Annotated in this window: 51 protein-coding genes and 1 pseudogene (2 of these 52 running past the window's edge); 34 read left to right on the top strand and 18 right to left on the bottom strand. The window is 71.0% G+C overall.

Going from position 1 to position 57,671, the window contains the following annotated elements; all coding sequences use genetic code 11:
- From zwf to tkt, 3 genes are all read right to left on the bottom strand, one after another.
- Positions 1-1,255, bottom strand: partial view of a glucose-6-phosphate dehydrogenase gene (gene zwf / locus J3486_RS29235; protein WP_207825606.1) — the 5' portion only. 275 nt of this gene lie to the left of the window's left edge; 1,255 of the gene's 1,530 nt are visible here — the first part of the coding sequence; it begins with the start codon at positions 1,253-1,255; the stop codon falls past the left edge of the window.
- 4 nt (positions 1,256-1,259) lie between these two features.
- Positions 1,260-2,378: a transaldolase gene (gene tal / locus J3486_RS29230; protein WP_207825603.1), complete on the bottom strand. Its 1,119-nt coding sequence runs from the start codon at positions 2,376-2,378 to the stop codon at positions 1,260-1,262.
- Positions 2,379-2,442: 64 nt separating this feature from the next.
- A complete protein-coding gene (gene tkt / locus J3486_RS29225; RefSeq protein WP_207825601.1) occupies positions 2,443-4,530 on the bottom strand; it encodes a transketolase in 2,088 nt (695 codons plus the stop codon).
- A gap of 465 nt (positions 4,531-4,995) precedes the next feature.
- Between tkt and J3486_RS29220 the strand changes: the two genes are divergently transcribed.
- From J3486_RS29220 to J3486_RS29210, 3 genes are all read left to right on the top strand, one after another.
- Complete coding sequence (locus J3486_RS29220; protein WP_207825821.1) at positions 4,996-5,910, top strand: heme o synthase; 915 nt, start codon at positions 4,996-4,998, stop codon at positions 5,908-5,910.
- 93 nt (positions 5,911-6,003) lie between these two features.
- Positions 6,004-6,339, top strand: coding sequence for a hypothetical protein (locus tag J3486_RS29215; protein ID WP_207825599.1), 336 nt, complete (start codon positions 6,004-6,006; stop codon positions 6,337-6,339).
- A gap of 112 nt (positions 6,340-6,451) precedes the next feature.
- Positions 6,452-7,585, top strand: coding sequence for an amidohydrolase family protein (locus J3486_RS29210; RefSeq protein WP_207825597.1), 1,134 nt, complete (start codon positions 6,452-6,454; stop codon positions 7,583-7,585).
- Here J3486_RS29210 and J3486_RS29205 read toward each other — a convergent pair.
- On the bottom strand, positions 7,566-8,057 hold the full coding sequence (locus tag J3486_RS29205) for a helix-turn-helix domain-containing protein (protein ID WP_229378768.1): 492 nt from the start codon (positions 8,055-8,057) through the stop codon (positions 7,566-7,568). The two genes, J3486_RS29210 and J3486_RS29205, sit on opposite strands and share 20 nt — an antisense overlap.
- Positions 8,058-8,244: 187 nt before the next feature.
- On the opposite strand from J3486_RS29205, the gene J3486_RS29200 reads away from it, so the two are divergent.
- Complete coding sequence (locus J3486_RS29200) at positions 8,245-9,060, top strand: alpha/beta fold hydrolase (protein WP_207825595.1); 816 nt, start codon at positions 8,245-8,247, stop codon at positions 9,058-9,060.
- A 28-nt stretch (positions 9,061-9,088) separates the two neighbouring features.
- Here J3486_RS29200 and J3486_RS29195 read toward each other — a convergent pair whose 3' ends face one another.
- The 4 genes from J3486_RS29195 to J3486_RS29180 form a co-directional block, all read right to left on the bottom strand.
- Entirely contained in the window at positions 9,089-10,084 is a 996-nt protein-coding gene (locus tag J3486_RS29195; RefSeq protein ID WP_207825593.1) for a heme A synthase, read from the bottom strand.
- Positions 10,085-10,224: 140 nt separating this feature from the next.
- Positions 10,225-10,992, bottom strand: a complete 768-nt coding sequence (locus J3486_RS29190) for an ABC transporter permease (RefSeq protein ID WP_207825591.1) — start codon at positions 10,990-10,992, stop codon at positions 10,225-10,227.
- A 53-nt stretch (positions 10,993-11,045) separates the two neighbouring features.
- Positions 11,046-11,972, bottom strand: a complete 927-nt coding sequence (locus J3486_RS29185) for an ABC transporter ATP-binding protein (protein WP_207825589.1) — start codon at positions 11,970-11,972, stop codon at positions 11,046-11,048.
- 78 nt (positions 11,973-12,050) lie between these two features.
- Positions 12,051-15,329 carry a S8 family serine peptidase gene (locus tag J3486_RS29180; protein ID WP_307804978.1) on the bottom strand — a complete coding sequence of 1,093 codons (3,279 nt, stop codon included), beginning with the start codon at positions 15,327-15,329 and terminating at the stop codon, positions 12,051-12,053.
- 238 nt (positions 15,330-15,567) lie between these two features.
- Here J3486_RS29180 and J3486_RS29175 point away from each other — a divergent pair, with 238 nt between their 5' ends.
- Together J3486_RS29175 and J3486_RS29170 are read left to right on the top strand one after the other, a co-directional pair.
- Positions 15,568-19,146 carry a S8 family serine peptidase gene (locus J3486_RS29175; RefSeq protein WP_307804977.1) on the top strand — a complete coding sequence of 1,193 codons (3,579 nt, stop codon included), beginning with the start codon at positions 15,568-15,570 and terminating at the stop codon, positions 19,144-19,146.
- 12 nt (positions 19,147-19,158) lie between these two features.
- Positions 19,159-22,803 (top strand): S8 family serine peptidase, encoded by a 3,645-nt coding sequence (locus J3486_RS29170; RefSeq protein WP_207825585.1) that lies wholly within the window; start codon positions 19,159-19,161, stop codon positions 22,801-22,803.
- A 56-nt stretch (positions 22,804-22,859) separates the two neighbouring features.
- Here the strand turns inward: J3486_RS29170 and J3486_RS29165 are convergent, their stop codons facing one another.
- Positions 22,860-23,654 (bottom strand): aminoglycoside N(3)-acetyltransferase, encoded by a 795-nt coding sequence (locus tag J3486_RS29165; protein WP_207825583.1) that lies wholly within the window; start codon positions 23,652-23,654, stop codon positions 22,860-22,862.
- Between the two features lie 196 nt (positions 23,655-23,850).
- Here J3486_RS29165 and J3486_RS29160 point away from each other — a divergent pair, with 196 nt between their 5' ends.
- The 15 genes from J3486_RS29160 (at position 23,851) to J3486_RS29090 (ending at position 36,711) form a co-directional block, all read left to right on the top strand.
- Positions 23,851-24,615, top strand: a complete 765-nt coding sequence (locus J3486_RS29160) for a metalloregulator ArsR/SmtB family transcription factor (RefSeq protein ID WP_207825580.1) — start codon at positions 23,851-23,853, stop codon at positions 24,613-24,615.
- Positions 24,612-26,036 (top strand): Fe-S cluster assembly protein SufB, encoded by a 1,425-nt coding sequence (sufB, locus tag J3486_RS29155; protein ID WP_207825578.1) that lies wholly within the window; start codon positions 24,612-24,614, stop codon positions 26,034-26,036. The genes J3486_RS29160 and sufB overlap by 4 nt, the downstream gene beginning before the upstream one ends.
- Positions 26,037-26,105: 69 nt before the next feature.
- Positions 26,106-27,287, top strand: coding sequence for a Fe-S cluster assembly protein SufD (gene sufD, locus J3486_RS29150; RefSeq protein WP_207825576.1), 1,182 nt, complete (start codon positions 26,106-26,108; stop codon positions 27,285-27,287).
- Positions 27,287-27,616, top strand: coding sequence for a bifunctional 3-phenylpropionate/cinnamic acid dioxygenase ferredoxin subunit (locus J3486_RS29145; protein WP_207825574.1), 330 nt, complete (start codon positions 27,287-27,289; stop codon positions 27,614-27,616). The genes sufD and J3486_RS29145 overlap by 1 nt, the downstream gene beginning before the upstream one ends.
- Positions 27,617-27,623: 7 nt before the next feature.
- Positions 27,624-28,388: a Fe-S cluster assembly ATPase SufC gene (gene sufC / locus J3486_RS29140; RefSeq protein WP_207825572.1), complete on the top strand. Its 765-nt coding sequence runs from the start codon at positions 27,624-27,626 to the stop codon at positions 28,386-28,388.
- Positions 28,385-29,641 (top strand): cysteine desulfurase, encoded by a 1,257-nt coding sequence (locus tag J3486_RS29135; RefSeq protein ID WP_207825570.1) that lies wholly within the window; start codon positions 28,385-28,387, stop codon positions 29,639-29,641. The genes sufC and J3486_RS29135 overlap by 4 nt, the downstream gene beginning before the upstream one ends.
- A 12-nt stretch (positions 29,642-29,653) precedes the next feature.
- Positions 29,654-30,112, top strand: coding sequence for a Fe-S cluster assembly sulfur transfer protein SufU (gene sufU / locus J3486_RS29130; RefSeq protein ID WP_207825568.1), 459 nt, complete (start codon positions 29,654-29,656; stop codon positions 30,110-30,112).
- Positions 30,109-30,444: a metal-sulfur cluster assembly factor gene (locus J3486_RS29125; protein ID WP_018533312.1), complete on the top strand. Its 336-nt coding sequence runs from the start codon at positions 30,109-30,111 to the stop codon at positions 30,442-30,444. Before sufU ends, J3486_RS29125 begins: the two co-directional genes overlap by 4 nt.
- Before the next feature lie 705 nt (positions 30,445-31,149).
- Complete coding sequence (locus tag J3486_RS29120; protein WP_207825566.1) at positions 31,150-31,470, top strand: multidrug efflux SMR transporter; 321 nt, start codon at positions 31,150-31,152, stop codon at positions 31,468-31,470.
- A complete protein-coding gene (locus tag J3486_RS29115; protein ID WP_207825563.1) occupies positions 31,470-32,012 on the top strand; it encodes a TetR/AcrR family transcriptional regulator in 543 nt (180 codons plus the stop codon). Before J3486_RS29120 ends, J3486_RS29115 begins: the two co-directional genes overlap by 1 nt.
- Before the next feature lie 87 nt (positions 32,013-32,099).
- Complete coding sequence (locus tag J3486_RS29110) at positions 32,100-32,699, top strand: RNA polymerase sigma factor (RefSeq protein WP_207825561.1); 600 nt, start codon at positions 32,100-32,102, stop codon at positions 32,697-32,699.
- Positions 32,696-33,685, top strand: coding sequence for a CU044_5270 family protein (locus tag J3486_RS29105; RefSeq protein WP_207825559.1), 990 nt, complete (start codon positions 32,696-32,698; stop codon positions 33,683-33,685). The genes J3486_RS29110 and J3486_RS29105 overlap by 4 nt, the downstream gene beginning before the upstream one ends.
- An 85-nt stretch (positions 33,686-33,770) precedes the next feature.
- Complete coding sequence (gene dapD / locus J3486_RS29100) at positions 33,771-34,769, top strand: 2,3,4,5-tetrahydropyridine-2,6-dicarboxylate N-succinyltransferase (RefSeq protein WP_207825556.1); 999 nt, start codon at positions 33,771-33,773, stop codon at positions 34,767-34,769.
- A 158-nt stretch (positions 34,770-34,927) separates the two neighbouring features.
- Positions 34,928-35,494: a SigE family RNA polymerase sigma factor gene (locus J3486_RS29095; RefSeq protein WP_207825817.1), complete on the top strand. Its 567-nt coding sequence runs from the start codon at positions 34,928-34,930 to the stop codon at positions 35,492-35,494.
- Positions 35,491-36,711, top strand: coding sequence for a WD40 repeat domain-containing protein (locus tag J3486_RS29090; RefSeq protein WP_207825555.1), 1,221 nt, complete (start codon positions 35,491-35,493; stop codon positions 36,709-36,711). The genes J3486_RS29095 and J3486_RS29090 overlap by 4 nt, the downstream gene beginning before the upstream one ends.
- Here J3486_RS29090 and dapA read toward each other — a convergent pair.
- A complete protein-coding gene (gene dapA / locus J3486_RS29085) occupies positions 36,698-37,591 on the bottom strand; it encodes a 4-hydroxy-tetrahydrodipicolinate synthase (protein ID WP_207825553.1) in 894 nt (297 codons plus the stop codon). The genes J3486_RS29090 and dapA overlap by 14 nt on opposite strands.
- Before the next feature lie 226 nt (positions 37,592-37,817).
- Between dapA and J3486_RS29080 the strand changes: the two genes are divergently transcribed.
- From J3486_RS29080 to J3486_RS29055, 6 genes are all read left to right on the top strand, one after another.
- Entirely contained in the window at positions 37,818-38,078 is a 261-nt protein-coding gene (locus J3486_RS29080; RefSeq protein WP_207825551.1) for a hypothetical protein, read from the top strand.
- On the top strand, positions 38,032-38,958 hold the full coding sequence (locus J3486_RS29075) for an aminoglycoside phosphotransferase family protein (protein ID WP_207825550.1): 927 nt from the start codon (positions 38,032-38,034) through the stop codon (positions 38,956-38,958). The genes J3486_RS29080 and J3486_RS29075 overlap by 47 nt, the downstream gene beginning before the upstream one ends.
- Positions 38,959-39,070: 112 nt before the next feature.
- Positions 39,071-39,217: a hypothetical protein gene (locus J3486_RS29070; RefSeq protein ID WP_207825548.1), complete on the top strand. Its 147-nt coding sequence runs from the start codon at positions 39,071-39,073 to the stop codon at positions 39,215-39,217.
- Entirely contained in the window at positions 39,214-39,897 is a 684-nt protein-coding gene (locus tag J3486_RS29065) for a hypothetical protein (RefSeq protein WP_207825546.1), read from the top strand. The genes J3486_RS29070 and J3486_RS29065 overlap by 4 nt, the downstream gene beginning before the upstream one ends.
- Positions 39,898-40,256: 359 nt before the next feature.
- Entirely contained in the window at positions 40,257-40,883 is a 627-nt protein-coding gene (locus tag J3486_RS29060; RefSeq protein WP_207825544.1) for a winged helix-turn-helix domain-containing protein, read from the top strand.
- Between the two features lie 5 nt (positions 40,884-40,888).
- The gene (locus J3486_RS29055; RefSeq protein WP_207825540.1) at positions 40,889-41,644 is read left to right on the top strand and encodes an SRPBCC domain-containing protein; all 756 of its coding nucleotides are present in this window, start codon (positions 40,889-40,891) and stop codon (positions 41,642-41,644) included.
- Between the two features lie 21 nt (positions 41,645-41,665).
- Here the strand turns inward: J3486_RS29055 and J3486_RS29050 are convergent, their stop codons facing one another.
- Entirely contained in the window at positions 41,666-43,507 is a 1,842-nt protein-coding gene (locus J3486_RS29050; protein ID WP_207825539.1) for an endonuclease/exonuclease/phosphatase family protein, read from the bottom strand.
- Between the two features lie 280 nt (positions 43,508-43,787).
- On the opposite strand from J3486_RS29050, the gene J3486_RS29045 reads away from it, so the two are divergent.
- Entirely contained in the window at positions 43,788-45,257 is a 1,470-nt protein-coding gene (locus tag J3486_RS29045) for a hypothetical protein (protein ID WP_207825537.1), read from the top strand.
- A gap of 122 nt (positions 45,258-45,379) precedes the next feature.
- On the opposite strand, the gene J3486_RS29040 is transcribed toward J3486_RS29045, so the two are convergent.
- From J3486_RS29040 to J3486_RS29025, 4 genes are all read right to left on the bottom strand, one after another.
- Complete coding sequence (locus tag J3486_RS29040) at positions 45,380-45,826, bottom strand: hypothetical protein (RefSeq protein ID WP_207825535.1); 447 nt, start codon at positions 45,824-45,826, stop codon at positions 45,380-45,382.
- 11 nt (positions 45,827-45,837) lie between these two features.
- Positions 45,838-46,980, bottom strand: coding sequence for a hypothetical protein (locus J3486_RS29035; protein ID WP_207825816.1), 1,143 nt, complete (start codon positions 46,978-46,980; stop codon positions 45,838-45,840).
- A 98-nt stretch (positions 46,981-47,078) separates the two neighbouring features.
- A complete protein-coding gene (locus tag J3486_RS29030; RefSeq protein WP_307804974.1) occupies positions 47,079-47,318 on the bottom strand; it encodes a hypothetical protein in 240 nt (79 codons plus the stop codon).
- 198 nt (positions 47,319-47,516) lie between these two features.
- Complete coding sequence (locus J3486_RS29025) at positions 47,517-48,281, bottom strand: SDR family NAD(P)-dependent oxidoreductase (protein WP_207825533.1); 765 nt, start codon at positions 48,279-48,281, stop codon at positions 47,517-47,519.
- Between the two features lie 140 nt (positions 48,282-48,421).
- On the opposite strand from J3486_RS29025, the gene J3486_RS29020 reads away from it, so the two are divergent.
- Positions 48,422-49,858 (top strand): alkaline phosphatase PhoX, encoded by a 1,437-nt coding sequence (locus J3486_RS29020; RefSeq protein ID WP_207825532.1) that lies wholly within the window; start codon positions 48,422-48,424, stop codon positions 49,856-49,858.
- Positions 49,859-49,872: 14 nt separating this feature from the next.
- On the opposite strand, the gene J3486_RS29015 is transcribed toward J3486_RS29020, so the two are convergent.
- Positions 49,873-51,342 (bottom strand): amino acid permease, encoded by a 1,470-nt coding sequence (locus tag J3486_RS29015; protein WP_207825531.1) that lies wholly within the window; start codon positions 51,340-51,342, stop codon positions 49,873-49,875.
- A 180-nt stretch (positions 51,343-51,522) separates the two neighbouring features.
- Here J3486_RS29015 and J3486_RS29010 point away from each other — a divergent pair, with 180 nt between their 5' ends.
- Entirely contained in the window at positions 51,523-52,374 is an 852-nt protein-coding gene (locus tag J3486_RS29010) for a GAF domain-containing protein (protein ID WP_207825530.1), read from the top strand.
- Between the two features lie 108 nt (positions 52,375-52,482).
- A complete protein-coding gene (locus tag J3486_RS29005) occupies positions 52,483-53,709 on the top strand; it encodes a TerD family protein (RefSeq protein ID WP_207825814.1) in 1,227 nt (408 codons plus the stop codon).
- 78 nt (positions 53,710-53,787) lie between these two features.
- Here the strand turns inward: J3486_RS29005 and J3486_RS29000 are convergent.
- Positions 53,788-54,051, bottom strand: a pseudogene (locus J3486_RS29000) (alcohol dehydrogenase); the annotation flags it as partial.
- A gap of 81 nt (positions 54,052-54,132) precedes the next feature.
- Positions 54,133-54,978 (bottom strand): NAD(P)-dependent oxidoreductase, encoded by an 846-nt coding sequence (locus J3486_RS28995; protein ID WP_229378763.1) that lies wholly within the window; start codon positions 54,976-54,978, stop codon positions 54,133-54,135.
- Between the two features lie 240 nt (positions 54,979-55,218).
- Here J3486_RS28995 and J3486_RS28990 point away from each other — a divergent pair, with 240 nt between their 5' ends.
- The 3 genes from J3486_RS28990 to J3486_RS28980 form a co-directional block, all read left to right on the top strand.
- Positions 55,219-56,319 carry a 5-dehydro-4-deoxyglucarate dehydratase gene (locus J3486_RS28990; protein ID WP_307804972.1) on the top strand — a complete coding sequence of 367 codons (1,101 nt, stop codon included), beginning with the start codon at positions 55,219-55,221 and terminating at the stop codon, positions 56,317-56,319.
- The gene (locus J3486_RS28985; RefSeq protein ID WP_207825528.1) at positions 56,316-57,479 is read left to right on the top strand and encodes a hypothetical protein; all 1,164 of its coding nucleotides are present in this window, start codon (positions 56,316-56,318) and stop codon (positions 57,477-57,479) included. The genes J3486_RS28990 and J3486_RS28985 overlap by 4 nt, the downstream gene beginning before the upstream one ends.
- Positions 57,480-57,549: 70 nt before the next feature.
- Positions 57,550-57,671, top strand: the beginning of a protein-coding gene (locus tag J3486_RS28980; protein WP_207825527.1) for a TIGR03086 family metal-binding protein. 463 nt of this gene lie beyond the right edge of the window; 122 of the gene's 585 nt are visible here — the first part of the coding sequence; it begins with the start codon at positions 57,550-57,552; the stop codon falls past the right edge of the window.

Below are 57,671 nucleotides of genomic sequence, written 5' to 3'. Positions count from 1 at the left end.
CCATCGAGGTGCCGGGCACCTTGGAGCCGAAGCGGACCGTGATGCCCTCGTCCGGCTGGACGCGGATCACGATGGCGTTCTGGCCGAGCTCCTCCGTCGCCGTGTGGTCGAAGGGGGAGTGCGGCGCCCGCTGGAAGACGACGGCGATCTCGGTGACGCGCCGGCCGAGCCGCTTGCCGGTGCGCAGGTAGAACGGGACGCCCGCCCAGCGGCGGTTGTCCACCTCCAGCTTGATGGCCGCATAGGTGTCGGTCTTCGACTTGGGGTCGATGCCGTCTTCCTGGAGATAGCCGACGGCCTTCTCGCCGCCCTGCCATCCGGCCGCGTACTGGCCGCGCACCGTGTCCTTGCCGAGGTCCTTCGGCAGCCTGATGGCGCCGAGCACCTTGGCCTTCTCCGCGACGAGCGCGTCCGCGTCGAAGGAGGCGGGCTCCTCCATGGCGGTGAGGGCCATGAGCTGCAGCAGGTGATTCTGGATGACGTCACGGGCGGCGCCGATGCCGTCGTAGTAGCCTGCGCGGCCACCGATGCCGATGTCCTCGGCCATCGTGATCTGCACGTGGTCCACGTACGACCGGTTCCAGATCGGCTCGAACATCTGGTTCGCGAAGCGCAGCGCCAGGATGTTCTGGACCGTCTCCTTGCCGAGGTAGTGGTCGATCCGGAACACCTGGTCCGGGTCGAACACCTCGTGCACGATCGCGTTCAGCTCCTTGGCGGAGGCGAGATCGTGGCCGAACGGCTTCTCGATGACGGCGCGCCGCCACGAGCCGTCGGGGGCGTCCGCCAGACCGTGCTTCTTGAGCTGCTGCACGACCTGGGGGAAGAACTTGGGGGGTACGGAGAGGTAGAACGCGAAGTTCCCGCCCGTGCCCTGGGACTTGTCGAGGTCCTGGATCGTGTGCTTCAGGGTCTCGAAGGCGTCGTCGTCGTCGAAGTTGCCCTGGACGAAGCGCATCCCCTGGATGAGCTGCTGCCAGACCTCTTCGCGGAACGGCGTCCGCGCGTGCTGCTTGACCGCGTCGTGCACCTCCTGCGCGAAGTCCTCGTCCTGCCACTCGCGGCGGGCGAACCCGACCAGCGAGAAGCCCGGGGGCAGCAGGCCCCGATTGGCGAGGTCGTACACGGCAGGCATGAGCTTTTTACGTGACAAATCGCCCGTAACGCCGAAGATCACCAAGCCCGACGGCCCCGCGATGCGCGGGAGCCGTCGGTCGGCGGCGTCACGGAGCGGGTTGGCTCCGTGTGCGGTCAAGGTTTCAGCCCTCCGAAGGGGCGAGGCGCTTGAGCTCCGCCTCGGTCGACTTGAGCAGATCGTTCCAGGACGCCTCGAACTTCTCGACGCCCTCGTCCTCGAGCAGCTGCACGACCTCGTCGTAGGAGATCCCCAGCTTCTCGACGGCCTCCAGCTCGGCGCGGGCCTGGTCGTACGTGCCCGCGATCGTGTTGCCGGTGATCTGGCCGTGGTCCGCAGTCGCCTCCAGGGTGGCCTCCGGCATGGTGTTCACCGTGCCGGGGGCGACCAGGTCGTCGACGTACAGCGTGTCCTTGTACGCCTTGTCCTTGACGCCGGTCGAGGCCCACAGCGGACGCTGCTTGTTGGCCTGCGCCTTGTCGAGGGCGGCCCAGCGGTCCGAGGAGAAGACCTCCTCGAACGCCTCGTAGGCGAGCCGGGCGTTGGCGAGAGCGGCCTTGCCGCGCGCCGCCTTGGCCTCGTCCGTGCCCAGGGCGTCGATCCGCTTGTCGATCTCGGTGTCCACACGGGACACGAAGAAGGACGCGACCGAGTGGATCTTGGAGAGGTCCAGGCCTGCGGCCTTCGCCTTCTCCAGACCGGCCAGGTAGGCGTCCATGACCTCGCGGTAGCGCTCAAGGGAGAAGATCAGCGTGACGTTGACGCTGATGCCCTTGCCGATGACCTCGGTGATGGCCGGCAGACCCGCCTTGGTGGCCGGGATCTTGATGAGCGTGTTCGGCCGGTCCACCAGCCACGCGAGCTGCTTGGCCTCGGCGACCGTCGCCTTGGTGTTGTGCGCCAGGCGCGGGTCGACCTCGATCGACACGCGGCCGTCCTGGCCGTCGGTCGCGTCGAAGACCGGGCGCAGGATGTCGGCGGCGTCGCGGACGTCCGCCGTCGTGATCATGCGGATGGCTTCCTCGACGGTCACCTTGCGGGCCGCGAGGTCGGCGAGCTGCTGGTCGTAACCGTCACCCTCCGAGATCGCCTTCTGGAAGATCGACGGGTTGGTGGTGACGCCCACGACGTGCTGCTGGTCGATCAGCTCGGCGAGGTTGCCGGACGTGATCCGCTTGCGCGACAGGTCGTCCAGCCAGATCGCGACGCCTTCTTCGGAGAGGCGCTTCAGTGCGTCTGTCATGGAAAATGCATCTCCTACGTGTCTGGGGGTCCGGGGGTATCCCCCGGAGAAACACTGTCGGGCGTCAGCGCTGAGCCGCTGCGAGGGATTCCCGGGCCTTGGCGGCCACGTTCTCCGCGGTGAAACCGAACTCCTTGAAGAGGACCTTGCCGTCCGCCGAGGCGCCGAAGTGCTCCAGCGAGACGATGCGGCCCGCGTCACCGACGTACTTGTGCCACGTCAGACCGATACCGGCCTCGACCGCGACCCGCGCCTTCACGGCCGGCGGCAGGACGCTGTCCCGGTACCCCTGGTCCTGCTCCTCGAACCACTCGACCGACGGCATGGAGACCACGCGCGTGGCGACACCCTCGGCCTCCAGGGTCTCGCGCGCCTCGACGGCGAGCTGTACCTCGGAACCGGTGGCGATCAGGATCAGGTCCGGCGTCTCCTTGGAGGCCTCGACCAGGACGTAACCGCCCTTGACCGTGTCCTCGTTCGGCTCGTACGTCGGCACGCCCTGACGGGTCAGGACGAGACCGTGCGGCTTGGAGACCCCGTACTCGCGCTTGCCACGCTTGAGGACCTCGCGCCAGGCGATCGCCGTCTCGTTGGCGTCGGCGGGACGCACGACATTAAGTCCGGGAATCGCGCGCAGCGAGGCCAGGTGCTCGACCGGCTGGTGCGTCGGGCCGTCCTCACCGAGACCGACGGAGTCGTGCGTCCACACGTACGTCACCGGAAGGTGCATCAGGGCCGACAGACGCACGGCGTTGCGCATGTAGTCGGAGAACACCAGGAAGGTGCCGCCGTAGATGTGCGTACGGCCGTGCAGCGCGATGCCGTTCATCTCCGCGGCCATGGAGTGCTCGCGGATACCGAAGTGCACGGTGCGGCCGTACGGGCTCGCCTCCGGCAGCGGGTTGCCCTCGGGGAGGAACGACGACGTCTTGTCGATCGTCGTGTTGTTCGAGCCCGCGAGGTCGGCGGAGCCGCCCCACAGCTCGGGGATGATGCCGCCCAGCGCCTGGAGCACCTTGCCGGACGCGGCGCGCGTGGCGACACCCTTGCCGGCCTCGAAGACGGGGAGCTTCTCCTCCCAGCCCTTGGGCAGCTCGCCCGCGTTGATGCGGTCGAACTCGGCGGCGCGCTCCGGGTTGGCGGTGCGCCACTCCTGGAACGACTTTTCCCACTCGGCCTTGGCCTGGGCGCCGCGGTCGAGGGCCTTGCGGGTGTGACCGATGACCTCGTCGGAGACCTCGAAGGCCTTCTCGGGGTCGAAGCCCAGGACGCGCTTGGTGGCGGCCACCTCGTCGTCGCCCAGCGCCGAGCCGTGCGCGGCCTCGGTGTTCTGCGCGTTCGGGGCCGGCCAGGCGATGATCGAGCGCATCGCGATGAAGGACGGCTTGTCCGTGACCTTCTTGGCCTCGGCGATCGCGTTGTAGATCGCCTCGGCGTCCAGGTCGCCGTCCGGCTTCGGGTCGACGCGCTGCACGTGCCAGCCGTACGCCTCGTAGCGCTTGCAGGTGTCCTCGGAGACGGCCGTCTCGGTGTCGCCCTCGATCGAGATGTGGTTGTCGTCCCACAGCAGGATCAGGTTGCCGAGCTTCTGGTGGCCCGCGAGCGAGGACGCCTCGGAGGAGATGCCCTCCTGGAGGCAGCCGTCACCGGCGATCGCGAAGATGTAGTGGTCGAAGGGGCTCTCGCCGGGAGCGGCGGCCGGGTCGAACAGACCGCGCTCGTAGCGGGAGGCCATGGCCATGCCCACCGCGTTGGCGACACCCTGGCCGAGCGGGCCCGTGGTGGTCTCGACGCCGGTGGTGTGCCCGTACTCGGGGTGACCGGGGGTCTTGGAGCCCCAGGTGCGGAACGCCTTCAGGTCGTCCAGCTCCAGGCCGAACCCGGCCAGGTACAGCTGGATGTAGAGGGTCAGCGAGGAGTGGCCCGCGGACAGCACGAAACGGTCGCGCCCGACCCAGTCGGCGTCCGCGGGGTCGTGCCGCATCACCTTCTGGAAGAGGGTGTACGCGGCCGGGGCCAGGCTCATGGCCGTACCGGGATGGCCGTTACCGACCTTCTGTACGGCATCGGCGGCCAGGACCCGGGCTGTGTCCACGGCCCGCTGGTCCACATCGGTCCACTCGAGGTCTGTGGTGGTCGGCTTGGTACTCACCCTGAGTCAGGGCTCCTCTCCACATGGCTAATGCCGGTGATGTCGGTCTCACCGGCCGTTGTCGAGCCTACCCTTGCTGGAACGTGCATTTTTTCGAGTCATTCCAGACTGCCGGGAGTCTTTGGAATCCGCCTCCTGACAGGGATCGGACTGCCTCGTCACGTGAATACGGAGCCGCTCATCTGGGGGCTCATCAGGGGGCGTGAAAGCTCATCTGGAGTGCCCCGGTGCGCGCGGACGAAACGGACACCGCGCGCAGCGCCCGCGTTCGCGTTGCGTCCTTCGCGGCACGCCGCCCAACACGAACCCACCCCCACGAAGGGCGAGGTATAGGCAACGTCTACAGTGGCGTGGTACGCGCGAGCCTTTACCGGGACTTCACATCAAGTGGTCTTCTTCGGCGGCTCGCTGGAGTCTCTGTCAGGGGTGTGCGTGACGGCCGTCGAATCCCGTCCAGCGGGAGCGCTGACGAGCAGCAGCAACCGGAGCCAGCGGCCGTTCGGGGCCCGAGTCAAGGCGTTCGTGGCGCTGACCAAGCCGCGGATCATCGAGCTGCTGCTCATCACCACGGTTCCGGTGATGTTCCTCGCCGAGCAGGGTGTGCCCGACCTGAAGCTGGTGCTCATCACCTGCATCGGCGGCTACCTGTCGGCGGGCGGCGCCAACGCGCTGAACATGTGGTACGACCGCGACATCGACGCTCTTATGGAGCGCACGTCGCAGCGGCCGCTGGTCACCGGCATGGTGAGCCCGAACGAGTGCCTGGCCTTCGGCATCTCGCTCGCGGTCGTCTCCACCCTGCTGTTCGGCTTCGCGGTCAACTGGTTGTCGGCCTGGTTGTCGCTCGGGGCGCTGCTCTTCTATGTGGTCGTCTACACGATGATCCTGAAGCGGCGCACGTCGCAGAACATCGTGTGGGGCGGCATCGCCGGCTGTCTGCCGGTCCTCATCGGCTGGTCCTCGGTCACGAACTCCATGTCGTGGGCGCCGGTCATCCTCTTCCTCGTCATGTTCTTCTGGACGCCGCCGCACTACTGGCCGCTGTCCATGAAGGTGAAGGACGACTACGCGCGCGTGGGCGTGCCGATGCTTCCCGTCATCGCCTCCAACAAGGTGGTCGCGAAGCAGATCGTCATCTACAGCTGGGTGATGGTCGCGGTCTCGCTGCTGCTGACGCCGCTCGGCTACACCGGCTGGTTCTACACCGTGGTCGCGCTGCTCGCGGGCGGCTTCTGGCTGTGGGAGGCGCATGGTCTGCAGAACCGTGCGAAGGCCGAGGTGACGGGCGGGAAGCTCAAGGAGATGCGCCTGTTCCACTGGTCCATCACCTACGTGTCGCTGCTGTTCGTGGCGGTCGCGGTGGACCCCTTCCTGCGCTGATCGACTGACTGCTGTCCGATGGGTGGGGCGCGTGGCCTAGGCCACGCGCCCCACCCATCGCTTGTTTCACTACTCGTCGGTAGCATCCTGTTCATGGCAGAGACTCAAGCGGTTGAGGCGCCCCGTCGGGCGGCGAAGGACGAGCGCCGGGCGGCCAAGCTGGCCCAGCAGATCGGTGCGTTCGCCAAGGTGCACGGCGGCGCCGAGGGGCAGCTCGCGTACATCGGCGAGCGCGGCACGCGCATCGTGCTCGTGGGCGAGGACGGCGGCTGGGGCGACCTGGTCGCGCGGACGTACGAGATCGCGCAGAAGGCCGTCGAGAAGGCCGGCATCACCGTCCACGAGGACTTCGACGGCGAGTTCGCGGCCAAGGTCGAGACCGGTCCGTACGAGTGGAAGCGCATGGCAGGCATCCAGCTCGGCGGCTGACCCGGGCTTTCGGGGCCATGGGTGCAGGTGTGCGAACGCGAGGTTGAGCAACACCAGGCGCCCCGTCACCCGTTAGGACTGTAGGAGCACGGTCCATATACGGGAGCCCCGGATGATCGAAACGCCGTCCCTGGTGGACCAGTACTGCCACGGGGTGTTGCGTACGGAGCTGGGCCTCGGCACATTCGAGGCCCATCTCGGCCGGGGTGAGGGGCCGCCCGCCCCCGGCACCACCTTCTTCGACACGCAGACCGGCTTCGCGGTGCGCCGCTGGTGCCCGCCGCTGCTCGGCCTGGAACCCCACTGCCCGCCCGCGCGTTATCTGGCCAGGCGCCGTGAACTCGGCGTCATGGAGGCAGGGCGGCGGCTGCTGCGCGGCAGCGGCATCACCACGTACCTCGTGGACACGGGGCTGCCCGACGATCTGACGGGACCCGCCGAGATGGCGTCGGCCGGGGAGGCCGTGGCCCACGAGATCGTCCGCCTCGAATTACTGGCCGAGCAGGTCGCGGACACCTCCGGAACCGTCGAGTCCTTCCTCGCGAACCTCGCCGAGTCGGTGCACGCCGCGGCGGTCGGTGCCGTCGCCTTCACCTCGGTCGCGGGGGTACGTCACGGACTCGCCCTCGCACCGCAGCCGCCGGGGCCGGGCGAGGTGCGCGGGGCGGCGGGGCGCTGGCTCGCCGGGCGGGCGGTGGGCGGCCCGGTCACCGATCCCGTCCTGCTGCGGCATCTGCTGTGGATCGCCGTCGCGTCCGGGCGCCCGCTCCAACTGCACGCCGGACTCGGCGAACCCGGCCTGCGGATCGACCGCACCGACCCGGTGCTGCTCGCCGACTTCGCGCGGGCCACGGTGGGGCTCGGCACCGATCTCGTGCTGCTGCACGGCTATCCGTACCACCGGCACGCCGCCCATCTCGCCGGGATCTTCCCGCACGTCTACGCGGATCTGGGCCCGGCGCTCGCCCGGACCGGGGCCAGGGCTGAGGCGATCCTCGCCGAGATCCTGGAGCTGGCGCCGTTCGGCAAGCTCCTGTTCTCCAGCGGGGCCCGTGGCCTGCCCGAACTGCACGTGGTCGGCGCCCGGCTGTTCCGGGAGGCGCTCGGGAGGGTGCTCGGTGGATGGGTCGCCGATGGGGCGTGGTCGCTCGCGGACGCGCAGCGGGTCGCAGGGATGATCGCGTCGGGGACGGCGCAGCGGGTGTACGGCCTCGGGGGCGCGGGGGTCATGGCCGCAGACGGCTGACCGACTCCGGGGTGAGATGCCGGGCGAGTACGGCGAGCGCGTCGGTGACCTCGCGCAGCCGGTCGTCCGCGGCGCCGCCCAGCGCAGTGGCCAGCGCCTCCTCGATGCCGGCCGTGCGGACCTCGGCGACCCGGTCGGAGACCCCGGCGGCCTGCCGGATCAGCTGACGCCTGCCGTCGGCCGGGTCGGGTGCGGTCTCGATGGACCCCGCCTCCTTGAGCCGGGCCACGGCGCCGGAGACCTGGCTCTGGGGGAGTCCCGTGCGGGCGGCGATGGCGCCGACGGACGTGCTGTCGTGGGCGTAGACATCGCTGAGCACGACGAGGACGGCGCGGGTGCCGCCGCGGAACTGGCCCGATCCCTTGTCCGCGCCGAGCACCGGCTCCGGCAGCGCCTCCTCCCCGATCTTCATCAGCGTGCGGCCGAGCAGGAAGAGGTCGACGGGGGTGAGGGGGGCGGGTTGGGGGCTCATGGCCGGATGGTACATCGATTCCGATGTATCCATTCGAATGCATCCACGTCAACGCATCCACGTCAATGCATCCGCATCGATACATCATCCTTGATGCATCTGTCTTGATGCATCGAAATAGATGGAGTACGGTGAGGGTGTCCGACGGCGAAGGGCGTCGTCCGGCGCGGGTCTCCAGGGGGTTTCCATGTTTCTCACCGTCGATGGCGCCAAGCTGTACTACGAAGTCCGGGGGAGTGGCCCGCTGCTGCTGATCTCGCAGAGCGGGGAGGGCGACGCCGGTCGCAGCGTGGATCTGGTGGACCGGCTCGCCGACCGGTACACGGTGGTGACCTACGATCGCCGGGGGCTGTCCCGCAGCGAACTCGCCGAGCCGGGGCGCGGGGTGCGGCTCGCGCAGCACGCCGACGACGTGCACCGGCTGCTGGCCGAGCTGACCGACGCGCCCGCGCTGATGCTGGGCTGCAGCATGGGCGCCTCCATCGGGCTGCACCTCGCCGTGCGGAATCCGGAGCAACTGGCGACGCTCGTCGCGCACGAGCCCGTGTCCCCGGCCCTGCTCCCCGCCGACCGCAGGGCACCGCATGTGCGGGAACTGCTCGCACTGCAGCGGATCCACCGTGAGCAGGGGCTGGGGGCGGCCTTCCCCGAGATGGCGCGCGTGCTCGGGATCGACCCCCTGAACCAGGAGACCGAGCCGGATCTCACGCCGATGCCCCTCACCCCACAGCGCGTGGCGAACTTCGCGTACTTCATCGAGCAGGAGTTCACCGCGGTCATCCAGGCGGAGCTGGACGTCGAGGCGCTCGCCGGTTGCGAAGTGCGGATCGTGCCGGCGATCGGGCGGGCCACGGCCCCCGAGGTCTTCGACCGGCACTGCGCCCTGGAGCTCGCCCGGATGCGAGGCGTGCAGGCACAGGAGTTCCCGGGCGGGCACAACGGGAACACGACACACCCGCGCGCGTACGCAACACGCCTCATCGAGGTTCTCGATGAGGCGTGAGGTGAGGAGGCGGGCCGGGGCCGGACCGTCAGACCGCCGAGAGCTCCGAGCCCGACTGGGACGGTACGTCCACGGTCGACTCCGGGCGCTCGCGCAGCGACAGGACCACGCGCAGTACGCCGATCCAGACCAGGGCCGAGCCCAGCATGTGCAGGCCGACCAGGATCTCGGGCAGATCGGTGAAGTACTGCACGTAGCCGATGACACCCTGCGCCAGCAGGATCAGGAACAGATCGCGGGTGCGGTGCAGCGGGCCCTTGGGGGCGTCGACCGCCTTGAGGACGAACCAGAGGGCGAACGTCAGGGTCACCACGATCCAGGCGAGGACCGCGTGCAGCTTGCTGATCGTCTCCCAGTCCAGCGGCATGCGCGGGACGTCGCTGGAGTCGCCCGCGTGCGGTCCGGCACCGGTGACGACGGTGCCCACCAGGATCAGCAGGGAGGCCGCCAGGACCAGGAACCAGACGAGCTGCTTGACCGATTGCCCGACCAGCGGGCGGGGTGCCGCGTCGCCCTCGCGGGTGCGCTGCCACATCAGCACGGCGACCGTGAGGAGCGCGGTGGTCAGTACGAAGTGGGCCGCGACCGTGTACGGGTTGAGGCCGACCAGGACGACGATGCCGCCCAGGACCGCATTGCCCATGACGATCCAGAACTGGGTCCAGCCGAGCCGGGTCAGCGAGCGGCGCCACGGCTTCTGCGAGCGGGCCGCGATGATCGCCCAGCCGACCGCGGCGCACAGCACGTACGTGAGCATGCGGTTGCCGAACTCGATGGCTCCGTGGAAGCCCATCTCGCTCGTCGCGGTCAGGGACTGGTCGGTGCACTTGGGCCAGGTCGGGCAGCCGAGGCCCGAGCCGGTCAGGCGCACCGCGCCACCGGTGACGACGATGACCGCCGTCATGACGACGGCGGAGAGGGCCGCGCGCTGGACGGTCCGCTGAGTGGGGGTCCAGCGTTCGGCGATGAAGGCGAGCGGGTTGCGCACCGCCTCGACGGCTTGGGCGCGGGTCTGGTTTGGCACGGGCCCATCGTAGGGGGCCGCTTGTGCGCGGCTTCACGAGGGGGACGTAACTGCGGAATCTGTGACGGGAGTTACGTCACGGTGGCGGTATGCCGGGTCACGCCCAGCGATATGGGCCGCTCGTCACACTGCCCGCCGCGTCACTCCCAGCGGAAGAACCGCCCTGCGGCACCGAGCCCGACGACCGCCCACACGGCGAGGATCCCGAGGTCGCCCCACGGCATCGAAGCCCCGTGCTGCAGGACGTCCCGAAGGCCGTCCGAGAGCGCCGAGATGGGCAGCAGACCGAGGACGGACTGGGCCGCGTCGGGGAACTTGTCGAGCGGCACGATGACACCGCCGCCGACGAGCAGCAGCAGGAAGACCAGATTGGCGGCGGCGAGCGTGGCCTCCGCCTTGAGCGTGCCGGCCATCAGCAGACCGAGCCCGGAGAACGCGGCGGTGCCGAGGACGAGAAGGAGCAGCACTGCCAGCGGGTTCCCGTGCGGCGACCAGCCGAGTGCGAACGCGATGACGGTCAGCAGCACCACCTGAAGCACCTCCGTGACCAGCACGGAGAGCGTCTTGGCGGTCATCAGCCCCCAGCGCGGCAGCGGCGAGGCGCCGAGCCGCTTGAGCACGCCGTAGCGGCGCTCGAAGCCCGTCGCGATGGCCTGCCCGGTGAAGGCGGTGGACATCACGGCCAGGGCCAGGATGCCCGGTGTGAGGAAGTCGACGGCCTTGCCCGAGCCCGTGTCGACGATGTCGACGGACGAGAACAGAACCAGGAGGAGAGTGGGGATGACGACCGTGAGGAGGAGCTGCTCACCGTTGCGCAGCAGCATCTTCGTCTCGAGTGCGGCCTGCGCGGCGATCATGCGGGGGAGCGGTGCGGCTCCCGGGTTCGGTGTGTATGTACCGGCGGTCATCCGCGCAGCTCCTTGCCGGTCGGTTCCGGGCGGGGTCGGATCGGTCGTGGTGCTCATCCGCGCAGCTCCCGGCCCGTCAGCTCCAGGAAGACGTCTTCGAGGGTGTGCCGCTCGACGGAGATCCTGTCCGGCATCACGCCGTGCTGGGCGCACCAGGAGGTGACCGTCGCCAGGAGCTGCGGGTCCACCGTGCCGCTGACGCGATAGGAACCGGAGGTCAGTTCGGCGGCCGCGGAGTCCGGGGGCAGGGCCTTGAGCAGGGAGCCGACGTCGAGTCCCGGGCGGCCGGTGAAGCGGAGCGTGTTCTCGGCGCCGCCGCGGCACAGCTGCTCGGGGGAGCCCTGCGCGATGACCTTGCCGGAGTCGACGATCACGACGTCGTCGGCGAGCTGCTCGGCCTCGTCCATGTAGTGCGTGGTGAGGATCACCGAGACGCCGTCCCTGCGCAGATCGCTGACCAGGTCCCAGGTGGCGTGGCGGGCCTGCGGGTCGAGGCCGGCGGTCGGCTCGTCGAGGAAGACCAGCTCGGGACGGCCGACGACGGCCATGGCCAGGGCGAGGCGCTGCTGCTGCCCGCCGGACAGACGCCGGTAGGTGGTGCGGCCGCAGCTGTCGAGGCCCAGACGTTCGATGAGGGTGTCCACATCAAGGGGGTGAGCATGAAGTTTCGCGACATGACGCAGCATCTCGTCGGCGCGCGCGCCGGAGTAGACGCCGCCGGACTGCAGCATCACACCGATGCGGGGGCGCAGCGCGGCGGCCTGCTTCACCGGGTCGAGACCGAGGACACGGGCGGTGCCGGAGTCCGGCCTGCGGTAGCCCTCGCAGATCTCGATCGTGGTGGTCTTGCCCGCCCCGTTCGGGCCGAGGACGGCGGTGACGGCGCCGCGGGCGGCGATGAGGTCGATGCCGTCGAGCGCGGTCTTGGTGCCGTACCGCTTGCTCAGACCGGCCGTCTCGACGGCGGGCTCCTTGTGCATGCGGGGAAGTCTACGAGTGGCCCGGCGGACCTCCCGCACCGGGCGAGGCGCGGGAGGTCCGGGCTGCCGGACCTCCGGTCAGCCGATCCCGAAGGCCCGGGTGATCGTCTGAGTCAGCGAGCTGCCGTCACTCGCCGACACCTTCGTGCGCAGCGTCGCGAAGGCCGCCCCTTCCGGAGCGGTCAGGTCGGCGTGCGCGGGCGAACCGGACACTCCGGGGACGACCTTGAGCGTCTTCCAGGTGGCGCCGTCGTCCCAGCTGACCTCCAGACCCGGCGTGCCGACCGTCGCCTCGGCGGCGCCCGGCGCCCGCTGCACCGTGAGGTCCACGCGGGTCGTGGCGCCCGCGGCGGCGTTGCCGGACAGGTCCAGGTCGCGCGGGGTGAGGCGGACCGTCATCAGCGGCAGCACGGTGCCCGAGCCGTCATCGGTGACGGAGTCGAAGCCCCACACCGACTGCAGGCGGGTGGACAGACCGGCGTACGCGCGGGTGCGGGTGAGGTCGGCCGTGAGCGTGTAGCGGCCGCCGTTCGCGGGGACCGTCACGTTCTTGCCGGAGCCGACGGCGTTCCACGAGCTGAGCGTCTTGCCGCCGGAGGCCAGGGTGAGCGTGCCGCTCGCGCCCCAGTCGGTGCCGCCGCGCTGCTCGCCGTCGACGAACCAGGGCGTCCCGGACCAGGCCATGACGTCTCCGGTCCGCCGGAGCGGAGCGGCCGGCAGGGCCGGGCCGATCACCGCGGCCGCGAAGTCCAGGTGGGCGAGCGCCTTGTCGCCGAACGTGCGCGACGACGTCACGATCGACTGGCTGCCTCCGATGGAGGCGCGGTCGAGCCAGCCACCGGCGGTCCGGTAGTCGTGCACGGTGGAGGGGAACGCGGCGGACTGGTCGATGTTCAGCGGCAGCAGGACGTCGTCGTCCGGGGCCGCCGCGACGGTGCCGGCCGCGGTGGCGCCCTGGGCGTGCAGGTCGAGGCGTACGTCCGTCAGATCGTCGCGCCGGACGGAGAAGGCCGGGTCGGCGGGGACGCCACCGGTCCAGGTGCGTGTCACGTGGTAGAAGAACGGGCTCGGGTTCGCCGACGAGGCACCCTGGGCCGCGAACACGCCGAACGTGCGGTACTTCACGTCGTCGCCGAGCCCCGTGAGCGGTGTCGCGTACAGGGACGTGCCCGCCGTCGTGCCGGTGGTGACCACGCTCATCGTGTACGTTCCCGTGCCGGCCGGCAGCGCGAGCGCGGCCTGCAGGGCGGTGGCCTGCGCGGCGTCGTCCGGGACGGTGGCGCGGACCGGGGCGGCGGTGCGAGCGTCGAGCGTCACGGCGGCGTCCGCGAGCGGCGTCACGGTGTTGACGGCCAGAGTCGTCGTACGGTCCGCGCCGGAGCCCGAGGAGACGGTCATCCCGACCCAGTACTGCGCCTCGGGCACGGACACGGTGCCGGCGCCGCCGGTGAGCCGCACCGGGTAGCGGTCGCCGGTCCAGCGGTTGATCACCAGCACGGTGCCGGTGGCCGGGCCGCCGTCACGCTGCACGGCCTTCACCGTCAACTGGTGCGTGGGCAAAGGGCTGTCGACGCCGAGGATGGTGCGGGTGACGGGCTGTCCGTCGTGCGTGGCGGTGAGGACCGCGGACCACGGGCCGTGGGGCAGCAGCGAGGCGCGGGTGGTGACGGTCGCGGTCGCCGTGCCGTGCGCGGGCACGGTGACCTGGTCGCGGTCGACGGAGAACTGGGCGGTGTTGCCCGGCTGCGCCGTCGGCGACAGGGGCTTGCCGATCGCCAGGTCGAGCGTGGTGTCACTGTCCCCGGTGTTGGTGAAGGTGACGGTGTGCTCGGTGTCCTTGCCCGCGCCGACGGACCAGCCGGACGTCGTCGTCAGGTTGGCGGGGGAGGCCAGGACCTTCTGCTCCACGGCGCGGCCCGCGTCGACCCGCCCGGTGCCCTGCTGGTACGGGGAGCGCTTGGCGTTCGGCGCGGCGCTCTCCATCAGGGCGGTCTTGATCTGGTCGCCGGTCCAGTCCGGGTGGGCCTGGGCGACGAGGGCGGCGGCGCCCGACACGTGCGGGGTCGCCATCGACGTACCGCTCTTGGAAGTGTGGCCGCCGCCCATCTTGGCCGCGACGATGTCCACGCCGGGCGCGGTGATGTCGGGCTTCACGGCGTTGTCGCTCGGGCGCGGGCCGCGGCTGGAGAAGGCGGCCAGCTCGTCGTCGGAGTCGACGGCGCCGACGGCGAGCGCGGAGTCCGCGATGGCCGGGGCGCCGACGGTGCCGGTCCCGTACTCGCCGTCGTTGCCCGCCGCGACGACGAACAGCGCACCGGTGCTCTTGGAGAGGTCGTTGACCGCGGCGATGGCCGGGTCGGTCTCGTCGGCGGCGCCGCCCAGACTCATGCTGACGATCTTGGCGTGCACGGTGTTCGCCGCCCAGTCCATGCCGGCGAGGACCGCGGACGTGGTGCAGTTGCCGGTGCTGTCGCAGACCTTGCCGACCGCGAGGTCCGCGTCCGGGGCGACGCCCCGGTAGGTGCTGTCGACGCTCGCGATGGTGGACGCGACGTGCGTGCCGTGGCCGTTGTCGTCCTCGGCGCTGCCGGTGCCGGTGAAGTCCGCCGACGTCGTCACCCGGCCCGCCAGGTCGGGGTGGTCGTAGTCGTAGCCGGTGTCGAGCACGGCGACCTCGACCCCCTTGCCGGTGTAGCCGTCGGCCCATGCCTGCGGGGCGTTGATCTGCGGGACGCTCTTGTCCAGCGCGACGTGCATGCGGCCGTCGAGCCACACCTTGGCCGCACCGCCCTCCAGCGTGCTGCCGGAGGTCAGGTGCTTCCACGTGGTGGCGGCGTCGGCGCGGTCGTGCGGGGCGAGCGGGGTCATGCCGATCCGGGACAGCGCGCGCCCGGGGTGCGCGGCGGAGCCCGCCGCCTCGCGCACCTTCTCGGCGGCGCCCGCGCCCCTGCCGTGCTGGACGATCAGCCCGAGAAAGCGGTCGGCGGCGGTGCCCTTCGTGCCGTAGCCGGCGTCGAGCAGGGCCTTGACCTCGAACAGGCGGGGGTCGAGGCGACCGGCGGCGAGCAGCGGCTCGGCGTCCGAGGGCACGACGCTGACGTCGCCGGACGCGGTCGTGCTGGTGGTGAAGGAGAGGTGCGCGCGGCCGGGGCCCGGCGTGACGGTCGCCGACCGCACCGAGTCGCCGGAGCGTTCGACGGTCACGGTGTCGCCGGTGGGCAGGGGCACGGTGACAGGGGTGCCGGCGGAGCCGGTGGTAGCGGTGTCGGACGCGGTGGCCGCGTGCACGGTGGTGACGGGCAGGAAGCCGGCCAGCGCCACGATGGTGGCGCAGGCCGCGAAGGGTCTGGGACGCACGGAAGAAGCTCCCGGGATCAGGGTGGACTGCGAGCGACGGACAACAGGCCGTCGCCGGCGAACAGTTGGGGGGATGCACGTGATGGTGGCAGCCCCACCTGCGCCAACACGGCCCGGAAGGTGGCGAGCTGCCGTCATGTCGCCATCTCGCCAGCCGCGGACGCCGCGGGGGGCGACACGGCGCTCACATACTTCTGCGTGATCGTGCCGTGACCCCCCTTCCACAGAAGGAGAGTTCGTGTTGCGCAAACCCCCGCCCCCTCGGCGAAGAACGCTGGCCGTCCTCCTCTCCGCGGCCCTGGGCCTGCCGCTCCTGGCCACGGTTCCGGCGGTGGCCGACAGCCCGGCCCAGCCCACCGCCCTGCGCCAGAAGGCGGACGGCGCGGTGCGGCAGCACCTCGCGTCCGACGACCGAGCCACCTTCTGGGTGCGGCTCGACTCCGAGGCCGACACCTCCGACGCCAGGAAAGCGAAGTCGAAGACCGCCAAGGGCCGCGCCGTCTACCGGGACAAGACCGCCCACGCGGACCAGACGCAGGCCGGGCTCAAGGCCCTGCTGAAGAAGGCGGGCGCGCACTACTCCTCGTACTGGGTCACGAACACGATCAAGGTGACGGGTGCCGACAAGGCGCTGGCCGCGAAGATCGCCGCCCGCCCCGAGGTCGCCGCGCTGGAGGCCGACACCCCGCTGACCCTGCCCGACGAGCTGCCCGCCACCGAGCAGCCCACGGTCGACGGCGTCGAGTGGGGCGTCGACCGGATCAACGCCCCCAAGGTGTGGGACGAGTTGGGCGACCGGGGCGACGGCGTCGTCGTCGCCAGCATCGACACCGGCGTCGACTACCTCCATCCGGCACTCGCGAACAACTACCGCGGCCGCAAGGCCGACGGCACCTATCAGCACGCGTACAACTGGTACGACGCGACGGCCACCTGCCCCGGCGACGGCCCCTGCGACGACCACGGCCACGGCACCCACACCATGGGCACGATGGCGGGCGCGGGCGGCATCGGTGTCGCCCCCGGCGCCACCTGGATGGCCGCCAAGGCATGCACCACCACCAACTGCCCCCGCGAGGCGCTGCTCGCCGCCGGCCAGTGGATCCTCGCCCCGACCGACGCCGACGGTCAGAACCCGCGCCCCGACCTCGCCCCGGACATCGTGAACAACTCCTGGGGCGCCGACGTCATCGACACCTGGTACAAGGACCTGGTCCAGGCGTGGCAGGACGCGGGCATCTTCCCGGCGTTCTCCAACGGCAACGCGGGCCCCGACTGCGCGACGGCCGGCTCCCCCGGCGCGTACACCAACTCCTACGCGTCGGGCGCCTTCGACAGCGACGGCGACATCGCGTACTTCTCCTCCCGCGGATCCGGTGAGGACGGCGCGGTCAAGCCCGACATCGCCGCGCCCGGGGTCGACATCCGCTCGGCCGCACCCGGTGGCGGCTACGCCGTCATGTCCGGTACGTCGATGGCCTCGCCGCACACCGCGGCCACCGTGGCGCTGCTCTGGTCGGCGTCCCCGGCACTGCGCGGTGACGTCGCGCTGACCGAGCAGCTGCTCGACCGCACCGCGCACGACACCGAGGACACCACCTGCGGCGGTACCGCGGGCAACAACAACGTGTGGGGCGAGGGCAAGCTCGACGCGTACGCGGCCCTGTCGGGCGCCCCGCGCGGCCCGCTCGGCGCGCTCGCCGGCACCGTCACCGCCGACGGGCAGCCCCTCGCGGGCGCCACGGTCGAGCTGGACGGACCGATGCAGGCCACGGTCACCACCAAGGACGACGGCACGTACGCGCTGCCGAAGGTGATGGTCGGCGACTACGACGTCACGGTCAGCAAGTTCGGCTACGTCACCGCGACGGCGACCGCCACCGTCACCGAGGGCGGCACCACGACCCGCGACATCGACGTGAAGACCGCTCCGATCGGCACCCTCAGCGGCACCGTCCGCACCGCGAGCGGCCCGGAGGCCGGGGCGACCATCGCGATCACCGGGACGACGAAGACCGCGACCACCGGCAGCGACGGCGGCTACTCGATCGAACTGCCCTCCGGGAAACATGAGTTGAGGGTCACCCCCGTCAACCGGTGTGCCACGGTGGGCTCGTTCGCCGTGGACCTCGCGGCGGGCGGCACCGTCAGGGACCTCACCCTGCCCAGCCGCAGCGACAAGTTCGGCACCACCTGTCGCACCGGGCAGGAGACGCCGGCCGACTACCCGACCGGCAGCAAGAAGCTGACCTACTCAAGCCCCTACTCGGGCGGCGCCACGATCAGCCTCCCGTTCCCGGTCGCTCTGTACGGCAAGACGTACCGCAAGGTCGTCGCCGACGTGGAGGGCTACCTCAACTTCGGCATCTACGGGGACAGCAGCGAGAACCGTGCGCTGCCCACCATCGCCACTCCGAACGCCACTCTCTACCCCTTCTGGGACAACCTGCAGCTGTCCTCCGCGGGCGGTGCCGTCTACTGGGCGGAGCGCGGTACGGCTCCCCACCGCGAAGTGGTCGTCGAGTGGCGTGACATGGTGACGAGTTCGTCCCTCACCCATCACCTCGGCTTCTCCGTGGTGATCGGCGAGGACGGCACGTACGCGTACCACTACAGCGGCATCGACTCCAGCGCCGTCGAGCGCGGCTCGGGCGCCACGATCGGCGCCGAGAACGCCGACGGCACGGACGCGCTGCAGTACGCGTACAACGCGGCCTCGATCAGCGACGGCACCGTCCTGACGTTCGAGCCGGGCCGGAGCGCCGCCGTCTCCGGCGCGGTCACCGACGCCAACGACGGCAAGGCCGTCGCGGACGCGACCGTCACCGTCACGCGCGACGGCGAGCAGATCGCCACCGGCAGCACGGCGAGCGACGGCACCTACCTCGTGCAGACCCCGGTGACCGGCGATGCCGCCGACTACCAGGTCGCCGTATCGGCCGCTCACTACCGCACCGACACCCGCACGGCGACGCTCGAGTCCGGCACCGCCACGCGCACGGTGACCGCCCTGCAGACCGGCAACGTGTCCGTCGCCCCGAGCACCGCGATGACCGTGGTCGTCCAGGCCGACGAGTCCCGCGAGCGGACCGTCACCCTCGCCAACTCCGGCGCGGACACGGCCTACACGGTCAAGGAGGCGTCCGGCGCCGGCTGGCTGCGCGCCACCCCGGCCGACGGCACCCTCGCCACGGACGCCACACGGAGCGTCACCCTCACCTTCGACACCACCGGAGTCCCGCCCGGCACCGTCCTCACCGGCACCGTCGTCGTCGCCTCCGACAGCGGCCGGGCGCCCGAGCTGAAGATCCCGGTGACCGTGTCCGTGCCCGGATACCGGCAGGCGCTGAACGCGGGCTCCGGCAGCGGCACCGTCACCGACGCCGCCCACGACACGTGGGGCCCCGACCGGGCGTACACCGAGGGCGCGTACGGCTACGTCGGCCAGTCCTCCGCGCAGAGCACCCGCAAGACGGTGGCGGGCACCGACGAGCAGGCGCTGTTCTCCACCGCCCGCCAGGGCGCCCTGGAGTACCGCTTCGACGACGTGCCCGACGGCGTCTACCAGGTGGACCTGGACTTCGCGGAGCTCGGCGGCACCAACACGGGCCAGCGGGTCTTCGACGTGATGGCCGAGGGCACCACACGGATCGACAACCTCGACATCGCCAAGGAAGCGGGCACGTTCACCGCGCTGACCAAGACGTTCACCGTCACGGTCACCGACGGCCAGTTGAACCTCCGCCTCGTCGCCCAGACCGGAAAGACGCTCGTCAACGCCGTCCGCGTGACACACCGTCCGGACCTGAAGAGCTGAGGGCGCGCCGCCATGACCGACACCAACGGAGAGTCCCAGTTGACCAGCCACCGCTCCGGACGCGGACCGCGCCTGCGCGGTCTGCTCGCCGCCGCCCTGGCCGCCACCGTCGGCGTGCCCGCGCTCGCGGTTCTGCCGGCCGCGGCCCAGCCGATCCCGTCCACACCGAGCGCGCTCGCCGCCAAGGCCGAGACCCGGGTCGTCGAACAGCTCCAGAAGAAGGACCGGGCCACCTTCTGGGTGCAGCTCGCCGACAGGGCCGACACCACGGCCGCCCGGAAATCGACGACCAAGGCCGGGCGGGGCCGCTCGGTCCTCAAGGCCAAGACCGCGTACGCGGACAAGACGCAGGCCGGGCTGAAAGCCCTGCTGAAGAAGTCCGGAGCGCGCTACGCGTCGTACTGGATCAGCGACACGATCAAGGTGACGGGCGCCGACAAGGCGCTCGCCGACAAGATCGCCGCCCGTGCCGACGTCGTCGCGATCCAGTCCGACGACCCGATCGAGCTGCCCGACCCCATCGAGGGCACGCAGGAGGCCACGGTCGACGGCGTCGAGTGGAACGTCGACCGGATCGGCGCCACCAAGGTGTGGGACACGTACCAGGACCGCGGCGAGGGCATCGTCGTCGCGAGCATCGACACCGGCGTCGACCACAAGCACCCGACGCTGTCCGGGAGTTACCGGGGCCGCAAGGCCGACGGGACCTACGACCACGCGTACAACTGGTTCGACCCGACCGGCAACTGCGACCGGGCGGGCGTGACCGGCCCCTGCGACGACAACGGCCACGGCACCCACACCATGGGCACGATGGTCGGCGACGACGGCGCGGGCAACAGGATCGGTGTCGCGCCCGGCGCCACCTGGATCGCCGCGAAGGGCTGCGGCACCGCCGACTGCACCCGCGCCGACCTGCTCGCCGCCGGTCAGTGGCTGCTCGCCCCGACCGACGAGGACGGCCAGAACCCGCGCCCCGACCTGGCCCCCGACGTGATCAACAACTCGTGGGGCGCCGCCGTACTCGACCAGTGGTACGAGGCGACGGTGCAGGCCTGGCGGGACGCGGGGATCTTCCCCGCCTTCTCCAACGGCAACGACGGCCCGTCCTGCGACACGGCAGGCTCCCCGGGCGCGTACGCGAACACGTACTCCTCCGGCGCGATCGACGCCAACAACCGCATCGCGTCGTTCTCCTCGCGCGGCACCGGCTCCGACGACGGCATCAAGCCGAACATCGCCGCGCCCGGCGTGAACATCCGCTCGGCCGCACCGAACGGCAAGTACCAGTACCTGTCGGGTACGTCGATGGCCTCGCCGCACACCGCGGCCGCCGTCGCCCTGATCTGGTCGGCGGCGCCCGCGCTGCGCGGCGACGTCACCGCCACCGAGGCACTGCTCAACCGGACGGCCATCGACACCGACGACACCTCGTGCGGCGGCACGGCGGCGAACAACAACGTGTACGGCGAGGGCCGCCTCGACGCGTACGCCGCCGTCACCGGCGCCCCGCGCGACCACCTCGGCGCCCTGCACGGCGCCGTGACCAGCGGCGGCGACGCGGCCGCGGACGCCCAGGTCACCGTCGACGGACCGGTGCACGCGACCGTGCGCACGGACAAGGACGGCGCGTACACCTTCCCGCGGCTGACCGCGGGCGAGTACAAGGTCACCGCCGAGAAGTTCGGCTACACCACCGACACGGCGACGCTCACCGTCACCGAGGGCGCGACCGCCGACCACGACGTGGCCCTCGCCCTCGCCCCGACCGGCAAGGTGACCGGCACCGTCACCAGCGCGTCCGGCCGCGAGGCCGACGTGGCGTTCAAGGTGCAGGGAACGCCGGTGCGGGCCACGTCCGGCGCCGACGGCGGCTACACGATCACCCTGCCCGTGGGCAGCTACGACATCCAGGTGCAGCCGCTCGACCACTGCGCGGCCGCGACCTCGCTGAGCGTGGACGTGACGCGGGACGGACTCACCAAGGACCTCGACCTGGCCTCTCGCACCGACGGCGCCGGCACCACCTGCCGGGTCACCGCCGACGAGGCGTTCCCGACGGGCGACACGAGCCTCGGCATCGACGAGTCCTCGACGGGCGCCGGCTACCGCAAGGTCGACCTGCCGTTCCCCGTCGCCCTGTACGGCCGCACCTACACCCAGGCGTGGATCTCCCACGACGGCATGCTGACCTTCGGCTACCCGAACCTGACCGGCGCCAACACGGCCCTGCCCAGCACGGCCGCTCCGAACGGCTCGCTGTACCCGTTCTGGGACAACCTGCTGGTCGACCAGGACTCCGAGGTCTACTGGGCGGTGCGCGGCACCGCCCCGCACCGCGAGTACGTCGTCGAGTGGCGCGACATGCTGATCGCCCGTGACGCCCCGAACCAGCGGATCACCTTCTCCGCCGTGATGGGCGAGGACGGCACCTACTCGTTCCACTACAAGGACATCGACGCCACCGAGCGCGGCGACGAGAAGGGAGCGGGCGCCACCATCGGCGCCGAGAACCACGAGGGCACGACCGCCTTCCAGTACGCGCTGAACCAGACGTCCGTCCGCGACGGCATGGCGATCGACTTCAGCCCGGCCGGTTACGCCGTCGCCTCCGGCAAGGTCACCGACGGCAACGACGGCAAGCCCGTCACCGGCGCCACCGTCACCCTCACCAAGGCGGGCACGAAGGTCGGCACGGCGGTGCCCGGCGCCGACGGGTCGTACCTGATACAGATCCCGGTGACCGGCTCCGCCGACTACCAGGTGACGATCGCCGCCCCGCACTACGAGACGGTGACCCGCACCCAGACCCTCCAGGGCCTGTCCGTGCTCTACACCCCGGCCGCGCTGCCCACCGGCGCCGTCACGGCCGACGACCCCGACGGCTGGAAGCTGGTGGTCCCCGTCGGCCAGACCTGCGAGCGGACCCTCACGCTGAGCAACGCGGGCTCGGCCGCCGACTACACCGTGAAGGAGAAGAGCGGCAAGACCTGGATCAGCGCCTCCCCGGCCGCCGGACGGCTCGACGCGCAGGGCGAGCAGAAGATCACGCTCACCTTCGACACCACGAAGGCCACTTCCGGCACCGTGCTGACCGGCACCCTGGTCATCACCACGGAGAGCGGCCGCGCGCCGGTCACCGAACTGCCGCTGACCGTCGTCGTCCCCGCCTACCGGGCGGCCCTCGACGCGGGCCAGGACACGGACCCCGTGACCGACCCGAGCGGTGACACCTGGAACCCGGACCGGGCCCACACCGACGGCTCCTACGGCTTCCTCGGTGACGGCACGGAGACGGTGACGACGAGCAAGACCGTCACCGGCACCGACACCCCGAAGCTGTTCGGCACCGCCCGCCTCGGCGCCGCCGGCTACCGCTTCGACCACCTGCCCAACGGCACCTACCAGGTCGAACTGGGCTTCGCCGAGCTCTCCGGTACCAAGCCGGGCCGCCGCGTCTTCAGCGTGACGGCGGAGGGCGCGGAGAAGGTCTCCAACATCGACATCGCCCTGGAGGCCGGCGGTGGCTACAAGGCGCTGACCAAGACCTTCACGGTCAAGGTCACCGACGGGCAGCTCGACCTCGGCTTCACCCCGGTCACCGGGAAGCCGCTGGTCAACTCGGTCCGCGTCACCCAGCGGCCCGACCTCGGCTGACCCTTCCCCGCCGTGTGAGGGCCCGTTCCACAGGGGAGAGCGGGCCCTCACGCAGGTCACATCGGCTGCGGCCGCTCCCGCACCAGCCACTTCTCCGCGTACGCCACCGCGTCCGCCACCGGGAACAGCCGGGTCCGGGCCGCGCCCACCCGGCCGCGTACGACCGTCGGGGTGTCCCGCTCGAAGTCGGCGCCGAGTTCGTCGAAGCGGTCGGCGCTGATCGCCACCTCGGTCACCGGCTCCCAGCCCGCGGGGCCCGGCCGCCCGGCGTCCTGGACCTGGAACGGGATGCGGTACTCGGCCAGATGGAAGCAGGTGCACGCGTCGAAGCCCGCCCCGAGCAGCAGCACCCGAGCCCCCAGTTCCTCCAGTCGGGCCAGCGGGCTGCGCTCGCCGAGCCGGCAGTCCGTGGCGTGGCCTTCGGCCACCGCGGCCGCACGCGGGCCGAGCGCGGCGAACGAGGTGTGCGGATGCGCGCTGCGCAGGGCGCCGGGCCAGGTCCGTACGGTCTCGGGCACGATCCCCACGCCGCGGCTCGCCGTGGTCGCCGGGTCGTACACCGGCATCGTGGCCCGCACGGCTTCCCACCACTCCCGGGGGACCGGCGGATTGCCCCAGCCGGCCGGATCGGTCAGATCGCCGGACTGCGTGGGCACGACGAGGGTGCCCGTGGCGCCGAGTGCGTCGCGCAGGGCCTGGACGACGGCGACCGCGCCGCCGTTGACCCAGCCGAGGCTGCTGAGCGAGGTGTGCACGAGGAGCGTCTCGCCGGGCGAGACGCCCAGTGCGCGCAGGTCCGCGGCGAGTGAGGACCGGGTGACGAGCGGACCGTCGGGCAGGGGTGTGGGCATGGCCGGAAGTGTCCAACGCAGCGCGGGGAGGGCGCCATGGAATTACCTGCCCCGAGCTGGGGGTTCTGATCGATCAAAGATCGTTTCCGCAGGTCACGCCCGGTATCCACTTAGGTAGACCTAAGTGATGCACGGCACCGTGCGGTGATCACCACGCCGCTTGTCAGGGTCTGAGGAATTACGCAACAATGGCGTTGTGAAAAACGTCGGCGAGGCTCAGGAGGCTCCTACGGGGGCCCCGCACGAGGAGCTCGCGACCGGAGAGCGTTCGACACGCAACCGCGTCGCGCGCTCCATCCTGGACCACGGCCCGTCGACCGTCGCCGACCTCGCCACCCGCCTCGGCCTCACCCAGGCCGCCGTCCGCCGCCACCTCGATGCACTCGTCGCCGACGACGTCGTGGAGCCCCGGGAGCAGCGCGTCTACGGGACCCGCACCCGCGGCCGCCCCGCCAAGGTGTTCGCGCTGACCGACTGCGGGCGGGACGCCTTCGACCAGTCCTACGACAAGCTGGCCGCCGAGGCGCTGCGCTGGATCAAGGAGCGCGCGGGCGGGGACGAGGCACTCGTCTCCTTCGCCCGCGCCCGGATCGCCGCGCAGGCCGCGCCCTACAAGGCGGCGATCGAGGCCGCGGCCCCCGAGGAGCGGGCCCAGGCCCTGGCAAAGGCCTTGAGTGCGGACGGGTACGCTGCTACGGCGCGTAGCGCGCCCCCTCCCCACAGAGGCGAGCAGCTCTGCCAGCACCATTGCCCGGTCGCCCACGTCGCCGAGCAGTTCCCACAGCTCTGCGAGGCCGAGACCGAGATGTTCTCCCAGATCCTCGGTACTCACGTGCAGCGGCTGGCCACCATCGCCCACGGTGACGGCGTCTGCACGACGTTCATCCCCCAGGGCACCCAGCACACCCCCAAGACCAACACCAACGCATCTGCAAGCACCGCCGGGAGGAACCCCGCATGACTCTCCCCATCGAGGAGACTGCCCACCCTGAGCTCGAAGGCCTGGGCAAGTACGAATACGGCTGGGCGGACTCCGACGAGGCCGGTGCCTCTGCCAAGCGCGGTATCAACGAGGACGTCGTCAAGGACATCTCCTCGAAGAAGTCCGAGCCGGAGTGGATGACCAAGCTCCGCCTCAAGGGCCTGAAGCTGTTCGACAAGAAGCCCATGCCGAACTGGGGCTCGGACCTGTCGGGCATCGACTTCGACAACATCAAGTACTTCGTGCGCTCCACGGAGAAGCAGGCGGAGTCCTGGGAGGACCTGCCCGAGGACATCAAGAACACGTACGACAAGCTCGGCATCCCGGAGGCGGAGAAGCAGCGCCTCGTCGCCGGTGTCGCGGCCCAGTACGAGTCCGAGGTCGTCTACCACCAGATCCGTGAGGACCTGGAGGAGCAGGGCGTCATCTTCCTCGACACCGACACCGCCCTCAAGGAGCACCCGGAGCTCTTCAAGGAGTACTTCGGGACCGTCATCCCGGCCGGTGACAACAAGTTCGCCGCGCTGAACACCGCCGTGTGGTCGGGCGGCTCCTTCATCTACGTGCCGAAGGGCGTGCACGTCGAGATCCCGCTCCAGGCCTACTTCCGTATCAACACGGAGAACATGGGCCAGTTCGAGCGGACGCTGATCATCGTTGACGAGGACGCCTACGTCCACTACGTCGAGGGCTGCACCGCGCCGATCTACAAGTCGGACTCGCTGCACTCCGCGGTCGTCGAGATCATCGTGAAGAAGGGCGCCCGCTGCCGCTACACGACGATCCAGAACTGGTCGAACAACGTCTACAACCTGGTCACCAAGCGCGCCGTGGCGTACGAGGGCGCGACCATGGAGTGGATCGACGGCAACATCGGTTCCAAGGTCACCATGAAGTACCCGGCCGTCTACCTGATGGGCGAGCACGCCAAGGGCGAGACCCTCTCCATCGCCTTCGCGGGCGAGGGCCAGCACCAGGACGCCGGCTCCAAGATGGTCCACATGGCGCCGAACACGTCGTCCAACATCGTCTCCAAGTCGGTGGCGCGCGGCGGCGGTCGTACGTCGTACCGCGGCCTCGTCGAGATCGGTGAGGGCGCCGCCGGATCGAAGTCCAACGTGCTCTGCGACGCGCTGCTCGTCGACACCATCTCCCGCTCCGACACGTACCCGTACGTGGACGTGCGCGAGGACGACGTGTCCATGGGCCACGAGGCGACCGTCTCCAAGGTCTCCGAGGACCAGCTCTTCTACCTGATGAGCCGCGGTCTGAGCGAGTTCGAGGCCATGGCGATGATCGTGCGCGGCTTCGTCGAGCCGATCGCCAAGGAACTGCCGATGGAGTACGCGCTCGAGCTCAACCGGCTGATCGAGCTCCAGATGGAAGGCGCGGTGGGCTAGGACCCGCAAGGGTCCCGACCGCCGTCTCCATCACGCCACTTACGTACGAAAGAGAGCACTACGACAGCCATGGCTGAGGCTCAGAACATCCCTGCGGGGTCCACGACCGCGGGCGCCGTCGCGGTCGCCGCCGAGTCGACCGTCGCCACGCGCATGAGCGCGCCCCCGTCCTACGACGTGCAGGACTTCCCCGTCCCGCACGGCCGTGAGGAGGAGTGGCGGTTCACGCCGCTGGAGCGGCTGCGCGGTCTGCACGACGGCACCGCCACCGCGACCGGCGACGGTGTGAAGGTCGACGTCGAGGCCCCCGCGGGCGTCACTGTCGAGCTGGTCGACCGTGACGACGCGCGCGTCGGCAAGGCCGGCAAGCCCGTCGACCGCATCGCCGCGCAGGCCTACTCGTCCTTCGAGAAGGCGTCGGTCGTCTCGGTGCCGAAGGAGACGGCTCTGACCGAGCCGATCCGCATCCGCGTCCACGGCGAGGGCGGTGTGGCCTACGGTCACCAGGTCATCGAGCTGGGCGCCTTCGCCGAGGCCGTCGTCGTCATCGACCACACCGGTGAAGCGGTGCTCGCCGCCAACGTCGACTACCTGCTGGGCGACGGCGCGAAGCTGACCGTCGTCTCCGTCCAGGACTGGGACGACAAGGCCGTCCACGTGGCGCAGCACAACGCGCTCGTGGGCCGCGACGCCTCCTTCAAGTCGGTCGTCGTCACCTTCGGCGGCGACGTGGTCCGCCTGCACCCGCGCGTCGACTACGCGGGCACCGGCGGCGAGGCCGAGCTCCTCGGCCTGTACTTCACCGACGCCGGGCAGCACCAGGAGCACCGCCTCCTGGTCGACCACACCGCCCCGCACTGCAAGTCGAACGTCGTCTACAAGGGCGCGCTCCAGGGCGAGCAGGCGCACGCCGTGTGGATCGGTGACGTCCTCATCGAGGCCACCGCCGAGGGCACGGACACGTACGAGATGAACCGCAACCTGGTCCTCACGGACGGCGCGCGGGTCGACTCGGTGCCGAACCTGGAGATCGAGACCGGCGAGATCGTGGGAGCGGGACACGCCTCCGCGACCGGCCGCTTCGACGACGAGCAGCTCTTCTACCTGATGGCCCGCGGTATCCCGGCCGACGAGGCGCGCCGCCTGGTCGTGCGCGGCTTCTTCGCCGAGCTGGTCCAGCAGATCGGTGTCGCCGACATCGAGGAGCGCCTCCTCGAGAAGATCGAGGCCGAGCTGGAGGCCACGGTCTGATGGCCTTCCTACGCGCCTGTGGGCTGAGCGAGCTGGAGGAGGACACCCCGAAGCGGGTGGAACTCGACGGCACGCCGGTCTCGGTCGTCCGCACCGAGGGCGAGGTGTTCGCCGTCAACGACATCTGCTCGCACGCCAACGTCTCGCTCTCCGAGGGCGAGGTGGAGGACTGCCAGATCGAGTGCTGGCTGCACGGCTCGGCGTTCGACCTGCGCACCGGCAAGCCCTCCGGCCTCCCGGCCACCCGCCCCGTGCCCGTATACCCCGTGAAGATCGAAGGGGGCGATGTTCTCGTGGACGTCTCCGCCTCCCTCACCCAGGAGAACTGAAGTCCCCATGGCAACGCTTGAAATCAAGGACCTGCACGTCACCGTCGAGGCGGACAACGCCACGAAGGAGATCCTCAAGGGCGTCGACCTGACCGTGAAGCAGGGCGAGACCCACGCGATCATGGGTCCGAACGGCTCCGGCAAGTCGACCCTCGCGTACTCGCTGGCGGGTCACCCCAAGTACACGATCACCTCGGGCACCGTCACCCTCGACGGCGAAGACGTCCTGGAGATGTCCGTCGACGAGCGCGCCCGCGCCGGCCTCTTCCTCGCCATGCAGTACCCGGTCGAGGTCCCCGGTGTCTCGGTCTCCAACTTCCTGCGCACCTCGGCCACGGCCGTGCGCGGCGAGGCCCCCAAGCTGCGGCTGTGGGTCAAGGAGGTCAAGGAGGCCATGGAGAAGCTCTCCATGGACCCGTCCTTCGCCGAGCGCAACGTGAACGAGGGCTTCTCCGGCGGTGAGAAGAAGCGCCACGAGATCCTCCAGCTGGAGCTCCTCAAGCCGAAGATCGCGATCCTCGACGAGACCGACTCCGGCCTGGACGTCGACGCCCTGCGCATCGTCTCCGAGGGCATCAACCGCGTCCGTGAGAACGGCGAGGTCGGCACCCTCCTCGTGACGCACTACACGCGCATCCTGCGCTACATCAAGCCCGACCACGTGCACGTCTTCGCGGGCGGCCGCATCGTCGAGTCCGGCGGCGCCGAGCTCGCCGACCAGCTCGAGGCCGAGGGCTACGACAAGTACGTGAAGGGTGGCGCATCCGCGTGACACAGCTGCCGGGCCTCCTCGACACCGAGGCGATCCGCAAGGACTTCCCGATCCTCGACCGGGTGCTCCACGACGGCAAGAAGCTCGTGTACCTGGACAACGCGGCGACCTCGCAGACGCCGCGCCAGGTCCTCGACGTCCTGAACGAGTACTACGAGCAGCACAACGCCAACGTCCACCGCGGCGTGCACGTGCTGGCCGAGGAGGCCACGGCGCTGTACGAGGGCGCGCGCGACAAGGTCGCCGCGTTCATCAACGCGCCGAGCCGCGACGAGGTCATCTTCACGAAGAACGCCTCGGAGTCGCTCAACCTCGTCGCCAACATGCTCGGCTGGGCCGACGAGCCGTACAAGGTCGACCACGAGACCGAGATCGTCATCACGGAGATGGAGCACCACTCCAACATCGTTCCGTGGCAGCTGCTGTCGCAGCGCACCGGCGCGAAGCTGAAGTGGTTCGGCCTGACCGACGACGGCCGCCTGGACCTGAGCAACATCAACGAGGTCATCACCGAGAAGACGAAGATCGTTTCGTTCGTTCTCGTGTCGAACATCCTCGGTACCCACAACCCGGTCGAGGCCATCGTGCGCCGCGCCCAGGAAGTCGGTGCCCTGGTCCTGATCGACGCCTCGCAGGCCGCCCCGCACATGCCGCTCGACGTGCAGGCGCTGCAGGCCGACTTCGTGGCCTTCACCGGCCACAAGATGTGCGGCCCGACGGGCATCGGCGTCCTGTGGGGACGGCAGGAACTCCTGGAGGACCTGCCCCCGTTCCTCGGCGGCGGCGAGATGATCGAGACCGTCTCGATGCACTCGTCGACGTACGCGCCCGCGCCGCACAAGTTCGAGGCGGGTACGCCGCCGATCTCGCAGGCCATCGGCCTCGGGGCGGCGATCGACTACCTGAACTCGATCGGCATGGACAAGATCCTCCGCCACGAGCAGGCGCTCACCGAGTACGCGGTGAAGAAGCTCCAGGAAGTCCCGGACCTGAAGATCATCGGCCCGACCACGGCCGAGGACCGGGGCGCCGCGATCTCCTTCACGCTCGGCGACATCCACCCGCACGACGTGGGCCAGGTCCTCGACGAGCAGGGCATCGCGGTCCGGGTCGGTCACCACTGCGCACGGCCGGTCTGCCTGCGGTACGGAATTCCTGCGACCACGCGAGCGTCGTTCTATCTGTACTCCACGCCCGGCGAGATCGACGCGCTGGTCGACGGCCTGGAGCACGTACGGAACTTCTTCGGGTAGAAGGCTGGGACTGTGAAGCTGGATTCCATGTACCAGGAAGTCATCCTGGACCACTACAAGCACCCGCACGGGCGTGGTCTGCGTGATGGCGACGCCGAGGTGCACCACGTCAACCCGACGTGCGGCGACGAGATCACGCTGCGCGTGAAGTACGAAGGCGAGCAGATCGCCGACATCTCGTACGAGGGCCAGGGCTGCTCCATCAGCCAGGCCTCGGCCTCCGTGCTCAACGACCTGCTCGTCGGCAAGGAGCTCGACGACGCGCAGAAGATCCAGGAGACCTTCCTGGAGCTGATGCAGTCCAAGGGCCAGATCGAGCCGGACGACGCGATGGAGGAGATCCTGGAGGACGCCGTCGCGTTCGCCGGGGTCTCCAAGTACCCGGCCCGAGTGAAGTGCGCGCTGCTCAGCTGGATGGCGTGGAAGGACGCGACGGCTCAAGCCTTCGCGGAGGAGGCGAAGACCGCATGACCGAGAACGCTGTTGAGATGAAGCCGGCCTCCGAGGAGGAGGTCCGCGAGGCGCTGTACGACGTCGTCGACCCCGAGCTGGGCATCGACGTCGTCAACCTGGGCCTGATCTACGGCATCCACATCGACGACGCGAACATCGCGACGATCGACATGACGCTCACGTCCGCGGCCTGCCCGCTGACCGACGTCATCGAGGACCAGGCGAAGTCCGCCACGGACGGCATCGTCAACGAGCTCCGGATCAACTGGGTCTGGATGCCGCCGTGGGGCCCGGACAAGATCACCGACGACGGCCGCGAGCAGCTCCGGGCGCTCGGGTTCAACGTCTGATCCCGGTACGTACCTGATCCCCGTACGCGCTTGAACGCCGTACGTGGACGAACGGCCCCGCCTCCTGATGCACAGGAGGCGGGGCCGTTTTCGTACGCGATTCTCAGACGCCTTCAAGTGCCCCCTCAGCACCGCCCGCGACCGTGGCCGGATGAGCGTCTGTGCACCCGTACGTCCCCTGTTCGTCTTCCCCGACGCCCAGTTCGTCCACGTCGTACGGGACGGCCGGGACTGCGCCGGGTCGCTGCTGCGGATGCCCTGGTGGCGGAGGCTCGACTGCGCGGGATCTGCGGGTCCTGGGGGAGTCCTGCGTTCCCGAGACGAGCGAGCCGTACCGGATGGCCGGGGCCGCGGTGCTCGCGCGCAAGACCTGGCACGTGCACACGCGCGGCGAGCTCGTGTCCCGGGCCGGGACCTGGCGGACCAGGCCGACGCCCGACCGGATACGGCTCTGCGACGCCGTGCTGGGGGACCGGCTGGCCGGACACGGCTACGAGCCGGCCGGCAGTGTGCGCCCCGACCCCGCCGAGCTCGCCCGGTACCGGAAGGTGGCGGGCCTGCGGCGGGCCGCGTACGCCAAGCGGCGGATCGTCGACCGGGCGGTGCGGATGCGCGAGCGCGGCGCCGTCGACCACCGGGCGGTCGCGCAGCCGGCCCCGCCCGCGTTGTGTACGGATGTACGCAACGATATGTACACTCGTACACATGGGATACGTTCTGCTGGCCGGCGCCATCGCCGCCGAAGTGGCCGCCACCACGGCCATGAAGTACAGCGAGGGTTTCAGCAGGCTCTGGCCCTCCCTGATCACCGTCTCCGGGTACGTGATCGCGTTCGCGCTGCTCGCACAGACCCTGAAGACCGTGCAGATCGGCACCGCGTACGCGATCTGGGCCGGCGTCGGCACCGCCGTGATCGCCGCGATCGGCATGGTCTTCCTCGGTGAGGGGCTGACCCCCGCCAAGGCCGCCGGGATCGTGCTCGTCATCGGCGGTGTCGTGCTGCTCAATCTCGGAGGGGCGCACTGATGGCCGCGGCCCGGCGTTACGACCCCGAGCGGCGCCAGCGGATCATCGACGCCGCGATCCGGGTGGTGGGGGCGAAGGGACTCGCGGGGCTCAGCCACCGCAGCGTGGCCGCCGAGGCCGATGTGCCGCTCGGCTCGACCACGTACCACTTCAAGACGCTCGATGAGCTGATGGTCGCCGCGCTGCGGCAGGCCAACGAGGGGTTCGCGAAGGTCGTCGCCGCGCGCGGCACCTTCCAGGACCCGGGCCTCGACCTCGCCGACGAACTCGCCGGGCTGCTCGGCGAGTGGCTCGCGGGCGAGCGGATGGGCGTGGAGCTGGAGTACGAGCTGTATCTCGCGGCGCTGCGGCGGCCCGCCCTGCGCCCCGTCGCCGCCGAGTGGTGCCGGGAGCTGGCCGAGGTCATCGCCGTGCGCACCGACCCCGTCACCGCACGGGCCCTCGTCGCCCTGATGGACGGGATCTGCCTCCAAGTGCTGCTCACCGACGGGGAGTACGACGCCGGGTACGCCCGCGAGATGCTGGGCCGCCTGATCCCCTGAGAAATCCCTGTGGAACCGTGAACCCTCGGAAGGGCTGCGGGGAACAACGGGTGACACGCTCGACACCCACCCGCGGACGGAGCCCCAGTGACCGGACCCCCAGTGCCCGCTCTCGACCCCGATGACGACGGTCTCGCCATCGGCCGGTCCCTGGAACAGCCCGAGCTGTTCGCGCGGCTCTACGACCGGTACGCGCCCGACATCCACCGGTACGCGGCCCGCCGCCTCGGCACGGACGCGGCCGACGACATCACCGCGGAGACGTTCCTGACGGCGTTCCGGGTGCGCGGCCGCTACGACACCGCGCGGGCCTCGGCCCGGCCGTGGCTGTACGGCATCGCCGCACACCTCATCGGCAAACAGCGCCGCAAGGAGGTCCGCGGGCTGCGGGCCCTCGCGCGGACCGGGCAGGACCCCGTCGCGGCCGGCTGGGTCGAGGACACCGCGGAGCGGATCGCCGACCGGGCGCCGCTCGCCGACGCCCTCGCTTCGCTCTCCGCCGCCGACCGGCACGTCCTGCTGCTCGTGGCCTGGGCCGATCTGACGTACCAGGAAGTCGCCGAGGCACTCGGCATACCGGTCGGGACGGTCAGGTCCCGGCTGAACAGGGCTCGCCGCAAGGTGCGGGCGGCGCTGGGCCCGGACCCGGTGTTCATGAGCGAGATGGCGGAGGTGGCCGGGCCGTGAAGGAGCATGTGGACGAGATGCGGGACGTACGCGACTTCCGGGCCGGTGCACCGGCTCCCGACCGGGGCCTGCTCGCCCCGGGCCGCGACCGGCTCGTCGCCGCGACACGAGCGGGCCGGGGCCGCGGACTGCGCGCCGACTGGCGGCTCGCGGCGGCGGGGGCGGCGGCCGCGCTGACGGCGGTCGCGGTCCTGGCCACCGGCATCGGCGAAAGCGGCGGGGGCGGCGGCGCGGACCGTGCGAAGCCCGCGGCGACGCGGACGGTGCAGGGCACGGCGGGCGAGGTGCTCGAACGGGCCGCGGACACCGTGGCCGGGGGAGCGCCGATGCCGACGCCCCGCGTCGGCCAGTGGATCTACACGAAGACGCTCTTCGACGCCGCCGGCGGCTCGGTCAAGGGCGGGACAGCGGGCGAGAAGAAGAAGCCGGAGACCCGTGAGTCGTGGCTGCGGTACGCGGATCCGAACTTCGAGAACGGCAAGGAGGGCGACGACCGCTCACCGCGCGAACGTCTCGCGTTCCTGAAGGCGCTCCCGGACGACCCGGCCGCCGTGCTGAGGAAGGTCCGCGCCTACTACCCCTCGGGCCAGGGCAACAAGGAGTCCGAGGCCGAGCACGACCTGCGGGCGCTGACCGTGCTCCTGGAGTCCCAGCCGATGCCCCCCGCCGCCCTCGCGAAGCTGTACCGGGCGCTGGCCGCCGTCCCCGGCATCCAGGTCGATCACCACCTCGGACGTGATCTCGCCGGCCGGGACGCATTCGTCCTCAGCGTCGACCAGGGCGGAACGACGCTGCGCCGGGAGCTCCTGATCGGGGCGGACACATACCGGTTCCTGGGGGAACGACGCGTCGTGCCCGACACCTTCAAGCAGGGGTCCGAGGGCGGCGACCTCCCGCCCGACGGGATGGGGAAGCCCGGCGACGTCCTGCTGCAGGAGACGATCGTGACCGCCGCGGTCGTCGACCACCACGGCGACCGCTCCTGACGTGCCGCGGGGGCGGCGCCCGGCACCTGAGACGCCGCCCCCACGGGTTCGCCCGAACAGGGCCCCGCCGATTAAGTTGGGCCCCATGACCGACACGACCACCTCCACCGCACCCCGCTCCACCGGCGCCGTCGCCGCCGGCCTCGCCACCGTCACCGCCGATGGCACCGTCCTCGACACCTGGTTCCCGGCGCCCGAGCTCGTCGCCGAGCCCGGCCCGGCCGGTACCGAGAAGCTCACCGCCGAGAAGGCCGTCGAGCTGCTCGGCGAGGGCGCCGCCAAGGCGATCGGCCCGGACGCCCGTCGCGGCGTCGAGGTCGTGGCCGTCCGTACGGTCATCGGCTCGCTCGACGACAAGCCGCTGGACGCGCACGACGCGTACCTGCGCCTGCACCTCCTGTCGCACCGCCTGGTCAAGCCGCACGGCCAGAACCTCGACGGCCTGTTCGGCCTGCTCGCCAACGTCGCCTGGACCTCGCTCGGCCCGGTCGCCGTCGACGACGTCGAGAAGGTCCGCCTGAACGCTCGCGCCGAGGGCCTGCACCTCCAGGTCACCTCGATCGACAAGTTCCCGCGCATGACGGACTACGTCGCCCCCAAGGGCGTGCGCATCGCCGACGCCGACCGGGTCCGCCTCGGCGCGCACCTCGCCGCGGGCACCACGGTCATGCACGAGGGCTTCGTGAACTTCAACGCCGGCACGCTCGGCACGTCGATGGTCGAGGGCCGCATCTCCGCCGGCGTCGTCGTCGGCGACGGCTCGGACATCGGCGGCGGCGCCTCCACGATGGGCACCCTCTCCGGCGGCGGCAACGTCCGCATCGTCATCGGCGAGCGCTGCCTCGTCGGCGCCGAGGCCGGCGTCGGCATCGCCCTCGGCGACGAGTGCGTCGTCGAGGCCGGCCTCTACGTCACCGCGGGCACCCGCGTGACGATGCCCGACGGCCAGATCGTCAAGGCCCGCGAACTCTCCGGCGCCTCGAACATCCTCTTCCGCCGCAACTCGGTCACGGGCACCGTCGAGGCCCGCCCGAACAACGCGGTGTGGGGCGGCCTGAACGAGGTTCTGCACAGCCACAACTGACGCAACGCACCAGGCAGACGGCCCGCACCGGACACCCGGTGCGGGCCGTTGTCGTCGGGGCGGGAGAAAGATGCGCCGGGGTGGCATAGCGGGGGGCGTTCACAGGCGTCACCAAGGTCAGAAGCACCACAACGGTGGTGGGGGAAGTGAAGGTGACGATGGATGCCGTGCACGACGAGGGCGCGGAGAGCTTCCGGGAGTTCGTGGCGAACCGGTCGACCGCGCTGCTGAAGACGGCCGTGCTGCTGAGCGGGGGCGACCGGCACGCGGGCGAGGACCTGTTGCAGAACGCGCTGATCAAGGTCGCGGGGAAGTGGAACCGCGTCGAGGACCCCGAGGCGTACGTGCGCCAGGTGCTCTACCGGCAGCAGGTCGGCCGGTGGCGGCTCAAGTGGCCGAAGAGGGAAGTGAGTTATGGGCAGGTGCCGGACGGTGCCGCCAGTGAAGGGGGTACGGCCTCCGCCGAGCTGCGGGTCGTCGTGCGCGAGGCGCTCGGGCGGCTGACCGCCCGGCAGCGGACCGTGCTGGTGCTGCGCTACTTCGAGGATCTGCCCGAGGTGGACGTGGCCCGTCTGCTGGGCATCTCGGTGGGCACCGTGCGCTCCACCACCCACCGCTCCCTGGCCCGGCTGCGCGGTCTCGCGCCCGAGCTGGCCGCGCTCGGCCCGGCCGACGCCGAGCAGCCGCCGTCCCGTGACTACGCGCCCGTGGAGGTGCGCCCGTGAACGTCGACGAACTCCTCAAGGAGGCGCTGCGCGAGCAGGCCGACAGCGTCGAACCCGCACCCGCCGACTTCGCCGACCGGGTGCTCGCGACGCGGCGCAGGCGGCACGGACGCACCGTCACGCTGGCGGCGGTGGCGGTGACCGCCGTGATCGCCGGGGCCGTCGTGGTGCCGCAGATCGGGGGCGGCGAGGACGTCAGGCCCGCCGGGGTGACCGGTACGCAGGACGTCATCGCGCACCCGGACCAGTCGCCGCCCAAGGACGTGATCGCGGCCGGGCGTACGGCGCTGGCGTCCTTTGTCACGTACAAGACCGTCGTGTACAAGAACGGGGACGGCATCAGGGAGCGCATCTACGGGGTCATCGACCCGACGACCAAGACCTACCGCAAGACCACCCGGTGGTCCTGGCTGAGCGTCGCTCCGGGGCTGCGCACCGCCGCCGTCCTGGAGAAGGACGTGCCGGCCAAGCGGATCGGGCTGCTCGACCTGGCCACGAACAAGGTGAAGCGGTGGATCCCGGTGGCGCGGGGGGCCGCCGGGCTCGCCTTCTCACCCGACGGCAGCAAGCTGGTCGCCACGACCTACGCGAAGGACCCGGACCGTCTCTACAAGCGGAACCGGGTCGACGACGGCAGCGGCAAGATCATGCCGGGGCCCGACTTCCAGTCGACCAGGACGGGCTTCGCCGTCGTCGACCTCAGGACCGGACACAGCGACTGGCACGAGGTCACCGAGAACGAGGACACCAACGCCCGGCAGGACTTCGAGTTCAACGCCGACGGCACGCTCGTGCACGCCGGTGTGATGACGGGCGGTGTCCCCGAGCAGTACTTCGATCTCAAGGGACGCAAGGCGGCCGTGCCCGCCGGCGAGCGCCACGTCGAGTGGTACATCGAGGCGGGACTCTCCCCGAACGGCAAGCTGGTCGCGGGCGACTTCGCCGGCAAGGGCGACGAGATCGCCGTGGCCGTGAACGACGCGCGCACCGGCAAGGTCGTCGAGAAGCTGCCCGCGCAGCAACTCGTCGCCTGGGCCGACGACAAGCGGGTCGTCGCCTGGGGCTGCGACCCCAAGCGGTGCGACGGCACGGGGGAGTTCCACAACCAGCTGCTGCTGATCACGCTGGGGACCCACAAGGTCGTCCCGCTGAGCGACTTCCGCAAGGCGTCGGCCGACTACCCGGGGCGCTGGTCGCCCCAGTTCACGAGGCGCTGACCAGCGCGTCGTACGCCGCGAGCAGCCCGTCGGCCACACCGTGGCCGGCGGGCAGCAGGGGTGCCCGGACCGTTCCGCCGCCCGGCAGGCCGAGTGCGGCCAGGAGGGCCTTCACGGTGACGGTGCCGGGCAGTCCTGCGCCCATCGTCAGGTCGGTGAGCGGGATCGTGAGCCGTTGGCGGCGGGCGGCCCCTGCGGTGTCGCCGGCGTCGTAGGCGTCCAGGATCGCCCGGAAGGCACCCGGCACCGCGTTCGCGACCGTCGAGACGTAGCCGGCGCCGCCGAGCGCGTACAGCGCGAGCACGTACTCGTCGCAGCCCGTGTAGTACGCGAGACCGGTGGCCGCCATCACCTTCTGCGTGCCGAGCAGGTCGTACGCGCAGTCCTTCACGGCGACGATCCGGGGATGGTCCGCGAGCCGGATCATGGTCTCCGCCTCGATGCGGGTGCCGGTGCGGCCCGGGATGTCGTACAGCATCACGGGCAGATCCGTGGCGTCCGCGACGGTACGGAAATGGGCCTCGACGGCGTCCTGCGGCGGGCGGCTGTAGTAAGGGCTGACCGCCAACAGGCCGTCGGCGCCCGCCCGTTGGGCCTGTCGGGCCAGTGCGATGGTGTGCGCGGTGTCGAAGGTGCCGACGCCCGCGAGGACGGTGGCCCTGCCGCCCACCGCCTCCCGCACCGCCCGCACCAGGTCCGCCTTCTCGGCGTCGGACGTGGTGGGGGACTCCCCGGTGGTGCCGGACAGGACGAGCCCCTCGCAGCCCTCGGTCACCAGACGGTCGGCGAGCTTCTGCGCGGAGCCCAGGTCCAGGGCGCCGTCGGCGGTGAAGGGGGTGACCATGGCACACAGGGCGCGCCCGAACGGGGTTGTCGTCATGAGGAGAGTGTCGGCCGCACCGCGTTGAAGCTCCACTTAAATCTCCTACGAGGTTCAGCGGAGCAGTGCTGAACAGTGGCGGTCCGCGCGGGCGGACGGGCGCGTGGTTACGGTCATTTTCGGTTGATCTTGGCCGATAGAGGCTCTTCAGTGGGCTGATCCCGAATCCGATGAACTGCACAGAAGGTGTTGTTCCATTCTTTTGTTGAGTTCATAAGGGGTTCTGGTGCGAGACGTGGTACTTGCCCTGGCCATGCCCGTGCTGATGTGCGCGAGTGGGATCTACGCGGCCGGTGCGGCCTGGTGGCGCCGCCGGTACCCGGCGCCGCCGCCGTACTCGCAGGCGGGGCTGCGGCTGGCCGGTGAGCGGGCGGTCGCGGTCGCCGAGGCCGTGGTGGCCGACGAGTACGCGCTGTTCGCCGGTGCCGTAGGGTGCCCGGATGATCGAGGTGCCGGAGACGTTCATACAGGGAACCGTCGCGCGTGAAGGCGAGCGTGGGGCGGCCTGGGTGGCCGAACTTCCCACGCTGGTAGCGGAGTTGGCGGAGCGCTGGGCGTGCGTGCCCGACGGCGACGTGCTGCACGGCGAGGTCGGGGTGGTCGTCCCCGTGCGGCGCGGGGACGGGACGCCCGCGGTGCTGAAGGTGTCCTTCCCGCACCCCGGCAACGTCCACGAGCCGGACGCCTTCGAAGCGTGGGGCGGGCGCGGCGCCGTCCGGCTGTACGCGCGCGACGGCGACCGGTACGCCATGCTCCTGGAGCGCGCCGGGACCGAGACCCTCGCCCGGTGCGGCGACGCGGACGCGATGATGACCGTCGCCGGACGGATCGGCCGCCGCCTCGCCGTTCCCGCCCCGCCCGAACTGCCCCGGCTGAGCGACCGCGCCGACGAGTGGGAGGAGCAACTCCTCAAGGACGAGGAGGAGTTGGCGCACGCCCTGCCGCGCCGGGCGGTGGGCGCCGCCCTCGCCACCGTCCGTGAACTCGGGCGGACGCAACCCGGCACGCTCGTCCACGGCGACCTGCACGCCGGGAACATCCTGCGAGCCGAGCGCGAGCCCTGGCTGGCCGTCGACCCGAAGGGGTACGCCGGCGATCCGGCCTACGACGCGGGGGCCGCCCTCAAGGCGCATCTGCTGTTCCTGCTGGCGGAGGACGACCTGGCCGGGGCGGTTCTGCGCAGCATGGACCTCTTCGCCGAAGCCGCCGAACTCGACCGCGAACGGGTCCGGCGCTGGTGCCAACTCGCCGCCGTCCAGGGTGCGTTCTGGGCCCGGCGCAACGGCTTCGCCGCGGTGCGGGCCGGGGTCGGGCGGGACGGGATCGTGGTGATCGCCGACCGGCTCGTCGAGTCGCTGACGCCCTGACGGGCCCTCGCCGCCGAGGCACTGGTGCCAAATCACCCCGAATGCGCCACCATGAGGGGTCGGTCCAGGGCTGGGTCCTGTCGGCCCGGCGCCCAGGTTCAGGGGAGGCAGTATGAAGCTCGGCAAAGCACTCGCCACCGGAATCGCTGAAGAGGCCCCGCGGGATGTCGCCGCGGAGCCCGGCATCACGGAAGAGACAGCGGAGTCGACGGCCGAGGCCGTCGCACCGGAACCCGTCGAGGTCCCGGCCGCCCGATGAGGCTGCGGCTCCCCGAGGAACGCCCGACGGAGCCGCCCACCGGATACAAGATCGCCCACCCCGTGCTCGACGCGGACGGTGGGCGTGCCGGGTTTCTGGGCGTCTCGCTGGGCGCGGCAGCGCCCTACCGGGTACTGGACGAGGCGCGGTGCGTGTACGGGAGACGGCACCGCGCACCGCATCGGCGCTGTGACTGCGGCTTCCACTGTGTGCACGAACGCGCCGTCGCCGAGGGCCTGTTGGTGCACGCGGAGCACCGCAAGGCGGTGCTCCTCGAGGTCGCCGTCCTCGGCACCTACATCCGCTTCGAGCGCGGCTTCCGCTGTGCCCGGCAGCGGGTGCGCACCATGACCGTCGGACCGTGCCCGTGCGGCACCGCGGCCTCGGTGCTCGCGGACGCCGGATGGGGGCGCGACGGGAGACGGGCCCTCGAAGCCGCCTGCGGTGGCTGCGCGGGCGGCCGTGCGCGCTGGACCCTCGCCACGTTCGCCCGGCTCGCGGGCGACGGGCTGACGGTGGCGGCCGCCCCGGGGAACCCGCGCTCGGGCGAGAGCCCCGGCGTGCCGGAACTCGTCGCGGAGGCGGCCCTGCTCCAGGCCCGGCTCGACTGGTTCCAGGGCCAACTGGGGCGGCTCGGCGACGCGACGGGCGGGGGTGAGCCGGGGGCGGGGCCACGGTGAGGACGGCGAGGGGCCGGGCTGCCGGGTGAGCCACCGGCGATCGGTCACCGGTGACCGGCGATCGGCCACCGGTCACGGGCCACCGGTCACCGGTCGCCGGTTGCGGGTCGCCGGTCTCTGGCCACGGGCCACGGGCCATCGGGTCGCGGGCCATGGGCCGCGGGCCATCGGGCCATCGGTGACCGGTCACTGGCCACTGGCCACTGGATTACGGGTTACGGGTCACGGGTCGCGGGCCACCGGCCATCGGCGACCGGCCATCGGTCACTGGCCACCGGCCACGCCCCCCGACCACCCCGCCAACCACCGAACATTTCACTCGCCTGGACAAAAAAAGTTTTCGGTGGGACGGTGGAGTCATGTTGGACGTCACCGTCATCGAGGATCCGGCCGCCGCCGCGGTCTCGCTCGACCCCATAAGGACCCGGCTGCTCGCCGAGCTCGCCGCGGGGCCCGCGTCCGCGGCGATGCTGGCGACCCGCGTCGGCCTGCCGCGGCAGAAGGTGAACTATCACCTGAAGGCGCTGGAGAAGCACGGCCTGGTCGAGCTCGCCGGCGAGCGCCGCAAGGGCAATGTGACCGAGCGGCTGATGCGGGCGAGCGCGGCCTCGTACGTGATCTCGCCCGGCGCGCTCGGCGCCGTGCAGCCGGATCCGGAGCGGGCCCGCGACCAGCTCTCCGCGCGCTGGCTCCTCGCGCTCGCCGCCCGGCTCGTGCGGGACGTGGGCGCGCTGCTCACCGGCGCCGCGAGAGCCCGTAAGCGGCTCGCGACGTTCGCGCTCGACGGCGAGGTGCGGTTCGCCTCCGCCGCCGACCGCGCGGCGTTCGTGACCGAGCTGACGCAGGGCGTCGAGGGGCTGATCCGGAAGTATCACGCGGCCGACGCCGTGGCCGGGCGCGATCACCGGCTGGTGATCGCCCTGCACCCCAAGGTCCGCCCCGAGGACCCCCAACTGCCTAGTGAAAAGCCAGAAGTGACGGAGTGACAGTCATGAGTGAGAAGCAGCCCGAGACCCCCCGTGCGTTCGAGATCCCGCGCGAGTTCGAGGTGGACGCCTCGCCCGAGCAGGTCTGGGACGCCGTCACGAACCACACCGGCGGCTGGCTGTGGCCCATGGAGTACGAGCCGAAGCAGGGCGGCGCGGGCCCCTTCAACTCCGTACTGACCGTGTGGGAGCCGCCGCAGCGGCTCACGGTCAGCTCCGAAGACCCCGCGTCGCTGCCGCCGTTCCAGACGAGCAACCAGCTCGACTACACGATCGAGGCCCGCGACGGCGGCACCCGCTCCTGGGTCCGCTACGTCCACAGCGGCATCTTCGTCGACAACTGGGACGAGTACTACGACGGCGCCGACAAGCACACCGACTTCTACCTGCACACGCTGCGCCAGTACGTCACGTTCTTCCCGGGCCGCCCGGCGGCCTTCGCCACGCTCAACGGGCCCGGGGAGTCCGCGAACAAGGACGCCCTCGCCGCCGTCGGCCGCGCGCTGAACCTGCCCGACGACGCCACCGAAGGCGCCCGGGTCCGGGTCCAGGGCCCGCAGGGCCGGACCCTGGACACGGTCCTCGACTACCGCAACGACTGGTTCATCGGGCTGCGCACCGACAGCGCGCTCTACCGGATCTTCGGCCGTGGCCGCTGGGGCGCCCCCGTCGGCATCAGCGTTCACGACTTCGCGCCGGACGCCGACGCCGCGCACAACGAGGCCGAGTGGAGCGACTGGCTCACCGCGGTGTTCGCCTGAGCACCACGGTGAGCCCGAGGGCTACGGGTGGAAGCGCAGCACCTGCGGGTCGTGGTCGCTGATCTGGTCGTGGAACTCGCTGTTGATGTGCACGCTGTCGTACGAGAATCCGCCCCTGCGGATCGACGGGCTCACTAGGATCTGGTCGAGGACCTGGCTGTTGCCCTGGTAGTCGTACGTGTAACGCTCCTTCTTCGGCAGCGACTTGATGCCGGAGTACAGCTCCCCGTCGCCCTCCAGGATCTTCGTGGTGTCGGAGAACTCGAAGTCGTTCATGTCGCCGAGCGCGATGACGTCCGCGTCCTTCTGGGCCGCGTGGAGCGACTTCACGAAGGTGTTGACGACCGTGGCCTGCGCGTGGCGCTGGGTCTCCGAGCTGCGCGGCACCGGCTGGTACTGCGAGGTCAGCGCGTAGTCGCCGCCCTTGGAGTTCAGGTGGTTGGCGATCACGAAGACCGTCTTTCCGCGGAAGACGAACTCCCCGGCCAGCGGCTTGCGGCTGTCCTTCCACGCCGTGTTCGTCGGGTCGATGCGGCCCGGCGACGCGGTCAGCCGCGCCTTGCCGCCGACCGTCGTGACACCGACGGCCGTCGTGGCGTCGCCGCCCGCGCGGTCGGTGAACGAGACCCGCTCGGGGTTGAAGAGGAACACCTGCCGGATGTTGCCGCCCGGCTCGCCGCCGTCCTCGTCGTTGGCCGGGTCGATGGAGCGCCAGTCGTAGCGCGGGCCGCCCGCGGCGACGATCGCGTCGATCAGCTTGCCCATCGTCCGGTCGGCGGCGACCGTGCCGTCGTCCTTCGCGCCGTTGTTGTCCTGGATCTCCTCCAGGGACACGATGTCGGGCGACTGCAGGTTGTGCACGATGGCGTTCGCGTGGTCGGCGAACGTGTCGTCGGTCGGGTCGAGGTTCTCGACGTTGTACGTCGCCACCGCCAGCTGGTGCGCGGACTGCTTCTTCGTCACCTCGCGCTGCAGGCCGCCGGCCTCGACGGCGCCGATCGCCGAGGCGGCGATCGTGTACCCGCCGTAGGAGTTGAAGTCGAGCGGGCCCTCGGTGGTGCCGGTGAGGGTGTCGCCGACGTCGGCGGTCGGGAACTCCTGCGACGTGTTGAGCGCCATCACCTGGAGACGGCCGGTGTTCTGGTCGTCGTAGGAGCGGTACAGGGAGCCGCCGCGCGCGGTGCGGTTCTCGTGCGGCTTCACCGTCACCCACAGCTCGTCGTACGCGTTCGAGGCGGTGACCACGCGCGACGAGCCGATCCGCACGCTCATGCCTTCGAGGGACTCGTAGCGGTCCAGCGCGTACGTCGACGGCTGGAGCGGGAGCCCGTTGACGGAGTTGCCCGCCGCGCTGTCACCGGCCGGACTGTACGCGTCCGGCACCGACTTGGCGTCGATCACGGTCGCCGCGGGTACCGCGTTGCCGGACGAGACCACCGTCACCGTCGGCTTGCTGATCTCCGTGAGCGACTGGTTGCCGGTGCTCACCACGTACTCGGAGACGGTGCCCGAGACCGCCACCGCGTCGCCGACGGCCACCTTCGGCGCCGAGCCGGTGTAGACGAAGATGCCCTCGCTGGTGGCGGGGTCGTCGTCCGGGTCGGGGTCCTGGATCCAGAAGCCCTTCGAGGAGCCGGTGGTGCGGACGGCCGTGACGATGCCCGCGACATCGGTGACCGCCTGGCCCTTGTACGGGGAGATCCGGGTGGTGCCCTGGATGTCGTGGATCGCGACGGTGGCGGCGTGCGCGGTGCCGGTCAGGGCGACGGCGTACGTGGCACAGCTCGCGGTGGCCACGGCGAGCGCGGCGAGGCGGGTGCGACGGGTACGGCGGGTTCTGGGGTGCGTGGACTGGCTCGGCAAGGTTCCCTCCGGGGACGTGCGACGGGCGAGCGCCGGGACGAGGGTGGGGCTGGAAAGTGGGGCTGGGGGCGGCGGTGCGGGTGAGGCGGTGGGGGCGCCGTTGCAGCTTTCTACGCGCGTCAATCTCTTTCCTGCGCAGGGGAGTTGTCAAGGTTTTCCCGGTGTCTCTCAGGCGAGCGAAACCTGACGGGTACATGAACTGGGCAGCAAAGGGTCAAATCCGTCTAGGCTGAGCGGTCGCAACGTATGCCTCACGCATGGCCCCGAGGAGAACCAGCCGATGTCAGACAGCTCCCCCCTGCCGCCGGTGCGGCTGCCCGCCGAAGCGGAGCTGGCGCGGGACGCCCTCGCCACTCCGCTCCTGTCGCGCGCCGCGAAGCTCGCGCGCTGGGCCGGGCCTCAGACCCGGGTCGGCGCGGGCGGCGAACTCGTCGACGAGCAACTGCCCGCCGCCGCGGCCGAACTGGGATTCACCGACGCCGACGACGACGGTGACGCCGCCGCGTACGCGAGCGAGGCCTGGCGGGTCGCCGTCGACATCGGCCTGGTGGAGATCGTCGACGAGGGCTCCGAGGACTCCGAGGGTTCCGAGGAGTACGGCACGGTCGCCGTCGGCGATGAGCTCGCGGTCCTCACCTCCGGCAGCCCGGCCGACATCCTCGGACTGTGGCTCGGCGCGCTCGACACGGTGCTCGCCGACGCCTCCGTGCCCGACCTGGACGACCTTGTCGACGCCATGGAGGAGGGCGGCGAGATCGACTTCTCGCAGCTCGACTGGGACCCAGAGGCGGAGGCCGAGTTCCTGGAGGGGGTGCTCGGCAACCTGTACCTGCTGACCGTCGCCGAGGGCGGCGCGGGAGAGGCGCCGGTGCCGCTGCCCGCGCTCGCCGCGTCGATGATCGTCCCCGACGACATGGGGGAGCCCACCGACGACATCCTGGAGCAGGTGTCGGACGCGATGATGCGCCTCGACGACCAGTTCCGGCTGCTCGACCCGGTGGGGCTCGTGGAGTTCCAGCCGGTCGACGAGGCGCTGATGGCCGACATCGACGCGGACGAGCCGGTCGCCGAGCCCGTCGACGAGTCGGACGTCTCCCGGTACGGCATGGTGCGGCTCACCCCGCTCGGTCTGTACGGGATCCGGGCGCGGATGCTGGAGGCCGGGGTCGACGCCCCGGCCGTCGGTGACCTCGCCGACAAGGGGGCCGACGTGCTCCTGGACGCCACCTCCGGGTTCCCGCAGGCCGCCGCCCAGGCCGAGATCGAGCAGTGGCTCGCCCGGCGGGCGCCGCTGGACGCGGCACGCGAGCTGCTCGGCGCGGCGCGCGGCGCCGACGAGGGGGCCCCGCTGCGGCGGCTGCGCTGCCAGCAGGCTCTCTCGCTCGTCGGGACCGAGGCCGAGCCGGCGCTGCGCGACGTTCTCGACGACCCGCAGCTGGGCGGTCTCGCCCGGGTCTGGCTCGCCGAGCACGGCTTCACCGATGTGCCCGCGCCCTCGGAGGACCTGGTCTTCTGGCTCACCGTCGACACGATCGCGGCGCAGCTCTCCCTGGAGGGCAACTCCGAGGAGCTCCAGGCGCTGGTGGAGGGGCTCGCCGCGCAGCACAGCGGGTTCTTCGCCGCGGCCTGGAAGGTGGAGCACCCCGCGACGGCCGACGTCCTGGAGGCGATGGGCCGCCTCCACCCCGACAAGAAGGTCGCCAAGGAGGCCCGCAAGGCCGCCTTCAAGGCACGCTCGGCCGCGCAGTAGCGGCTGCCGGGTGCGCTCGCCCGGTCGGCGGGGTGCGGACCGGTGGTGCGCATCCCCGCCGTTCCCCGCTCCCCTGAAGGCACGCGCCGCGCGCGGCCTTCAGGGGCCGGGCCGTGCACCTGCTAGCAGAGATACCGCGTCGTGTGCTTGAACGACGACGTCGCCCCGTCGAAGCCGTACGTGCCCCGGTACGCCGGCGGGTTCTGGTACTCGCCGACGATCGTGATCGTGTTGGCGCAACTGCCCTGACCGGCCCGCTTCGCGTCGATGCGGATCGTGTCGCCGATGAAGCCGCCCGTGATGTCCCACGGGGCCCCGCAGATGCCGGACGTGATCTGGCCGCCGGTCACCACGTACGGGTGCGTGTTCGGGTTGATCTTCGCGGTGATGCCGAAGGTCACGGTCCCGTTGTTGAGCTCCAGCTTGCAGTCGACCGACACCGCCTCGGCGGAGACGTCCTGCTGCGCGGCGAACGCCTCGTCACGCGTCTTGACCTCCGCGCCCTGCGGATTGTGGAACCGGTGCTCGGCGCGGGACTGGCTCTTCTGCCTGCGTGCCTGAGTGGTCATGCCGTCACCTCCTATGCCAGCTGCTCGGCGATCTCGACGCGCAGCAACGCGCGTACGTTCTCGATGTGGTTGGCGACCGTGACCTGCGAGGAACCGGCGAACAGCAGGCCCACCGCGACGTTGTCGAGCGAGGTCACCAGGGAGCCGGAGTCGCCGCCGGCCGACATGTTCGTGGTGAGGATCTGGTCCTTGAAGCGGGCCGTGCCGGCGGTGCCGTAGTTGACGTCGATGGTCGCGTCGACCGCGATGATCCGGCCGAAGGACACGTTCGTCGTGCGGCCCGTCTTCTTCACGAGGTCGCCGACCGCGACGTTCGCCTTGCGGCGCCAGGCGCGCGGCGCGCCGCTGAAGTACTGCTCGCGCGTGGCGTCCTGGAACTGGACCTCGCCGAGCGCGCAGTCGACCACGTTGTTCTGCTGGTCGAGCGGCGTCTGCGGGGCGAACTGGATGGTGATGAACCGCGACAGCGTAGCGATCCGGTCCGCCGGGTTGGTGCCGCCGTCGAACGTGCCGGGCTGCACGATGACGCTGCCCAGCTGCGCCCGGTTGGAGTCGGCGAGCACGTGGTTGTTGGAGAGGACGTAGAACTTGGCCGGGGTGCCGAGGCCGGGCCCCGGCGGGTCCACGGTGGCGCCCGGCAGGAAGTCGTAGACCACGCTGCCGAGGGTGCCCGCGGTGATGGCCACGTTGCCGACCGAGAAGCCGGAGGGGCACGGGCGCATCCGGCGGACCAGGACCTGCGGCTCGAACGTGGCGAGGCCGCCGAGTTCTTCGAGCAGCGGCTGGCTCAGCCCGCCGAGCTGCTGGGAGACGCCGCCGTCGGGCCCGTACGTGACGCCCTCCTGCTGACGCCCGGCCCCGGCCGGCCGGCTCTGCCGCCGCTGGGCGGAGATCTGGCCGACGGCCACGATGTCGGTGGGGGTGCCGTCGTCCATCTGACGCGGGATCACATCCCGTTCCGGCAGCATGGATTCGGGGACCTTCTGGGTCACGAAGACCAGGACGGCCGGCTCGCCCGTGGGGCGTCCGTCGACCCATTTCACGCCGTGGCCGTAGCCGACCACGTTGGCCAGCGGCTGTTCGCGCCGCAGGAAGTCGCTCTGTGCCTGCTGGCGGGAGCTGTCGCTGAGCTGACCGCCGGCGGGTCCTCGCATCAATTCGGGCTGGCTCACGCCAGACCACCTCTTCCCCTGACGTTCGCGTGAGCGTGCGTACGGGGTTCCCTCGGCCGCAGTGGGGTCCGGCAGGGACCTCAGGGCGTTCCGTCCTGGGCCCGGACGTCACCGATCGCGAGCACGCGCACCGGTACGCCTTCGAGCTCCTGGGGAACCACGTCGTCCGCGAGGAGTCGGTCGCGGGGCACTTTGCGGGTGACGAAGACGACGACGACGTCCGTCCCCGAGTGCTCGTCCCTCCCGATGCCGACTCCGGTGACATTGGCCAGCTTCATCAGCCGGCTCTCATGGAGGGCGCGTGCCTGACGTGCGTCCACTCGGCTCGCCACCCCCTCGGCGGGTGATGCGGTGATGCAGGTAGGGCCTGTCTATTGCGGGGTGCGGGGCGGGTCAAGGCGTTCCGCGTGAAATCTTGGGATTGCTGATGGAGTGGGCCAGTTGACCTTCTTTACGAAGATTCATCCGACCCATCCCGGAAAGCGCTGTCTGGCACCGCTCGATGTCGGCGGCTGCCGTCAGGTGCGCAGATAGGAGGCGCCGTTGAGGTCGAGGACGGTGCCCGAGGCCCACTGCGCCCCGGGAGACGCCAGCCACAGCACGGCCCCGGCGATCTCGTCGGCGGACGCGACCCGTCCGAACGGGCTCTGGCCGCGCACCTCGTCCGTCAGCCGGTGCGCCACCCGCTCCGTCTCGATGAACCCGGGCGCCACCGACGCCACCCCGATCCCGTGCGGCGCGAGGGCGACGGCGAGGGACTGGCCGAGCGCGTGCACGGCGGCCTTCGTCGCGCCGTATGCCGGGTGATCGGGCTCGCCCTTGAAGGCGCCGCGCGAGCCGACGTTCACGATCCGGCCACCCGTGCCCTGCGTGATCATGCGCTGTGCGGCCAGGTGACTGAGGTTCGACGTACCGAGCAGGTTCACCGCCACATGGCGCTGCCACAGCTCCGACCATTCCTCGTACGACGTGGTCACGGGCGGGTGCGGCAGATTCACCGCCGCGTTGTTCACCAGGACGTCGATGCCGCCGAGGCCCTCCGCGGCCCGCTCGGCGACCGACTTCGCGCCCGCCGGGTCGGACACGTCCCCACCGACGAGCACGTGCCCGGCACCGGTCAGCGAGCCGAGCGTGGCCCTGGCCTCCTGTTCCCGTGACCCGAAATGCACGGCGACCCGGTCGCCGTTGGCGGCGAAGGCGCGGGCCAGTGCCCGGCCGAGCCCGCGCGACGCGCCGCTCACGAGCACCCGGCGTCCGGATTCCGGCACGTTCACTGAAGTCATGGAAGCGGGCCCCTCTACGTCGGTCGGTGTTCAACCGCCGTTTATACGCGAGCGAGAACGTGTGGCCGAAACAGCCTCTCCCCCCACTTTTACCTTCTTGACCTTCCTGACCGTCCTGACCTCCAACGGGAGACAGCCACATGTCGCTCACTCGCAGGGATTTCGCCAGACGCTCCGCGGCCACCGGTGCGGGCGTCGCGCTGGCCGGAACCGTCGGCGCCCTCGCCACCGCGCCGAACGCGCTCGCGGCCACGGACAACGGGCTCGACCACGACCACGACCACCCGCACGGTGTCGGCTACGGCGAACTGATCCCCGACCCGGCCGGGATCCTCGCGCTGCCCGCCCACTTCTCGTACAAGGTCATCACCTACTGCGGGAAGACCAAGCTGGAGTCCGGCGAGTTCACGCCGTCCAACCACGACGGCACCGCCACCTTCGACGGGCCGCGCGGCACCACCCTCCTCGTCAACAACCACGAGCTGGCCGGCGCCCGCGCCAACTGGCCGCACCCCGTGCCGCTCGCCGACGGGCTCGTCTACGACCCGATGGCGGCCGGCGGCTGCACCGTCGTCGAGGTCCGCCGCGGCGGCGAGGTCGCCGAGTGGGTCGGCATCGCCGGCACCGCCACCAACTGCGCGGGCGGCCGCACCTCCTGGGGCACCTGGCTGACCTGTGAGGAGACCGAGGACAAGGCCGGCAAGAACGGCTTCACCAAGGACCACGGCTACGTCTTCGAGGTCGACCCGTACGACAGCCGCGCCAACCGGGCCCCCCAGCCCATCAAGGCGTTCGGCCGGTACGCCCACGAGGCCGTCGTCATCGACCCCAAGCGCGGCCACGCCTACCTCACCGAGGACGCCTCCGGCCCCAACGGCCTGCTCTACCGCTGGACCCCGCCGGAGGGCTTCCACCACGGCCGCGGCAAGCTGCGCACCCTCGCCGACGACGCCGGTGTCTTCGAGGCGTTCAAGTGCTTCGACTCCGGCGGCCGGTTCGTCGACGACCTGTCCCGCGCCACCAAGACCGGCACGGTCTACGGCGTCGACTGGGTGGAGGTCCCCGACCGCGACGCCAAGACCGTCTCCACGCGCAAGCAGTTCAAGGACGGCGAGATCACCCGCGCCCGCAAGCTGGAGGGCATGTGGTGGGGTGACGGCGGCGCCTACATCGTCTCCTCGTTCGCCCGCGCGGAGAGCCCCGTCCAGCACGACGGCCAGGTCTGGTTCTACGACCCCAAGCGCCGCACCCTGACCCTGAAGGTGCTGCTCGGCGTCAACCCGGACCCGTTGAAGGACGGCGCCTTCGACGGCCCGGACAACATCACGGTCTCCCCGTACGGCGGTCTGGTCATCGCCGAGGACGGCGACGGCATCCAGCACCTGTTCGGCGCGACCGAGAAGGGCCGTACGTACCCGATCGCGCGCAACGAGCTGAACATCGGCACCGAAGCGGAGCCGGAGTACAGCGAGTTCACCGGCGTCACCTTCTCGCCGGACGGACGCACCCTGTACGCGAACATCCAGACGCCGGGCATCATGCTCGCCATCACCGGCCCCTGGAAGCGCCAGAAGTAGGGCTCGCCCCGGCCCTACTGCAGCGGGTCCACCGGCGGAGCCTCACTCTCCGCTGCGATGCGGTGGACCCGCTGCCGCACCGCGTACCAGCCGGCCGTCAGACAGATCGCGATCGGGATCAGCATCAGGACCGTGTCGCGGCCCGCGCCGTCCCGGTCGAACCACATCATCACGATCACCCCGAGCAGGAACGCGATCGTCGTCAGCTCGATCCACGGCGAGGCCCAGAGCCGGAACGCGGGCCGGTGCACGAGCCCCTGCTTCGCCCGCCGCACGAACACCAGATGGCAGAGCATGATCATGCACCAGGTGGAGATGACGCCGAGCGACGAGATGTTGGTGACGATCGCGAACGCGTCCTGCGGCAGCCACGCGTTGAGCGCGACGCCGAGCAGCGCCGCCGTCGCCGTCAGCAGGATCCCGCCGTACGGGACGTGGCTGCCGCTCATCCGCGCCGTGAACGACGGCGCCGAGCCCGCCATCGCCATCGAGCGCAGGATGCGGCCCGTCGTGTAGAGGCCGGAGTTGAGGGACGACATGGCGGCGGTGAGCACCACCAGGTTCATGATGCCGCCCGCCGACGGCACCCCGATCTTCGAGAGCACCGTCACGAACGGGCTCTGGTCCGCGGAGTACGCGGTCCACGGCAGCAGCAGCGTCAGCATCACGACCGAGCCGACGTAGAAGATGCCGACCCGCCACATGATCGAGTTCACGGCCTTCGGGACGAGCTCCTCCGGCTTCTCGGTCTCGCCCGCCGTCACACCGACCATCTCCACGGCCGCGTACGCGAAGACGACGGTCTGCGTGATGAGGACGACCGGCAGGACGCCCAGCGGGAAGAAGCCGCCGTTGTCGGAGATCAGCGAGAAGCCCGGATCCTGTCCGTCCACCGGCTTGCCGGTGGCGAGGAAGAAGATGCCGATCAGCAGGAACAGCACGAGCGCCGCGACCTTGACGATGGCGAACCAGAACTCCATCTCACCGAAGCTCTTCACGGAGATCAGGTTCACGGTGAGCACGATCGCCAGCGCGATCGCCGCGAGCACCCACTGCGGGACCGACGTGAACATCGACCAGTAGTGCACGTACAGGGCCACCGCCGTGATGTCGGCCATGCCGGCGGTCGACCAGTTCAGGACGTACATCCAGCCCGCCACGTACGCGCCGCGCTCGCCCAGGAACTCCCGGGCGTAGCTGACGAACGAACCCGACGACGGGCGGTGCACGACCAGTTCCCCGAGGGCCCGCACCACGAAGAAGGCGAAGACGCCGCAGATCGCGTAGGCGAAGGCGAGGCCGGGTCCCGCCTTCGCGAGGTTGCCGCCCGCACCGAGGAAGAGTCCGGTGCCGATCGCGCCACCGATCGCGATCATGCTGATGTGACGCGGTTTCAGGGCCTTGCTGTAGCCGAGGTCTCCCGCGTCGGTGACCCCTTCCGCGGTGGTCGGGTCGTCGAGGTGTGAGTCGTTTTCCTGGTGCACGACCGGAACTCTCGCAAAATATCCGCCTTTCATGGCCGATACGCGCCGTCCCGGCCCCGGACCTGCACATCCGTACGAGGGCGTGCACCCGCTCTCCGCGCGCTCCCGGGGAGCTTCGGTCCGCCCCGGCGGAGTCTGGCGAACGGGGCCCGGCGCGGCGCGGGGAGCCTAGGGTCGGTTGTGTCTGTGCCCTGCGAGATCCTGAAGGGCGTGCGCGTGGTCTGGTCCCCGTCCCTGCACACGGTGCGCGTCTCCGTCTGCCATGCCCCCGGCCGTACGACCGTCGAGGTGGCCGGCGAGCTCGACGTGGCGTCCCTGCCCGCGCTCACCGGGCTGCTGCTGCCCTCGGAGCATCCGCCGGGGACCTGGATCGGGCTCGACCTCAGCAGGGTCACCTTCTGCGCGCCGGGCGTGGTGGACGAGCTGCTCCGGGCCGCGGCCCGGCTGCGCACGGCCGACTGCACGCTGGCGATCGAGCAGGCCCACAGCAGCGTCCGCAGGGTCATGCGGCTGCGCGGGCGCACCGGGGAGTTCGCGTCCGCCCCGGCGGCCCGCATGCGCCGCCCGGCGCCGGACGCGCGCGACCCGTACATCTCCCTGCTCGCCCAGACCCTGACGCTGGCGCTGCGCATCACCGGCGCCCCGATGGGCAACGCACAGCTGTACGACTCCGAGGAGGGGGTGCTGCGGATCGTCACCCAGCACGGCTTCCACCGGCCGTTCCTGGACTACTTCGAGACCGTCCGCGACCGGGGCACCGCCTGCGGCGTCGCCGCGCTGGAGGCGAGCCCCGTCTTCATCGAGGAGGTCGCGGCCTCGCCGGTGTTCCTGGGCACGCCCGCGGAGGACGCCATGCTCGACGCGGAGGCCAGGGCCGTCGCCTCGATGCCGGTCCTGGCACGCGACGGCGCGCTGGTCGGCATCGTCTCCGTGCACCGGCGCCGGCCCGTCGCCTGGACGCGCGAGGAGCAGGGCGTGCTGGGGCGGCTCGCGCACGCGGCGGGACAGACGCTGCTGCACGCCGATGTCTGAGGAGAAGCGCCCGGGTGTCGCGGGACGCCAGGGTGAGGGGCCGCCGAGAAAAGTCTTCGGTAAGGGAACGGTAAAGCGGAGTCGGTCGTTATCCCCGGCATGACAGCTATGACCCCCGGCTCGAACATCCCGCTCACGGCGCAGCGCGTGGCGGTGGACGTCACGGCCCCCGTGCGGCTCGACGTATCGGGCCTGCTGCTCACCGCCGACGGCAAGGTGCGCTCGGACGACGACTTCATCTTCTACAACCAGCCCGCGGGCCCCGGCGTGACGTACACGTCGGGCGGCGGCGCGTCCCCGGACTCGATCACCGTGGACACCACCGCGGTGCCGCCGGGCATCGAGAAGATCGTCGTCACCGCGAGCCCGGACGCCGCGGGCCAGACCTTCCAGGGCATCGAGCCCACGGCCACGATCCGCAACGCGGACGACGGCTCGGTCCTGGCCACCTTCACGCCGCCGCAGCTCGGCGCGGAGACGGCGCTGGTGGTCATGGAGGTCTACCTGCGCAACGGGGCGTGGAAGGCCCGCGCCGTGGGGCAGGGCTACGCCAATGGCCTGGCGGGCATCGCCACCGACTTCGGCGTCTCCGTGGAGGAGCCCGAGGCCCCGGCCGCGCCCGCCGCGGCTCCGGCCCCTGTCGCTCCGGCCCCGGTGGCCGCGCCGCCCGCGCCGACCACCCCGCCCGTCGACCCGCGCATCGCGCCGCCCCCGCCGCAGGGCGCGGCCCCGGCGGCGCCCGTCCCGGCCGCCGGCGGGAAGATCAACCTCGACAAGGGGCGGGTCTCGCTCCAGAAGAACCAGACGGTGTCCCTGGTCAAGGGCGGCCGCCCGCTGCTCTCGCAGGTCAAGATGGGCCTCGGCTGGGAGCCCGCGTACCGCGGCAAGGACATCGACCTGGACGCGTCGGTCATCGCGTACGGGCCGCAGCGCAACCACGTCGACAGCTGCTACTTCGGCAAGCTCTCGATCGTGAACGGCGCGATCAAGCACTCCGGTGACAACCTCACGGGCGAGGGCGGCGGGGACGACGAGGTGATCGTCGTCGACCTGGGCCGGCTCCCGCAGGACGTCACGGGCCTGGTCTTCACGGTGAACTCGTTCTCGGGCCAGAAGTTCACCGAGGTCGCCAAGGCGTACTGCCGCCTCCTCGACGCGGCGACGGGCGAGGAACTGGTCCGCTTCGACCTCACCAACGCCGAGCCGCAGACCGGCGTCATGATGGCCAAGCTGATCAAGCAGTTCAGCGGCGAGTGGGAGATGACCGCGATGGGCGACTTCGTGAAGTCGCGGACCGTGCGCGGGATGGTGAAGCCGGCCGCCCAGGCGCTGTAGTCCGTACCTGCCCGTACCCGGCCGCACGCCTCGCCCGTCGTAGGGGCGGGGCGTGCGGGGATCCGGTGCGCGAGTGCCTCAGGGCGTCACGACGATCTTCCGGTCGAGGTCGATGCCCGACGCGAACTGCTCCAGCGCCTGCGGGTGCCTGTCCAACGGCAGCCGGTCGTTGATGAAGACGTTCGGGTCGAGGACGCCGCCCGCGAAGAGTTCCGCCGCTCGCTCGTAGCGGCGCAGCGCCGCCATCGAACCGGTGATGGTGATCTCCTGGTTGTAGATCCGGTACGGGTCGACGGTGACGCGGGTCGCGTGGTCGGCGACCCCGAACTGCGGGAACGGGCCGACTCCGCGCGGGCGAACGGTCTGGCGCGGGCCGCCCCGGTCCCGCTGCTGCGCGCGGCGCCGGCCTGGAGCGGCAGGCGGTCAGTACGGCCAGATCGGCGGGTCGTTGACGAAGCGGCCGCCCATGTACAGGTGGGCCGGGTTGTCGTCGGTCAGCGGGCCGAACTCGGCGAGCAGCTTCTCCGCGTAGACCTCGGAGTCGTCCTGCGGCTCGTAGCCGAGGGCGCGGGCGCTCGAAAGGTCCCACCAGGCACGGGTGTTGGCGGACGAGCCGTAGACGACGGTGTGGCGGACGCCCTCGGCGGACAGCGCCGCGTGGAAGAGGCGGGCGCCGTCGGCGGGGCTCATCCACACCGACATCATGCGGACGTCGGTGGGCTCCTTGAAGCAGGAGCCGATGCGCACCGAGACGGTCTCGACGCCGTGCTTGTCGGAGTAGAACTGGGCGAGGTCCTCGCCGAACGACTTGGACAGGCCGTAGTAGGTGTCCGGGCGGCGCAGCGTCTCGACCGGGACCAGCGGGGCGCCGTCCTCGACGCGCGGGCGCGGCGTGTACCCGATCGCGTGGTTGGAGGAGGCGAAGACGATCCGGGGCGCCGTGCCGTCCGCCCGGCTCTCGGCCTCCTCGCGCACCGCCTCGTAGAGGTGGTACGTGCCCTTGATGTTCGACTCCAGGATCTTGTCGAACGTCGATTCCAGGGAGATGCCCGCGAGGTGCAGCACTCCGTCGACGCCGCGGACCGCCTTGCGCAGTGCCTCGGTGTCGTTCAGGTCCGCGACGATCGCCTCCGGCGCGTCCTCGACCGGGCGCACGTCGAACAGGCGAAGTTCGTAGCCGTACTGGGGCAGCAGCTCGCGCATCAGGGTGCCGAGACCGCCGGCGGCGCCGGTGAGCAGGATCGTGCGGGGCCCAGAAGAGGCTGCCATGTGCGTGATCTCCGTGTCCATGCGTGAGCCATATTCACATTCTTGGACAAGCTAAGGAGGGTGGCGCAGCTCCGTCAAGGGTCGCACAGGACGAGTGGGTTCAGGCGGGTTCGGGCGCTTGACCGTCCCCTTTGGGGCGGCTTACGGTACGCCTGTTCAGAAATATAGACGCGGATCAGAAACGTGCACGTGCTGTCGGGTCGGCCGCAGCCGCGTGCGTGCAACGCTCAGGGAGAGCCCGTGACGTCAGCCGCCCTCGCCGCTCGCCTCAGTGTCCCGAGCGGGCCGCTGTTCTTTCCGGTCACCGCGTACGGGCCCGACGGCGCCGGCGCCCCCGTGGACCTCGACACCTACCGCACCCATGTGCGGCGCGGCGTCGAGGCCGGGGCCGCGGCCGTGTTCGCCTGCTGCGGCACCGGCGAGTTCCACGCGCTCGCGCCCGAGGAGTTCGAGGCCGTCGTCGCCGCCGCGGTCGAGGCGACCGACGGCCGGGTGCCGGTGATCGCGGGCGCCGGATACGGCACCGCCCTCGCGGTCCAGTACGCCCGCGCGGCCGAACGGGCGGGCGCCGACGGCCTGCTGGCGATGCCGCCCTACCTCGTCGTCGCCGGGCAGGAGGGGCTGCTGCGCCACTACACCGAGGTCGCCGAGGCGACGTCCCTCGGTGTCATCGTCTACCAGCGCGACAACGCCGTGTTCACGCCGGAGACCGTCGTCGCGCTCGCCCGCCACCCGAAGGTCATCGGCCTCAAGGACGGGCTCGGCGACCTCGACCTGATGCAGCGGACCGTGAGCGCGGTGCGCGAGAGCGGCGTGCGCGACGACTTCCTGTACTTCAACGGGCTGCCCACCGCCGAACTCACCATGCCCGCCTACCGCGGCATCGGCATCTCGCTCTACTCCTCCGCCGTCTTCTGCTTCGCGCCCGAGATCGCGCAGGCCTTCCACAAGGCGCTGAACACGGGCGACGACCGGACCGTCAACCGGCTGCTCGACGGCTTCTACCGGCCCCTCGTCGAACTGCGCAACCAGGGCAGGGGGTACGCGGTCTCGCTGGTGAAGGCCGGGGTACGGTTGCGCGGGCTCGACGTCGGCGAGGTGCGGCCGCCGCTGCACGAGCCGGCCGAGGAGCACGTCAAGCAGCTCGCCCGACTCGTCGAGCGGGCCCAGGAGTTGCTCGACACCGCCGGGTCGTCGGACACCGTCGGTCCGTCGGACACCGCCGGTCCGTCGGACACCGTCGGGTTGTCGGGCACGGCCGGGCCGTCGGACACCGCCGGGCCGTCGGACACGGCCGAGCCGTCAGGCACCGCCGCCGCCGGAGAGGAAGCGACCGCGTGAAGACCTCCGCCTTTGTCTACCCCTGGGACGTCAACGGCGACCCGGACGCCGCCCGCCGCATCGCGGACCTCGGCGTCCAGCAGGTCACCCTCGCCGCCGCCTACCACTCCACCCGGGCCCTCACCCCGCGCCACCCGCGCCACCGCGTCGTCACCGCCGAGCACGCCGCCGTCCTCTACCCGGTCGACGAACAGCGCTGGCAGGGACGGGAGTTGAGGCCGTACGCGGCTGGGGACTGGGCGGCCGGCGACGCCTACGGCGAGGCGGCCGCCGCGCTCGCCGACGCCGGCCTCGACGTGCACACCTGGGTCGTCCTCGCCCACAACTCCCGGCTGGGCGCGGAGCATCCGGACACCTCGGTCGTGAACGCGTACGGCGACCGCTACCCCTGGGCGCCCTGCATCGCCCAGGCCGCCACGCGCACGTACCTGGTGGACCTGGCCGCGGAGGCGGCGACCCGGCCCGGCGCCCGCGGCACCGAGCTCGAATCCCTCGGCTGGTACGGCCTCGCCCATCTGCACGCCCACGACAAGACCGGCGGCGTCGGCCTCGGCGAGGCCGGGCAGTACCTGATGTCGCTCTGCTTCTGCCCGGCATGCCGGGACGGCTACGCCGAACACGGCCTGGACGCCGCCGAGTTGAGCCGTTCGGTGCGCGGAGCCCTGGAACCCGTATGGCGCGGCGAGACCGCCGACGACGGCTGGGCCACCGTCGAGAAGCTGCTCGGCGCCGAGGCCGCGAGCGCCACCCGCGCCTACCGCGACGCCACCGCCCGCAGCCTCCAGGAAGCGGCCGTCGCCGCGGTGCGGGCCGCCGCCCCCGACGGCTTTCAGGTGCTGCTGCACGCCGACCCGGCGTCGTACCACTGCGGTGCCAACGCGGGCGTCGACCCCGCCCACATCCTCTCCGTCGCCGACGGCGTGGTCGTGCCCTGCACGGGCGGCTCCGGCCTGATCGCCCCCTTCGCGGCGCAGGGCAAGGGGGTCGTCGCCGCGAACTTCACCGTCGTACGGGGGATGGGCGGCAGCCCCGACACCCTCGCGGCGGACATCGCGGCAGCCCGCGAGCTGGGCGCGAACCAGGTGCGGCTGTACCACGCGGGGCTGGCGTCGGACGCGGATCTGGGGGCGGTGGCGGGGGCGCTCGCCGGGATCGGCTGAGCACCGATGAGTTCCGGGCCCCGCACCGGTCTGCACCGGTGAGCACTGGACACTCACCGGAAGGGTCACCATGAGTGACACGACAGTGGATCTCGGTCCGCAGGCACGGATCGTCGCGCGGCTCGCCCACGGGGTCCGCGACGAGCAGCTCGACCTGCCGACGCCCTGCCCCGACTTCGCGGTGCGCCATCT

This window comes from Streptomyces sp. VRA16 Mangrove soil, assembly GCF_017377775.1.
GTDB lineage: Bacteria > Actinomycetota > Actinomycetes > Streptomycetales > Streptomycetaceae > Streptomyces.
The sequence above is the reverse complement of the archived record's forward strand: the minus strand, read 5'-3'. Positions and strand labels throughout refer to the sequence as shown.

Excerpts from the sequence above, each read along its gene's own strand:
- sufD (WP_207825576.1), top strand. The coding sequence starts at position 26,106 with ATGGCTGAGGCTCAGAACATCCCTGCGGGGTCCACGACCGCGGGCGCC.
- J3486_RS29095 (WP_207825817.1), top strand. The coding sequence starts at position 34,928 with ATGGATGCCGTGCACGACGAGGGCGCGGAGAGCTTCCGGGAGTTCGTG.
- J3486_RS29190 (WP_207825591.1), bottom strand. The coding sequence starts at position 10,992 with ATGACCGCCGGTACATACACACCGAACCCGGGAGCCGCACCGCTCCCC.
- J3486_RS28995 (WP_229378763.1), bottom strand. The coding sequence starts at position 54,978 with ATGGCAGCCTCTTCTGGGCCCCGCACGATCCTGCTCACCGGCGCCGCC.
- J3486_RS29055 (WP_207825540.1), top strand. The coding sequence starts at position 40,889 with ATGAGTGAGAAGCAGCCCGAGACCCCCCGTGCGTTCGAGATCCCGCGC.
- sufC (WP_207825572.1), top strand. The coding sequence starts at position 27,624 with ATGGCAACGCTTGAAATCAAGGACCTGCACGTCACCGTCGAGGCGGAC.
- J3486_RS29145 (WP_207825574.1), top strand. The coding sequence starts at position 27,287 with ATGGCCTTCCTACGCGCCTGTGGGCTGAGCGAGCTGGAGGAGGACACC.
- J3486_RS29020 (WP_207825532.1), top strand. The coding sequence starts at position 48,422 with ATGTCGCTCACTCGCAGGGATTTCGCCAGACGCTCCGCGGCCACCGGT.
- dapD (WP_207825556.1), top strand. The coding sequence starts at position 33,771 with ATGACCGACACGACCACCTCCACCGCACCCCGCTCCACCGGCGCCGTC.
- J3486_RS29205 (WP_229378768.1), bottom strand. The coding sequence starts at position 8,057 with ATGAGCCCCCAACCCGCCCCCCTCACCCCCGTCGACCTCTTCCTGCTC.
- J3486_RS29075 (WP_207825550.1), top strand. The coding sequence starts at position 38,032 with ATGATCGAGGTGCCGGAGACGTTCATACAGGGAACCGTCGCGCGTGAA.
- J3486_RS29040 (WP_207825535.1), bottom strand. The coding sequence starts at position 45,826 with ATGACCACTCAGGCACGCAGGCAGAAGAGCCAGTCCCGCGCCGAGCAC.
- J3486_RS29210 (WP_207825597.1), top strand. The coding sequence starts at position 6,452 with ATGATCGAAACGCCGTCCCTGGTGGACCAGTACTGCCACGGGGTGTTG.
- sufB (WP_207825578.1), top strand. The coding sequence starts at position 24,612 with ATGACTCTCCCCATCGAGGAGACTGCCCACCCTGAGCTCGAAGGCCTG.
- J3486_RS29065 (WP_207825546.1), top strand. The coding sequence starts at position 39,214 with ATGAGGCTGCGGCTCCCCGAGGAACGCCCGACGGAGCCGCCCACCGGA.
- J3486_RS29185 (WP_207825589.1), bottom strand. The coding sequence starts at position 11,972 with ATGCACAAGGAGCCCGCCGTCGAGACGGCCGGTCTGAGCAAGCGGTAC.
- J3486_RS29170 (WP_207825585.1), top strand. The coding sequence starts at position 19,159 with ATGACCGACACCAACGGAGAGTCCCAGTTGACCAGCCACCGCTCCGGA.
- J3486_RS29025 (WP_207825533.1), bottom strand. The coding sequence starts at position 48,281 with ATGACTTCAGTGAACGTGCCGGAATCCGGACGCCGGGTGCTCGTGAGC.
- J3486_RS29200 (WP_207825595.1), top strand. The coding sequence starts at position 8,245 with ATGTTTCTCACCGTCGATGGCGCCAAGCTGTACTACGAAGTCCGGGGG.
- J3486_RS29005 (WP_207825814.1), top strand. The coding sequence starts at position 52,483 with ATGACCCCCGGCTCGAACATCCCGCTCACGGCGCAGCGCGTGGCGGTG.
- J3486_RS29120 (WP_207825566.1), top strand. The coding sequence starts at position 31,150 with ATGGGATACGTTCTGCTGGCCGGCGCCATCGCCGCCGAAGTGGCCGCC.
- J3486_RS29060 (WP_207825544.1), top strand. The coding sequence starts at position 40,257 with ATGTTGGACGTCACCGTCATCGAGGATCCGGCCGCCGCCGCGGTCTCG.
- J3486_RS29125 (WP_018533312.1), top strand. The coding sequence starts at position 30,109 with ATGACCGAGAACGCTGTTGAGATGAAGCCGGCCTCCGAGGAGGAGGTC.
- tal (WP_207825603.1), bottom strand. The coding sequence starts at position 2,378 with ATGACAGACGCACTGAAGCGCCTCTCCGAAGAAGGCGTCGCGATCTGG.
- dapA (WP_207825553.1), bottom strand. The coding sequence starts at position 37,591 with ATGACGACAACCCCGTTCGGGCGCGCCCTGTGTGCCATGGTCACCCCC.
- J3486_RS29165 (WP_207825583.1), bottom strand. The coding sequence starts at position 23,654 with ATGCCCACACCCCTGCCCGACGGTCCGCTCGTCACCCGGTCCTCACTC.
- J3486_RS29115 (WP_207825563.1), top strand. The coding sequence starts at position 31,470 with ATGGCCGCGGCCCGGCGTTACGACCCCGAGCGGCGCCAGCGGATCATC.
- J3486_RS29045 (WP_207825537.1), top strand. The coding sequence starts at position 43,788 with ATGTCAGACAGCTCCCCCCTGCCGCCGGTGCGGCTGCCCGCCGAAGCG.
- J3486_RS29215 (WP_207825599.1), top strand. The coding sequence starts at position 6,004 with ATGGCAGAGACTCAAGCGGTTGAGGCGCCCCGTCGGGCGGCGAAGGAC.
- J3486_RS29035 (WP_207825816.1), bottom strand. The coding sequence starts at position 46,980 with ATGCGAGGACCCGCCGGCGGTCAGCTCAGCGACAGCTCCCGCCAGCAG.
- J3486_RS29070 (WP_207825548.1), top strand. The coding sequence starts at position 39,071 with ATGAAGCTCGGCAAAGCACTCGCCACCGGAATCGCTGAAGAGGCCCCG.